Origin of the sequence: Planctellipticum variicoloris (assembly GCF_030622045.1) — a bacterium.
Taxonomy (GTDB): domain Bacteria; phylum Planctomycetota; class Planctomycetia; order Planctomycetales; family Planctomycetaceae; genus Planctellipticum; species Planctellipticum variicoloris.
In genome coordinates this window covers 230,686-288,356 of record NZ_CP130886.1, presented here as the reverse complement: position 1 = coordinate 288,356, position 57,671 = coordinate 230,686, and the positions used below count along the sequence as shown (strand labels likewise).

At 63.1% G+C, this 57,671-nt stretch carries 50 protein-coding genes and 1 pseudogene (2 of these 51 only partly in view); 18 read left to right on the top strand and 33 right to left on the bottom strand.

What is annotated here, in order from left to right; translation table 11 throughout:
* On the bottom strand, positions 1–1,336 hold the 5' portion of the coding sequence (locus SH412_RS01140) for a C1 family peptidase (protein ID WP_336521666.1). 878 nt of this gene lie to the left of the window's left edge; the window shows 1,336 of its 2,214 coding nt (coding positions 1–1,336); its start codon is at positions 1,334–1,336; the stop codon falls past the left edge of the window.
* A gap of 289 nt (positions 1,337–1,625) precedes the next feature.
* Here SH412_RS01140 and rsgA point away from each other — a divergent pair, with 289 nt between their 5' ends.
* Positions 1,626–2,675, top strand: a complete 1,050-nt coding sequence (gene rsgA / locus SH412_RS01135) for a ribosome small subunit-dependent GTPase A (protein ID WP_336521665.1) — start codon at positions 1,626–1,628, stop codon at positions 2,673–2,675.
* Positions 2,676–2,703: 28 nt separating this feature from the next.
* Here the strand turns inward: rsgA and SH412_RS01130 are convergent, their stop codons facing one another.
* Entirely contained in the window at positions 2,704–3,573 is an 870-nt protein-coding gene (locus SH412_RS01130) for a fumarylacetoacetate hydrolase family protein (protein WP_336521664.1), read from the bottom strand.
* A 291-nt stretch (positions 3,574–3,864) separates the two neighbouring features.
* On the opposite strand from SH412_RS01130, the gene SH412_RS01125 reads away from it, so the two are divergent.
* The 5 genes from SH412_RS01125 (at position 3,865) to SH412_RS01105 (ending at position 10,968) form a co-directional block, all read left to right on the top strand.
* Positions 3,865–4,398, top strand: coding sequence for a TadE/TadG family type IV pilus assembly protein (locus SH412_RS01125; RefSeq protein WP_336521663.1), 534 nt, complete (start codon positions 3,865–3,867; stop codon positions 4,396–4,398).
* A complete protein-coding gene (locus tag SH412_RS01120) occupies positions 4,391–4,909 on the top strand; it encodes a TadE/TadG family type IV pilus assembly protein (protein ID WP_336521662.1) in 519 nt (172 codons plus the stop codon). Before SH412_RS01125 ends, SH412_RS01120 begins: the two co-directional genes overlap by 8 nt.
* A gap of 114 nt (positions 4,910–5,023) precedes the next feature.
* Positions 5,024–6,913, top strand: coding sequence for a pilus assembly protein TadG-related protein (locus SH412_RS01115; protein ID WP_336521661.1), 1,890 nt, complete (start codon positions 5,024–5,026; stop codon positions 6,911–6,913).
* A gap of 164 nt (positions 6,914–7,077) precedes the next feature.
* Positions 7,078–8,370, top strand: coding sequence for a hypothetical protein (locus SH412_RS01110; RefSeq protein WP_336521660.1), 1,293 nt, complete (start codon positions 7,078–7,080; stop codon positions 8,368–8,370).
* A 72-nt stretch (positions 8,371–8,442) separates the two neighbouring features.
* Positions 8,443–10,968 (top strand): excinuclease ABC subunit UvrA, encoded by a 2,526-nt coding sequence (locus SH412_RS01105; protein ID WP_336521659.1) that lies wholly within the window; start codon positions 8,443–8,445, stop codon positions 10,966–10,968.
* Positions 10,969–11,032: 64 nt separating this feature from the next.
* Here the strand turns inward: SH412_RS01105 and SH412_RS01100 are convergent, their stop codons facing one another.
* The 3 genes from SH412_RS01100 to SH412_RS01090 all read right to left on the bottom strand — a co-directional run bounded on the left by SH412_RS01100 (position 11,033) and on the right by SH412_RS01090 (position 14,599).
* Complete coding sequence (locus SH412_RS01100; RefSeq protein ID WP_336521658.1) at positions 11,033–12,391, bottom strand: hypothetical protein; 1,359 nt, start codon at positions 12,389–12,391, stop codon at positions 11,033–11,035.
* A 52-nt stretch (positions 12,392–12,443) separates the two neighbouring features.
* A complete protein-coding gene (locus SH412_RS01095) occupies positions 12,444–13,223 on the bottom strand; it encodes a hypothetical protein (protein ID WP_336521657.1) in 780 nt (259 codons plus the stop codon).
* A 170-nt stretch (positions 13,224–13,393) separates the two neighbouring features.
* Complete coding sequence (locus SH412_RS01090; protein ID WP_336521656.1) at positions 13,394–14,599, bottom strand: hypothetical protein; 1,206 nt, start codon at positions 14,597–14,599, stop codon at positions 13,394–13,396.
* Between the two features lie 161 nt (positions 14,600–14,760).
* Here SH412_RS01090 and SH412_RS01085 point away from each other — a divergent pair, with 161 nt between their 5' ends.
* Positions 14,761–15,738, top strand: coding sequence for a hypothetical protein (locus SH412_RS01085; RefSeq protein WP_336521655.1), 978 nt, complete (start codon positions 14,761–14,763; stop codon positions 15,736–15,738).
* A gap of 10 nt (positions 15,739–15,748) precedes the next feature.
* Here the strand turns inward: SH412_RS01085 and SH412_RS01080 are convergent, their stop codons facing one another.
* The 3 genes from SH412_RS01080 to SH412_RS01070 form a co-directional block, all read right to left on the bottom strand.
* On the bottom strand, positions 15,749–16,471 hold the full coding sequence (locus tag SH412_RS01080; protein WP_336521654.1) for a hypothetical protein: 723 nt from the start codon (positions 16,469–16,471) through the stop codon (positions 15,749–15,751).
* A 102-nt stretch (positions 16,472–16,573) separates the two neighbouring features.
* Entirely contained in the window at positions 16,574–17,449 is an 876-nt protein-coding gene (locus tag SH412_RS01075; RefSeq protein ID WP_336521653.1) for a rhomboid family intramembrane serine protease, read from the bottom strand.
* A 38-nt stretch (positions 17,450–17,487) separates the two neighbouring features.
* Positions 17,488–18,477: a GTPase gene (locus SH412_RS01070; RefSeq protein ID WP_336521652.1), complete on the bottom strand. Its 990-nt coding sequence runs from the start codon at positions 18,475–18,477 to the stop codon at positions 17,488–17,490.
* Between the two features lie 273 nt (positions 18,478–18,750).
* On the opposite strand from SH412_RS01070, the gene SH412_RS01065 reads away from it, so the two are divergent.
* Together SH412_RS01065 and SH412_RS01060 are read left to right on the top strand one after the other, a co-directional pair.
* Positions 18,751–19,086 (top strand): HPr family phosphocarrier protein, encoded by a 336-nt coding sequence (locus tag SH412_RS01065; protein ID WP_336521651.1) that lies wholly within the window; start codon positions 18,751–18,753, stop codon positions 19,084–19,086.
* A gap of 487 nt (positions 19,087–19,573) precedes the next feature.
* Positions 19,574–21,340 carry an HAD family hydrolase gene (locus tag SH412_RS01060; protein WP_336521650.1) on the top strand — a complete coding sequence of 589 codons (1,767 nt, stop codon included), beginning with the start codon at positions 19,574–19,576 and terminating at the stop codon, positions 21,338–21,340.
* Between the two features lie 162 nt (positions 21,341–21,502).
* Here the strand turns inward: SH412_RS01060 and SH412_RS01055 are convergent, their stop codons facing one another.
* The 3 genes from SH412_RS01055 to SH412_RS01045 form a co-directional block, all read right to left on the bottom strand.
* Entirely contained in the window at positions 21,503–21,706 is a 204-nt protein-coding gene (locus SH412_RS01055) for a hypothetical protein (RefSeq protein ID WP_336521649.1), read from the bottom strand.
* Positions 21,707–21,869: 163 nt separating this feature from the next.
* Positions 21,870–22,358 (bottom strand): PRC-barrel domain-containing protein, encoded by a 489-nt coding sequence (locus SH412_RS01050; protein WP_336521648.1) that lies wholly within the window; start codon positions 22,356–22,358, stop codon positions 21,870–21,872.
* Positions 22,359–22,496: 138 nt separating this feature from the next.
* A complete protein-coding gene (locus SH412_RS01045; protein WP_336521647.1) occupies positions 22,497–22,970 on the bottom strand; it encodes a PA2169 family four-helix-bundle protein in 474 nt (157 codons plus the stop codon).
* 836 nt (positions 22,971–23,806) lie between these two features.
* Here SH412_RS01045 and SH412_RS01040 point away from each other — a divergent pair.
* The gene (locus tag SH412_RS01040) at positions 23,807–25,363 is read left to right on the top strand and encodes a sigma-54-dependent transcriptional regulator (protein WP_336521646.1); all 1,557 of its coding nucleotides are present in this window, start codon (positions 23,807–23,809) and stop codon (positions 25,361–25,363) included.
* Positions 25,364–25,389: 26 nt separating this feature from the next.
* On the opposite strand, the gene SH412_RS01035 is transcribed toward SH412_RS01040, so the two are convergent.
* From SH412_RS01035 to SH412_RS01010, 6 genes are all read right to left on the bottom strand, one after another.
* A complete protein-coding gene (locus SH412_RS01035) occupies positions 25,390–25,593 on the bottom strand; it encodes a hypothetical protein (protein WP_336521645.1) in 204 nt (67 codons plus the stop codon).
* A gap of 56 nt (positions 25,594–25,649) precedes the next feature.
* On the bottom strand, positions 25,650–26,168 hold the full coding sequence (locus tag SH412_RS01030) for a phage holin family protein (RefSeq protein ID WP_336521644.1): 519 nt from the start codon (positions 26,166–26,168) through the stop codon (positions 25,650–25,652).
* A 103-nt stretch (positions 26,169–26,271) separates the two neighbouring features.
* Complete coding sequence (locus tag SH412_RS01025; protein WP_336521643.1) at positions 26,272–26,703, bottom strand: hypothetical protein; 432 nt, start codon at positions 26,701–26,703, stop codon at positions 26,272–26,274.
* Between the two features lie 19 nt (positions 26,704–26,722).
* A complete protein-coding gene (locus SH412_RS01020) occupies positions 26,723–26,998 on the bottom strand; it encodes a hypothetical protein (protein ID WP_336521642.1) in 276 nt (91 codons plus the stop codon).
* 62 nt (positions 26,999–27,060) lie between these two features.
* Complete coding sequence (locus tag SH412_RS01015) at positions 27,061–27,486, bottom strand: CsbD family protein (protein WP_336521641.1); 426 nt, start codon at positions 27,484–27,486, stop codon at positions 27,061–27,063.
* A 755-nt stretch (positions 27,487–28,241) separates the two neighbouring features.
* Positions 28,242–28,808, bottom strand: coding sequence for a hypothetical protein (locus SH412_RS01010; protein ID WP_336521640.1), 567 nt, complete (start codon positions 28,806–28,808; stop codon positions 28,242–28,244).
* 32 nt (positions 28,809–28,840) lie between these two features.
* Here SH412_RS01010 and SH412_RS01005 point away from each other — a divergent pair, with 32 nt between their 5' ends.
* The 3 genes from SH412_RS01005 to SH412_RS00995 all read left to right on the top strand — a co-directional run bounded on the left by SH412_RS01005 (position 28,841) and on the right by SH412_RS00995 (position 33,537).
* A complete protein-coding gene (locus SH412_RS01005) occupies positions 28,841–29,341 on the top strand; it encodes a YciE/YciF ferroxidase family protein (protein ID WP_336521639.1) in 501 nt (166 codons plus the stop codon).
* Between the two features lie 260 nt (positions 29,342–29,601).
* Complete coding sequence (locus SH412_RS01000; protein WP_336521638.1) at positions 29,602–30,384, top strand: DUF4142 domain-containing protein; 783 nt, start codon at positions 29,602–29,604, stop codon at positions 30,382–30,384.
* Between the two features lie 912 nt (positions 30,385–31,296).
* A complete protein-coding gene (locus tag SH412_RS00995) occupies positions 31,297–33,537 on the top strand; it encodes a bifunctional SulP family inorganic anion transporter/carbonic anhydrase (RefSeq protein ID WP_336521637.1) in 2,241 nt (746 codons plus the stop codon).
* A gap of 241 nt (positions 33,538–33,778) precedes the next feature.
* Here SH412_RS00995 and SH412_RS00990 read toward each other — a convergent pair whose 3' ends face one another.
* Positions 33,779–34,480: a carbonic anhydrase gene (locus SH412_RS00990; protein ID WP_336521636.1), complete on the bottom strand. Its 702-nt coding sequence runs from the start codon at positions 34,478–34,480 to the stop codon at positions 33,779–33,781.
* Between the two features lie 203 nt (positions 34,481–34,683).
* Here SH412_RS00990 and SH412_RS00985 point away from each other — a divergent pair, with 203 nt between their 5' ends.
* Positions 34,684–35,022 carry a helix-turn-helix transcriptional regulator gene (locus SH412_RS00985; RefSeq protein WP_336521635.1) on the top strand — a complete coding sequence of 113 codons (339 nt, stop codon included), beginning with the start codon at positions 34,684–34,686 and terminating at the stop codon, positions 35,020–35,022.
* Between the two features lie 112 nt (positions 35,023–35,134).
* On the opposite strand, the gene SH412_RS00980 is transcribed toward SH412_RS00985, so the two are convergent.
* A complete protein-coding gene (locus SH412_RS00980) occupies positions 35,135–36,469 on the bottom strand; it encodes a Gfo/Idh/MocA family protein (RefSeq protein ID WP_336521634.1) in 1,335 nt (444 codons plus the stop codon).
* A 281-nt stretch (positions 36,470–36,750) separates the two neighbouring features.
* On the opposite strand from SH412_RS00980, the gene SH412_RS00975 reads away from it, so the two are divergent.
* Complete coding sequence (locus SH412_RS00975; RefSeq protein WP_336521633.1) at positions 36,751–40,407, top strand: [protein-PII] uridylyltransferase family protein; 3,657 nt, start codon at positions 36,751–36,753, stop codon at positions 40,405–40,407.
* A 28-nt stretch (positions 40,408–40,435) separates the two neighbouring features.
* Here the strand turns inward: SH412_RS00975 and SH412_RS00970 are convergent, their stop codons facing one another.
* The 11 genes and pseudogenes from SH412_RS00970 to SH412_RS00920 form a co-directional block, all read right to left on the bottom strand.
* Positions 40,436–40,867 (bottom strand): hypothetical protein, encoded by a 432-nt coding sequence (locus SH412_RS00970; protein WP_336521632.1) that lies wholly within the window; start codon positions 40,865–40,867, stop codon positions 40,436–40,438.
* 213 nt (positions 40,868–41,080) lie between these two features.
* The gene (gene cysC / locus SH412_RS00965; RefSeq protein WP_336521631.1) at positions 41,081–41,692 is read right to left on the bottom strand and encodes an adenylyl-sulfate kinase; all 612 of its coding nucleotides are present in this window, start codon (positions 41,690–41,692) and stop codon (positions 41,081–41,083) included.
* A 168-nt stretch (positions 41,693–41,860) separates the two neighbouring features.
* Entirely contained in the window at positions 41,861–42,757 is an 897-nt protein-coding gene (locus SH412_RS00960; protein WP_336521630.1) for a hypothetical protein, read from the bottom strand.
* Between the two features lie 53 nt (positions 42,758–42,810).
* Entirely contained in the window at positions 42,811–43,992 is a 1,182-nt protein-coding gene (locus SH412_RS00955) for a L,D-transpeptidase family protein (protein ID WP_336521629.1), read from the bottom strand.
* Positions 43,993–44,152: 160 nt separating this feature from the next.
* Complete coding sequence (gene mqnE / locus SH412_RS00950; RefSeq protein WP_336521628.1) at positions 44,153–45,286, bottom strand: aminofutalosine synthase MqnE; 1,134 nt, start codon at positions 45,284–45,286, stop codon at positions 44,153–44,155.
* 80 nt (positions 45,287–45,366) lie between these two features.
* Positions 45,367–45,681, bottom strand: a pseudogene (locus SH412_RS00945) (Uma2 family endonuclease); the annotation flags it as partial.
* A gap of 48 nt (positions 45,682–45,729) precedes the next feature.
* On the bottom strand, positions 45,730–45,951 hold the full coding sequence (locus tag SH412_RS00940; RefSeq protein WP_336521627.1) for a Uma2 family endonuclease: 222 nt from the start codon (positions 45,949–45,951) through the stop codon (positions 45,730–45,732).
* Between the two features lie 20 nt (positions 45,952–45,971).
* Positions 45,972–46,535 carry a Uma2 family endonuclease gene (locus tag SH412_RS00935; protein WP_336521626.1) on the bottom strand — a complete coding sequence of 188 codons (564 nt, stop codon included), beginning with the start codon at positions 46,533–46,535 and terminating at the stop codon, positions 45,972–45,974.
* A gap of 91 nt (positions 46,536–46,626) precedes the next feature.
* Positions 46,627–47,181 carry a Uma2 family endonuclease gene (locus tag SH412_RS00930; RefSeq protein ID WP_336521625.1) on the bottom strand — a complete coding sequence of 185 codons (555 nt, stop codon included), beginning with the start codon at positions 47,179–47,181 and terminating at the stop codon, positions 46,627–46,629.
* A 32-nt stretch (positions 47,182–47,213) separates the two neighbouring features.
* The gene (locus tag SH412_RS00925) at positions 47,214–48,092 is read right to left on the bottom strand and encodes a UbiA-like polyprenyltransferase (protein ID WP_336521624.1); all 879 of its coding nucleotides are present in this window, start codon (positions 48,090–48,092) and stop codon (positions 47,214–47,216) included.
* A gap of 112 nt (positions 48,093–48,204) precedes the next feature.
* A complete protein-coding gene (locus tag SH412_RS00920) occupies positions 48,205–50,337 on the bottom strand; it encodes a hypothetical protein (protein ID WP_336521623.1) in 2,133 nt (710 codons plus the stop codon).
* Between the two features lie 138 nt (positions 50,338–50,475).
* Between SH412_RS00920 and SH412_RS00915 the strand changes: the two genes are divergently transcribed.
* The gene (locus SH412_RS00915; RefSeq protein WP_336521622.1) at positions 50,476–51,345 is read left to right on the top strand and encodes a ThuA domain-containing protein; all 870 of its coding nucleotides are present in this window, start codon (positions 50,476–50,478) and stop codon (positions 51,343–51,345) included.
* Positions 51,346–51,451: 106 nt separating this feature from the next.
* Here SH412_RS00915 and SH412_RS00910 read toward each other — a convergent pair whose 3' ends face one another.
* Together SH412_RS00910 and SH412_RS00905 are read right to left on the bottom strand one after the other, a co-directional pair.
* Positions 51,452–52,552 carry a zinc-binding dehydrogenase gene (locus SH412_RS00910; RefSeq protein WP_336521621.1) on the bottom strand — a complete coding sequence of 367 codons (1,101 nt, stop codon included), beginning with the start codon at positions 52,550–52,552 and terminating at the stop codon, positions 51,452–51,454.
* Positions 52,553–52,570: 18 nt separating this feature from the next.
* A complete protein-coding gene (locus SH412_RS00905; protein WP_336521620.1) occupies positions 52,571–53,914 on the bottom strand; it encodes a DUF5690 family protein in 1,344 nt (447 codons plus the stop codon).
* 137 nt (positions 53,915–54,051) lie between these two features.
* Here SH412_RS00905 and SH412_RS00900 point away from each other — a divergent pair, with 137 nt between their 5' ends.
* Together SH412_RS00900 and phnX are read left to right on the top strand one after the other, a co-directional pair.
* The gene (locus SH412_RS00900) at positions 54,052–55,200 is read left to right on the top strand and encodes a TIGR03364 family FAD-dependent oxidoreductase (RefSeq protein ID WP_336521619.1); all 1,149 of its coding nucleotides are present in this window, start codon (positions 54,052–54,054) and stop codon (positions 55,198–55,200) included.
* Positions 55,201–55,242: 42 nt separating this feature from the next.
* A complete protein-coding gene (gene phnX, locus SH412_RS00895) occupies positions 55,243–56,049 on the top strand; it encodes a phosphonoacetaldehyde hydrolase (protein ID WP_336521618.1) in 807 nt (268 codons plus the stop codon).
* 36 nt (positions 56,050–56,085) lie between these two features.
* Here the strand turns inward: phnX and SH412_RS00890 are convergent, their stop codons facing one another.
* Positions 56,086–57,671: the 3' portion of a beta-galactosidase trimerization domain-containing protein gene (locus SH412_RS00890; RefSeq protein WP_336521617.1), read on the bottom strand. It continues 745 nt past the right edge of the window; only the last 1,586 of its 2,331 coding nucleotides appear in the window; the start codon falls outside the window, past its right edge — the gene reads right to left on this strand; it ends in the stop codon at positions 56,086–56,088.

Genomic DNA, 57,671 nt, shown 5'->3' with positions numbered 1-57,671 from the left:
AGAGCTGGCGGGCCAGGGGTTCCAGTCCGTCGTCGACACGGTCCAGCAGGAAATTCTTGGCCGCCGAGATGGCCCCGCCCGCCGTGCGCCGCTTGAACGCATCCGTGAGAACGTTGGTGATCGTCGTCCAATAATCCGTTTTCCAGGAGAACATCAGGGGGTAGATCTCGTGGTCGCGCAGGAACTGGCGGTAATCGGCGACCCGCTGCACTGCCGACGATTCCGGGGTCAGGCCGCCGTGGGTATAGAGCAGCAGTCGCGGTTTCTTCCAGGACTTCAGAACTTTGGGGATCTCCTGGTCGATCAGTTCCGCGACCTCCTCGCGACTGGTTCCGTAAGTCCCGCTCGTCCGGAACGATCCGTTATTCCCGACGCTGACAATGTGCGGTCGGACGATGTGGGAGATATTGCCGAGCGCGTTGCCTGCCGCATCCGAATTGGCCGCGGCAACGCCTGCCGTTTGCCGGAGCTGAACCGGCACTCCGAGGCGCGCCACCCAGGCGTCGGTTCCCGCAACGAGCCAGTCGTCGTAGGAAATCCGGGCAAACCCTCCATTTCCCCAGTCGACACCCCAGGAATTCTGCAGCCAGAACCCCCGGTCGTCGTACGCGACCAGGGCAAAGGCATGGCCGCCGATCCATTTGGGGTCTTCGTCGAACGGGATCGATCCCTCGGAGTCGATGGCGTCCCATCCCTGGTGGACGTTGGCGGTGACATACAGAACCCCGACTTCGGCAATCGCCGCGTGCATTGCGGTCAGATCGAGATGATTGACTCGCAGATAGGCCCCGAGCGGTCGCTCTGCCGCATTCCGGGCCCGGTCCGCGGTGAGAGGTTCGGACACGGCTCCGGCGCGGTACGGCCACAGCGGTTCCGCACAGACCCCATGCTTGTGCCACCCTTTAATGGCGCCTCGGGCACTGGAGCCGTCGTATTTCTCGCCCGGCCACTCGTCGTAACGCCGAGCCATTTCATAAAGCATCCGCGGGCTGACGCGGCGGCTGTCGGGGCGGACCTTGCGTTTCCGAAGCAGGTAGTGAACGACGGTGGCCAGCCCGAATCCGGTGCAGGCGCCCTCCTGGCCCTGATCCAGAATCGGCACTTTCAGCTTTTGATACGCCTTGAGCGAGACTTCCTGCGGAACTTCAATCAACGTCGGTTCGTAGAGCCGGTCGCGAAAATCGATCGGGTCGGGGCGAGCGTCAAAGCGTCTCCCGGTAATGCCGACGGATCCCGCTGCCGAACCCGCTTTGCGACGAGTCCCGGATGAGCGTTTGCCCGATACCGATTTCGCACGGAGGCGAACACTTTTCCCGGGTGAGTGCTTCTTGACCATGCAATGCCCCCTCCACGATATGTACTTCGTTCAGCGATTCGAGCTGAATGATATTTCTCGAACAGAGTACATGCAACCAGTTCCTTCCAGAGAACTGAAGAAGCCCCGGCCGGCCTTATTGCAGATTCCGGAAGTACGGCGCCCGGCCTCAACACGAAGCGCGAAATCTGGCACAATATCGAACGGTGTGATTTCATCCCCCGAGTACCGCACAGTGTCACGTCGTCCCAGCCGGAAGATTCGCGTTGATTTTCAGAAGAACCGCGGCCGGAGGGCGCGCGCCAACGACATGACGCGCGACGTTCAGGCCGAAGGGGTCGATCACGATCAGGGACTGCGCGACGAACGGATCTCGGGGAAAGGGGACCTGTCGCGCCGGCGGACGATTGTCGGGGCCGAAGTCTCGGGCGATCAAATCGTCCGGGCGGTCGACGAATCGCTGTGCCGGCCGGGACGGGTGGTCTCGGCGATCGGCGCCACGCAGTGCACGGTCAAGCTGGACGACGGCCGCGTGCTGTCCTGCACCATCCGTCGAGTCGTCCGGACGCTGACGCGGGACGCCCGCAACGCCGTCGTCACAGGCGACCGGGTTCTGGTGCAGACGGCGACCGATACGACCGGCGTGATTGAGCGGGTTGAGCCGCGGCAGGGGGTGCTGGCTCGCGGGCAGCAGTACCGCCAGCACATTCTGGTGGCGAACATTTCGCAGGTGGCGATCGTGGCCAGCGCCGACGATCCTCCGCTGAAACCGGCGTTGATCGACCGTTTCGTCGTGAGCGCCGGCAAAGGGGGCGTGCGCGCCGTGATCTGCATTAACAAGGCGGACCTGATCGAACCGGCGGATCTGCAGCCGATGATCGGGCTCTACTCCCGGCTCGGCTGTCCCGCGGTGCTGACGAGCGTGCAGTCGGGGCGCGGCATCGCGGCGCTGAAGCGATTGCTCGTGGGGCAGGAGACGGTATTTACCGGTCAGAGCGGCGTCGGGAAGTCTTCGCTGCTGAACGCGATTCAGCCGGATCTGGGGCTGCGGACGGGGGAGATCAGCGAGGTCACTCAAAAGGGACGGCATACCACGCGGTATGCCCGGCTGATTGAACTCGGCTGCGGCGGCTGGGTGGTGGATACGCCGGGCATCCGGCAACTGGAGATCTGGGACGTGCACCCGGCCGAGGTGGAGGGGTACTTCCGCGAGTTTCACCCGTTCGTGCCGTACTGTCGGTTTCCGAGCTGCATGCACCTGTATGAAGAGGGGTGCGCCGTCAAGCGGGCGGTCAAGGACGACCTGATCTCCATGACCCGCTACGAGAGCTACGTCCGGATCGTGACAGCGGATACGTGATCCCGTCATGTCGGCGCGCAGCCCATTCCTACGCCCGGGTCTTGATGATCGGATTGGTGAGCGTGCCGATGCCGCTGATCTCGATGGAGACCGAATCTCCGTCTTCCAGCGTGAAGTCGTCCGGCGGCACGACGCCGGTGCCGGTCAGCAGAAACGCGCCCGTGGCCAGTTCGTTTTCCCGTCCGAGCCAGGCGATGAGTTCGTCGAATTGCCGCTTCATCTGATCGACGTCGGTCGCGCCGGTGAAGGCGACTGCTCCGCTGCGATGAATTGTCAGCGTGATCTTCGTGGCGGCGCGCGGGAGCGATCCGTCAGGCAGCAGAACGCAGGGGCCAAGGCCGCAGCACTGGTTGTAGACTTTGGCCTGCGGCAGGTAGAGGGGGTTTTCGCCTTCAATGTCGCGGGCGGACATGTCGTTGCCGACGGTGAAGCCGACGAGCTGCAATTGCGGATTGATGACCAGTGCCAGTTCGGGTTCGGGGACCGACCAGCGGCTGTCGGAGCGGACTCGCAACGGCTGGCCGGGACCGGCGACGCGATTCGGCGTCGCTTTGAAGAAAATCTCCGGGCGGGGAGCGGTGTAGACCTTGTCGTAGTGCGAGGCGGCCGACTCCGACTCCTGCATCCGGGCGACCTGGCTCCGCTTATAGGTGACGCCCGCGGCCCAGACTTCCTGGTGGTCGATCGGGGCCAGGAGGCTGACTGCCGCGGAGTCGACCGATTGTGAGGTCCGGTCGGCCAGGCGCAAGGCGAGACCCTGCGGATCAGCGGCGTGGAGGATGTCGGCAAGAGTCTGGCAGCGGTCGTCGGGGATGAATTCGATCAGGCGCACCCCGGAGTCTTCCAGGATTCCCACGCGGATCGAACCATCGGCGAGTCGGACTTTGGCGAGGAGCATCTGAGATTTCCCGTTCCGGTGATCGTTCGACGGCATCATACCGGAGAGGCGCGCCGAGCCCAAACCAGCGCCACCGGTTGGCAAGGGAACCGCCGGCGCATTCGGAATTTTCGAACTCATCGTATTCGACGACCCAAATTGGGCGTCGATCTCCGGAATTGCGATGCCGTTCGACCGGCAAGGTTCTCACAATGCGAACGGAATCTGGGAAGAAGAACGGAAATTGCAGAAATTCTCTGATGCTGCGGAAATTCTATCGCCGGCTTCCGAAATCGTGACCTAGGGTTCGAAATGAGTTGGTCTGAAAACACGAACCTGCGGGCCGGTCGGGAGCGATTGGTGGGAAACATGTTGCCGCAACGAGCGATTCGTCGACGGCCGTCGCGGGGCGGGGCGCTGACCGTGGAGACGGCGCTGGTGCTGCCCGTTCTGGGAATCCTTCTCGCGGGACTGATGGAATTTGGACACTACTTCATGGTGTCGACCACGCTCAGTGCGGCCGCCCGCGAGGGGGTGCAAATCGGCTGCTACGAAGACGTCACCTCGGCCCAGGTGGCCGCCAAAATCAACCAGGTTGTCGCCGCGGCGCTGAGCGTCAGCAACGCGACCGTCTCCGTTCGGGACGGGAGCGTCTTTGACACCGCAAACGTCGATCCGTCCACGCTCAATTTCGATACGCTGCCCCTCAAAGAAGTCTCGACCTGCAAGCGGGGCGACTGTTTTATCGCGCAGGTCTCGGTCCCCTACGACAGCGTGGCACTGTTGCCGCCATTCTGGTTGAAGAATAAGACCGTCATTGGAAGGGCGGTGATGCGTCATGAATAGTTTGCGATACTCGCCCGGGACGGCACGAAAACGTGAACTGCGGAAGTCCGGCGTACTACGCCGCGGGGCGGCCGCCGTCGAACTGGCGGTCATTTCTCCGCTCTTTGTCCTGCTGGTGCTCGGGGCCGTTCAGAGCGGCATCAACCTCGACATGCAGATCAAACTGCAGGAGGCCGTCCGTCAGGCGGGCCGCCTGGCTTCGATGGACTACAGCAAACGCGTTCAACCCAATCAAACCGGCAATCAGAAGGTCATTCAGGACATCAAGAACGTGCTGACTGCGGAGGGGCTCCCCGGCAACGAAGCGACCGTCACGATCACCTATGCCGAGGGGGCGAACGCCGGGACGACGTTCAACCTGTCTTCGACGGCCAATGATCTGCAGTACTTCAGAATCAACGTCGAGATTCCCTACTCCAAGCTGAACTCGACAGGGTTGCTGCCGAACACTTTCGAGAAGCTTTCCGCGTCGATCGTCTATCGGAAAGACAAGATCATTTCCATCGACTGAGCGATGGCTCCGCGACTGGCGCACGGCGCCGGTCGGCGTCCGGCAATTCATTGCAACTCAACCCGCGGGACGGGCCGACCCGCCGACAATCGTCCTGAGACAGGAACGTCTACAATGCATCGTTCGTCTGCACCGGTCCGCAAAGTCAACTCGCCCCCTCAGCCCAAACGGCGCGGGGTGTCGATGGTCGTCGGAATGTTCACGCTCACCGCCTGCATGGCGGGGGTGGCGTTCTCGGTCGACCTGGGAATGGTTTCGCTGGTGCGAACTCGAATGCAGGGGGCGACCGACGCCGCGGCGCTGGCCGCGGCGATGGAAATCACCCACGCCATTCAGACGTCCGGACCGGATGTCGTCAACGTTTTCGACTATGCGCTGCAGCAGGCTCGAAGCACCGGCGTCAGCGTGGCCCAGGCCAACGGCGTGTACGTGAATCCCGACGTGGACGTCGTCTTCGGTCGACGGTCGAAGAACGACGTCACCGACCAGTGGGAAATAGACTGGAACGTCGCTCCGTCGAAGACGAACGCCGTCAAGATCATCGCCCGCCGCGACAATCCGAACCTCGCGGAACCCGACGGCAAAGTGCCGGCCCTGTTCTCGGCGGTGATGGGCAACAAGGGTTCCATCGTGCGGGCCGAATCGATCGCTTACATCGAGCCCCGCGACATGGTCGTCGTGCACGACTTTTCGCGGTCGATGAACTTCGACAGTTACTTCTCCGACGAAGTGTCGTCGCCGCTGTCGAAGGAACAGATCGAAAGCAACCTCCTGACCGTGTACAACGACCTGCAGCCTCTCGATCTCGGTTCGATGACGTTTGCTCCCAGGTACATCTCGTCGACCAAATCGAACAGCGGCGCCACAACGACAATCACGTTCAAGGGCAAGAGCGTCGCAGTTACGTCGAATACCGCCATTAAAAGCTACAAACTGTACTACACGAACAATACGACAAGTACGGGCTCCGTCAGCGGAGAGTCGACAACCAGCGCCACATGGAGCAACAGCAGCAAACGGATCAACCGCGTCGACGTGACCGTCCGCAAAGTCGGCAGTTCCTCGCAGAACTGGACCCTGAGCCATTACTACGACACGGCGACGATTTCCGCCGACCTGGGCCTTTCGTCAAAGCCGTATCCCTATGCTTCCGGAAGCTGGTCCGGGTATTACTCGTACGTCCAATCGAACGCGGGACTGACGTCTCCGGGGTACACGGACATGTACGGGGGGATGACCTGGCTCAGCTATCAGATGAAGAACTATCCGTCGTACTTCGAGACGAAAGACTTCTGGAAGACGCGGCACTATCCGTTCCACGCCATCAAGGAAGGCCACGTGCTGCTTTGCGACTTCCTGACGGATCTCAAATTCGACGATTACCTCGGCATGGTCAGTTACGATTCGAGTCATCGCATTGAAACCAAACTCAGCGACAGCAATCCCGACATGCCATTAGTAGACATTTCCACAACGCCGCTGACGAACGATTACGGTTCGGTCAAGCAGTTGATGCAGTACAAGCAGGCGGCCCACTACAGCGACTCGACAAACATGAGCGGCGGCATGCTGGAAGCCATTTCGCTGCTCGACAATCATAAGCGGGACGGATCGAGGCCCGCCATTCTGCTGATGACCGACGGAAACGCCAACGTTTACGACAACGGCCTGTCGACCAGCCTGCCCTACGGGTGGGACTGGAATCAGATGACGGACTACGACGGCGACGGCAACGCGAACTACACCACGAGCACGGCGTCGAAGACCGTTGTCCTGCGGCAGGTGAAGTTCGCCGTCGACAAGGGCTACACGATTCACACCATCTGCGTCGGCAACGACGCAGACACGGACCTGCTGAAAGCGATTGCGTTCATCGGCGGCGGGCAATTCATCCATGTGCCGGGCGGTCAGAGCGTGGCCGACATGGAAGCTCAGGTCGAGGCCGCATTCACGAAAATCGCTGCGGCAGTCCCGCCCGCCCGACTGGTCGGTTCTCCGAACTGACCGAATGACCATCGACTCGACAACGCGGGGCTTCCGCCGGACGGCTTGACGTCCGGCGAAAGCCCTGGTTCGTTTCCGGATCACTCCCTTCGATTGCGTCCCCGCAACCGGCGCGTTACAGCGTTCGGATGTTTCGTAACGGCTTCCCATCCGCGGGCGAACGCATGAGTGTGTCTGCAACTGTGCCGCATGCCGTCGACCGCATCGGCCTGGCGACAGTGCTGCTGGTGGCGCTGGGGCTGCGAACGGCCCTCGGCATTCTGCAGCCGACGGAGCTGACGCACGACCGGGACGCCTATCTGGGAATCGCACGCCAGATCGCCGGCGGGCAGGGCTACAGTTCCCCCGCCTCGACGACGCCGACCGCGTTCCGGCCGCCGCTGTATCCATTGCTGCTGGCTGCCGCAGGCTCAGTCTTCCCCTGGCCGGCGGCCGTGTTTCTGGTCAATTCGATCGGCTCCACACTGCTCATCGTTGGCGTCTGGCTGCTGGCCGACAGCCTCGGCCTGAGGTGCTGGCAACGCATCGCCGGACTTCTGGCGGCCGTTGATCCGTTGCTGGTGCAGTACGCCGGCCAACCGATGACGGAGTCGCTCTTCGCGGGGTTGGTGGCGATGTGGCTGGCCAGCGCAATTCGACCTTCCACCGGCTGGCGCGGCGACTCGCTGACCGGGGTGCTGTTCGGTCTGGCAGTGCTGTGCCGGCCGACCTTGTGGCCGCTGGCCGGCCTCTATGCGCTGATCTGGATCTGGCGACTGGCCGGCGGGATTCGCGCAGGCGCCCTCCGCGCCGCGTGCCTGCGATTGCCGTGGGCCGGCGTCGTGGCCGCGGCTGTCGTCGTGGCGCCGTGGGCGCTGCGAAATCAAATGGTGTTCGGCATCCCCCTGCTGACGACGACACATGGCGGATACACACTGCTGCTGGCGAACAACCCGGTCTTCTACCGAGATGTTGTCTCGCAGTCGGCGGACATTGCGTGGCCGGGCGAAAGTCTTCAGTCCTGGCAGACCGATCTGGCGGCTGCCATCCACACCGAACTCGGTCCGTCTGCCGGCGAGGTGGCCGAAGACCGGCTCCAGTCCCGCTGGGCCTGGAACTATATCCGCGAGCACCCGCGAGCGTTCCGGGACTCGATGGGATACCGGATTCGCAGCCTCTGGCGCCTGGCCCCGCAGGGACAGGCCACAGGTTCGCGTGTCTGGTTGTCGCGCGCAGCGGCGGGATTCTATCTGATCTTGTTCCTCCTCGCGGGGGCGGGCTTGATGCGGGTCTTCCTGACCGGGAACGTTCAACGATGGCTCCCGCTGCTGCTAGTGCTGGTCACCATCCAGTCGGTCCACCTCTTCTACTGGACCGACGCCCGGATGCGCGCTCCGCTCGTCCCCGTGCTCGTTCTGCTCGCCGTGCTGGGTCTGGAAGGGCTTACGTCGCGACGCCGTGCAGCAGCCGGCGACTGATTGCGGACTTCAGGCGACTTCGAACTGCCGTGCGGAGTTGTCCAACTTTGTCGGACCGACGATGATCTCGGCATGGAAGCCTCCTTGGAATCGCCGCCGCCACGCTCCGAATCAACGCGGCATATCGCCCTGCGCGGCGTGCGCGTTCACAATCTGCGGCAGATCGACCTCGATCTGCCGCTCGGGCAATTCGTCGCAATCACGGGCGTCAGCGGTTCCGGGAAGAGCAGCCTGGTGCGGGATACCCTGCTGGCCGAAGGTCGTCGCCGCTTCCTGGAAACGCTGTCTCCGTCACTACGACAGCAGTTGGAGCGCATCGAACGGCCTGAAGCCGACCGCCTGGCGGGGATTCCCCCCACGCTGTTCATCGCGTCGGACGACATCCCTCCGCGACAATGGCTGCGCGGCACCGTCGCCAGCGTGACCGAGATTCACGAGTTGTTGGGAGTCTGGTTTTCCCGCCTGGGTCAGGTCTATTGCCCGACCTGCGGCCACCCGGTTCGCCCAGGCACGCCGGCCGTCGTTCTGGATCTCGTTTGCCAATTGCCCGACGGGCTCAGACTGCAAGTTGCGTTCGACTGGGTCGCCGATCCCGCGGCGGAATGGCTGGGATCAGTCGACGATCTGGTGCGGATGGGTTACCGGCGGATCATTGCCGACAGCGTAACCCGCCCACTTTCAGTCGGAACTGAGTCGCTGCCGGACGCCGGGATTGTGGTGCTCGATCGCCTGACGGTCGGGGCTTCCCCGGAATCACGGCTGCTGGAAAGCAGCGAGGCGGCCTTCCACGCATCGTCGCGCGGCTGCCGACTGCTGGTTGCCGGCGAACCGTCGGTCGAGGCGTTGTTACCGGGCGCGCAGTCCATCGACATCGACGGCCAGCCGTGGTGGAGCCTTCGAATCCCCCCCGGTTGGACGTGCGGCTCGTGCAATCGGTCGCTCCCGGCGCTGGAGCCACGACTGTTTCGCTTCTGGCAGACCGCCGGCGCGTGCCCCCGTTGTGGAGGTGCGGGCGTGGTCGCCGAAAGCGACACGCTGCCTTGCACGGCCTGCTCTGGAAGCGGACTGCGTGACGAAGCACTTGCAGTTCGGTGGGGAAGCGTCTCCCTTGCGGACTGGCTGGCGCTTTCGACCGCGGATCTGCTGACTGCCGTTGAGGATGCCCGGCCATCGCTCGGCGACTCGCAACTCACGCTCGTCCGGCCGACCCTCGACGAGCTGACTCATCGCCTGAGAATGCTGGAGCTGCTGGGACTCTCCTCGCTGCCGCTCGATCGCCGAATCGGGAGTCTGGCAGAAGGAGAACGGCAGCGATTGCGCTGGATGTCGCTGCTGGGGCCAAAGCTCACGGGGACGCTCGTTCTGCTCGACGAACCGACCGCGACGTGCCAGCCGGCGGACCTGAAGTACCTGCTGGCCGGGGTGCGAGAACTGCTGACCCGGCGGAACAGCGTCATCGCCGTCGACCACGTTCTCGAATTCGTCTCCGCCGCCGACCATGCCGTGGAACTGGGACCTGGCCCCGGCGCTGCGGGAGGTCGCCTGGTCTTTCAGGGGACGCCGGCGGCCTTGTTCGCGACGCCCTCCACGGCCCTGGCCCGGGCGCTGGAGGAACGGACCCGAATTGTGTCGGAGCCCGCCTCTCGACGCCGCCGGCCGACTGGCTGGCTGACCGCGCCCCACCTGACGATCCACGGCGTGCCACAACCGGGACTGCGAGTTCCACTGGGAGTCCTGGCCGTGGTGACCGGGGCTTGCGGCAGCGGGAAAACCGAGTGGCTGATCCGGCAACTCCCCGGTTACGGGTCCGCGGATCTGTGTGAAATCTCCGGCGATGGCGAAGCGCCGGAGCGGCTTTCCCTGGCAGCGCTGGAAGTCGTCGATCAAACGCCCCTCAGTCGCTCGCCGCGGGCCACGCCTGTCACCTGGCTGGGGGCCTTCGACGAGATCCGCGACGTCTTCGCCGAAACCGCCGAAGCAAAGCAGCGCGGCTGGACCGCGCGGTATTTCAGTTGGCAGACGGCCGACGGCGGTCGTTGCCGCCAGTGCCGGGGGACCGGCGTCCTGAAACTCGATCTGGAGTTCCTGGCCGAAGTGACCTCCGTCTGCCCGGAATGCCAGGGACGTCGCTTTCGACGGGAGGCAATTGAGGTCAAATACCGCGGCCGATCGATCGCGGATGTCCTGGAGATGACCGTCGAGGAGGCCGCGACGTTCTTCCGGAGCCAGTCGCGGCTGCAGCAGAAATTCCAGTGGCTCAAAACGGCCGGGCTGGGCTATCTGGTGCTGGGACAGCCTGCGGCGACGTTGTCCGGCGGCGAGGCACAGCGACTCAAACTGGCGTCGCGGTTAGCCAGCGGCACCCAGGGGCGCAGTTTATTTCTCTGCGATCAGCCTGCGCGCGGGCTGCACCCGCTCGATGTGCCGGCGCTGGTCCGCTGCCTGCAGGATCTGGTGGCGATCGGCCACTCGGTGGTCCTCATCGACCACACTCCGGAGCTGCTCTTCGCCGCCGATCTGGTACTCGAACTAACCGGGGACGCGAAGGCCGGCAAGCTTCAAACAACGGCCCTTTCCCCGGAGAAACTCGAGTTCTGATTGAGCCAGAGGGCTACGTCAGCCGTCTCAACTCTCAACTCTCAACTCTCAACTCTCAACTCTACTACCGCACCCGGCATTGGAACGTCACGACGCCACCCTTTTTCGCGGGGAGCGTTTCATCCAGTTCCCAGACCAGGACCACGCTTCCCTCGCCGTTGTCTTCGGTCAGCAATTCGCCGGGGTGGTCGGAAGTTGCGCTGTCGGGGATGAATTCCAGCCGGGGAGTCAGGTTGTCGACGATCCGGACGTGATGCACTTCCCGCGGCCCCTCGTTGTCGTAGCGGATTGTGAAGGTGATCACATCACCCGGTTCCGCTGCCTTCTTGTCGGCCAGCTTCACCACCCGCAGCTTACCCGGCTGATGGGAAGGGAGGTCGTCGATGACGGTCAGACAGGAGGAAGTGACCGTCTGCAGCCCTTCGGTCGGCACGTCGATCTTGGCGACGATGATCGGATTCTGTTCCCGGCTCCAGACGAGCGCGGAGTTCAGGCCGAGCTGCAGTCGAGCGGCGTCGGTCTGCTCGAACGTCCCCGATCGCACGAAGGCCAGGTCCTGGAACGTGTTGAGCAGTTTGTCGTGAATCGCGGGAGCGGCGAGCGTTTCGACGGCGTCGGGAACCATCTCGCTCTCCAGCCCGCCCGCTCGCGATCGGACGCGAACATTGCCGACGCTGTCGCGTTTCGTCTTCTCCGTGATGCCCAGCTTCGAGTGCAATCCGGATCCGCCCGTCGCATTCCGCAGTCCCGCGACGTCGGTAATCATCTGCTCTTCGTGAGGAAGGCTGATCGTACGGACGGCGGCAAACCGCGGGGCGTAGATGCAGGCTCGAGTCGCTGCTTTGACGCGATTCTTGCCGGTATGCTCGACGTATTCCGCGACTGTGTCTTCGGTGTCCAGACCCAGCCGCGAGGTCGAATCGTAGTGCACGGGATAGTCGCGGTCGCCGCCGTCGCACAGATATTCGTCGGGAAAATGCTTCGGCATTTCGCGAATGGCGACATCCATCGCCGTGAATCCGGGCGCCCGCGGAAAGCAGTCTGGGCATTCCGGACCGGGTTCGGGACAATCGGCCGACGGCCAGCGGGGATCGGGCCCCGAAACGGACTCCAGACCCGCTGCGCGGGCTTCGGTTTCGTAGCCGACTCGCTCGATTCCAGACGCCGGCCTGGCGGCGGGCTTGTGCAGTCGAATGATACCTTCCGGTTCTGCCGCAACCTGAGCTGGTTGCTCGGCATCCAGGACAGATTGCAGGGCGCGGTCATCCGCGGCCTCCCGCTTCGTCATGCCGGGGAGCGAGACGCACGACGCGCACGTGGTCAGAACCAGCGTTGCACAACAGGCGCTTCCCAGGCCGCGGCGAATCGCCGCGAGGGGAACTGCTGACAACCACGTTTCGACCAGGTTTCGTTGCCGCGTCATAACCGCTCTCACAAATTGAGGGCGAAGCACATATTGCCCCGTCTCAGGAAATTCACTCGACTGCCAACCCGCTGACGGCGATGTTCGGAGGGAGCGGTCGCCGGGGTGTCATGACGGTCTCGCCGGCAGCCGGAGAATCCACACGCAGGCGGACCGGATTGCCGGCCCCGAAGAACTGCGGGTCCGGTGCACGTCGATCGGGCGTCCGACCGCCGAGCCTGACAATCGCAACCGGCCGGCCGAGCAGATCCGCTTCGGCCAGCACGTTCCGGGAGGGCTCGACGTCGGTAATCCGCGGGCCGTTACCGAGATTCGCCAGCGGCACGCGGTCCGGCTGTTCGAGGTAGATCACTTTGGTGACCAGCCGCCCCGCCGCCGCCATCTCCAGTTCTTCTTCAGTGAACTCGAAGGCGACCGGGAAGCGATCCACCTGGCCTGCGGGGGGATGCAGTCGGTCGATCAGTTCGATCGACGGCCAGAAGTCGGCGCCGGGAAACTCGGGCAGGTCGGAAAGACAGAAACGATACATCCGCCCGACGAGCAGCGCAGCCTGGGCCGGCGCTTCGATCGTGACGGGCCGATCCGGCGAGAGATCGAAGTATGTCACGCGCCCGGTCGTGGGCAGCGTGACGCGGACCGGCTGGAACCAGCCGGGAGTGGCGTGCCCCGCGCCAACCGCCCACTCGGCGGCGACGCCGGGGGGGGTGTACTGATTGAGCGGGAAGTGCCGTCCCTCGGCAGGGCGGGTCTGCTGGGCGAGGGCGACGGCCGGGCCGCAGGCCGCCCCCAGCAGCATCACAAGGCCGGACAGTGAAATGACGCGCCAGGCCACGGCGGAAGTCCTTTGAGAGGGGTCAGTGGTCCGTTGTCCGTAGTCAGTGGCAGGAGAGGATTCTTTCCGGCTCTCGGCTCTGGACTCTCGTCTCACCAGATACGTTGCTGGGGGCGGACGATGATCGCCCGACCCCCAGCAGTTCGCATTATTCACCGACTTGCGTCACCTTAACGCGGCCCCTGATTGGCCGGGTAGGAGAGTTCGCCGGGCGAGTAAACCGGGTGTTTCTCCGTGTACTCGATGTAGTTGACGGCTGGCGGCAGGCTCAGGCCCGGTTCGTGCCGGACGTCAATCAGCATGTCACGAGTCGGCTTGGGCAGGTCCTGCCGAGTCCGATTGCGGACGGTGTGGGTCTGCAATCCGGCCGGTCCGCCATAGGGGAGGTGCGTCGGGCCGGGCAGGCCGATCGGGGTGCCGGTGATCGGCTGGCCCCACATCGGCATGTTCATTCCGGCGACCGGCTGACCGGGCATTCCGCTGCCGGCGACCATCATGGCTCCCGGCACGTTATTCGGTCCGCCCGCCGGGCCGATCGGCAGTGGCGGCGCATGTTCGCCCGCTTCGCCGTCGAGGACGTTGTAGGAGACCTGACGCATTCCGCCCGGACCGTAAGCGGCCTGCGGGTTGCCGTCGGCGCCCGGCATTTCGAGGTCCATGTTGCCCATGCGGAGGACCGCCATGATCGTGCCGCGTTTGTCGGCTTCCTGGACCGGGTCGACGCCCGGGTCAAGGCGGGTCGACACCAGCGTCTCGACGTTGGCGATCGCCAGTTCCTGGAACTTGGCGTCCGGCAGGTAGATCACCTTGGTGACGAAGTTGTTGCTCTCGACCTGGTCAAGGTCTTCCACCGTCAACTGCAGCGGCACGCTGTTGTGCGACAGGTAGGCGTCGGTGTTCGGATGAGCCGGGTAGATCATCAGGGTCGGGTAAAGGACCAGACCTTCACGCCCCGGCACGTTTGTCAGCTTCAGGCGGTAAGTCGCCCCCTGCATGAAGTTGTAGCGGGCCGGCGAAACGAGCTGATTCTCGGCATAGCCGTCCGGAATCTGCCAGCCGACGTGCATGCCGTCGGGGCCGACAAACCGCACTTGCGTGCTGCTGGAGGCAAACTGCCGCATGGGAGGCGGCGCCAGCATTGGCATGACGCCAGGACCGGGACCATCGACCATCGGACCGGGACGCTGCATCATGGCGGCCGGAGGCGCATGATACTCGCCCTTGTTGGTCAATTGGTTGCCGTCCATGGCGCAGCCGACGCACACGACGACGGCGGTGCCCAACGCCAGGAAGTAGTACTTCATCGCGACCCCTCTCGGAAACAGATGCGTTTCCCGGTCCATCCCTGGAAACTGGTGGTCTATGGTCCTGCTCACTCCGAGTTCCGCACTCGAAATCCTGTCGACCTGTGCGCCCGTTTCCAGCTACAATGCCGGGATCGGAGACACCTCTGTGTGCCGGGGTTTCCGACACACCGGGCGTACGCCCGATGCCGACTGTGGCACTTTGGTCCTTTCTCTTTTCGGAAGGTTGGGCCTTGCACCTTTGGAAAATCCGTCATTTTCCGTCAATTTGGCAAAGTCGGCGCATCCCGCACAACCGGCTGATCATCGGACTGCTGGCTTTGGGAAGCCTGGCGGCTCTGGGAGGCGGAACCGTCCCTTTCCTGACCGCCGCGCAGACTCCGCCGGAATCGAATCCCGCCGAAGGAAAAATTGCTCCGCCAGATCCGGCGGCCGCCGCGGCCGGTCTGGACTACCTTCGGAAGGCGCACGAAGCGCTCGTTCAACATACGTCGATCCAGGCCAATCTGGTCGAGCAAGTCGCGATTGGCGACCGCCGCTTCCAGATTGAAGGGAATTACGTCGGAGCCGGGCTGAAGCTGCGGCTGGAGTTCAAAGTACAGATTGCGGGGGGCGCCTCCGGGGGGCTCCTGGAAGTCTGCGACGGCGACGTGCTCTGGAGTCGCCTGGACTTGCCGGATTCCCGCCGCGTGACCCGTCGGGATGTCCGGCAAATCCTGAAGGCCGTGACAACGTCAAAATCCGTTCCGGACAGCGTGCTCCTGGCCGAACTCGGGCTCGGCGGACTGCCGGCGCTCCTGTCATCCCTGGAACGAACGATGACCTTCACACAGCTTCGCGAGGAAACGGTCAATGATCGGCCGCTCGTCGTCCTGCGCGGAGTCTGGAGGCCGGAGTTCTCGGCTCGCTGGCCCCGGGATGGCAAGGGCCAGTTACCGACGTATGCTCCCGACGAAGTCCGCGTGTATTTCGATCGTGAAACGCAGTTTCCCGCACGGCTGCTGTATCTGAAACAGGCAGCGGACGGCAAAGGACTCGGTCCGCTGGTGAGCCTGGAGTTCCGCGATGTGGTCCTGGGCGGTCCCGTCAAAGAGCAGCAATTCCTGTTCGTACCGCCGGACGACGTGGCGCCGCAAGACATCACCCGGCAGTATCTCGATCAGATCCAGCAGGCCAACACACCGGCGGCGGCCAAACCGCCGGGGAAATAGGCCCGCGAAATCAATGGGAGAACAGCCAGGCGGCGGAACTGGACGGTCTCGGCTCCGGTCGGGGAACGAGCTTCGGCGCGGCCGACTGATAGACCGAAGTGACGATCTCCGGAGAATTCCGTTGCGCCGTCGGACCGAGGTCGCCGCCGTCGTCTTCGGGATCTTCGTACGGAATCTTACCCGGCCGATTCGGGAGCACCTCCGCTCCGCGCGGGGCTTTTGATGCTGGCAGCCGCGGCGGCCGGGCCAGGTCGAGCGAATCCTGCCCGGCGCTCCCGACGGGCGGCGGGGGATTCGGCGTCGGGGGGGACGGAGTGGGCCGCTCCTGCGGAATCCCCATTCCGGTCGGATCCTCCATCGGAGGCACGGGCGGCGGAGGCGGCAGGGCATCGGCCGGTACGATCGTCGTCGCAGGGGATCCGGACCGGGGAGGGACCGGCGTCCCGGCCGCGCCCGGGTTATAGGCCCACTTGGCCAATCGGACCCGAACGGGCTTCAGGGGGAGATGATTGAAGTTCTCGACCTGGAAGTTGAGCTGCCGCTCGGTGTTCCAGTCGCCCCAGACTCGCACGACTTCGTAGGGACGATAAAAGGCACAGCCGGATAGCGGTCCGCAGATCCCGACGACCAATACTGCCGCTCGCCGCCAACTCATCATGACATCGCCCCCGGATGCCTGCATCGTCGTGGCGCAGACCCCCTGATGCAGATTTCCGCTGAGTTCCGCAGACACCCCCCGTTTTGCCAAAACCCACTGACCCGAAAGATCGAGGATCCGGGAGGCCGTGAAATGGCCCGCGGTCACGTTTCCCGCAGTTTACGGAAATCTGGCAGACTATCCGCGAGCGCCGCCCCGGATGAGATAGCCGGCGAATGCCAGGCTGCAACCGGCCGCCAGCCCCACGGCATGGGCCGTGTTGGCCACGCCACCGACCGCGCCCGTCAAACAGATGAGGAACCACACGCCGAGCATCACGACGGCGTTGGGCGAAATGTAAAACCCTGATTCCGGTTCGAACCGGCTGCGGAGCCACAGGTAGCCGAACAGCCCGTAGTTCACGCCCGACATCCCGCCGAAGAATGGTCCGGACGTCCAGAACTGGGCGGCATTGGAAGTGACCGCAATCGCCAGAACCAGGCCCAGGAAACGCAACGTTCCCAGTCGCGACTCCAACTGCAGGCCGAAATCTTTCAGCCAGAGCAGATTGAAGAGGATGTGCATCCAGCCGAAATGGATCACGATCGGCGTCACCAGCCGCCAGACTTCGCCGTGCAGAATCAGGTTCCACGAACCGTCCGGCGAAATCAGCAACCTCTTCAGGATCTCCTGATCTTTGCTCAGATACGTGAAGGCAAACGCCAGCACGCTGGCGGCGATCAGGCCGAATGTCAGCGGGCAGCGGTCGGCGGAGGGTTGCGACCACGTTTCCCGCACCTGAATTACACGTCGCCGTGCGGACTTCTGCTCCTGGTATTTCTGACGGAGAACCTCCCGCCCTTTGCGAGCGCCCGCCGTGAATCGCTCGTCGTCCGGGGACGCCTGGAAGTCCTTCAGCGATTGGCGTGCGACGTCGAGACGATCTTCGTCCTGAATCCAGACGGCCCAGCCAGAATCAGTCTGGTCGAGCGAGCAGACGATACCGTCGCCGCGCAGGAAGTCTGCAAAGCGTTCCGCGGCAGCGCCGTCTACGATCTCGCCAATCTTGCGCATGCTGCGGAGTCCCGCCTGCACCATCCGGGATGCAGGTTTTAAGAGTGCAATTCCACCAGGTCTTTGTCCGCGAGCACGTAGTCGCGTCCCACACTCTGCCCATCTCCGGCGCCGGCTCGCCAGACCTTGGCAAACTTCAGCTTCTCAGCGAGGTCGCGATGGACCTTTGCCGCCAGGTCTTCGACGGTCCCACCGACCGGCAGCGTAAATGGCGAGGAATAGTCCGCCGGCTTGCCGGGCGCTTTGGTATAGAGCCGAATCAGGTCCAGCGCTGCAAAGAGACGATTGCGAAGTGTTTCGCGCTGGCCGGGATCGTCCAGGTCCGTGGCGAAGACCGGCAATGTCGAGCCGGTCATCTCGCGAAAGAATTCCAGCCGGTCCTGCAACCCGGCATCCGCACCGCGAGTGGCGACCATGAGCGTCCGCACCTGCAGAATCGAGAAGTCGTCTTCATCGAACGCCGTCAAAGCCGCCAGGCGCGTCTTGCGCTGCTGAAGTTGTTCCAGGACTGCGGACGTCTGCTCCGGAGCATCATCCGAACTGCCGTCGAAAGCCAGCACGACCAGATCGGCGGTCCGAACGAAGTTCAACAGGTAGGGTTCGCATTGGCTGTCGGTCATCGGCGGCGTGTCAACGAGTTGGACCGCGACATCTTCCCAGGTCATCATACCGGGGAGCGGTTCCCGGGTCGTGAACGGATAGGGGGCGACTTCGGGCTCCGCCTTGGTCAGCTCTTTAAGAATCCGGCTCTTGCCCGCATTGGGGCCGCCGATGATCACGATCTGCGCCGCTCCCTGCCGCGGAAACTTGTAGACCTTCCCCCCCTTCGGGGCGGACTTTTCAGTCTGCAGCTCCTCGCGGGTTTCCTTGAGCTTCGACTTGAGATCGGCCTGCAGCTTCTCCGTTCCCTTATGCTTGGGAATGAGCTGCAGCATCCGTTCGAGGATTTCGAGCCGCTCCGGAGCAGTCTGGGCCTTGCGATATTCTTCTTCGGCTCTCTGGTACTGCGGCGTCAGATTGGCGGGCATCGGGCAAATTCTATGATACGCGGAGAGGATCGACTCGGAAGCATCATAGCGATTCGTACCCACGAGGTCAGGGGCGGGGCGATTCCTGGGCGAACGCCAGTCAGCCGCCTTGCGCCGCAAACCGCGCCCGCGCCTGAATGAGCCGGCCTGCGCACGCGTCGCACTGCCTCGGCAGGCATGCCATTTGCGTTAGGACGCTGTGTGGGCAGAGTTCGCAGCGCTCGCTGCAAGAACTGGCTGCCCGGCAAACCATCTCCGCCGAGGATCTGCGCCATGAATGCCTGTTTCCGTCGAGAACACGCGATCGTTCGACATTCTGAAGGCCTGAGACTGCTGCCGCTGATCAGCGTCTGGACCGCAGCCTGCACGTACCAGGCTGACCTGAAAGTTCTGTATGAAGATCGTCGCGCGAACGCCAAGCTGCTGCTCGACTTGGTGCTCCTCGCCGCTCCGCAGGAATCCTTGCTCACGATCGAAGGGACCGGCCCCGACGCGGTCGCTGCGGTCAACCACATCCGACGCCTGATCGAGGTGGAAGAGATCGACGTAGCGATGAGTTCTTATCTGTTCGACCCCGAGCGACACCCCGTTCCACAATCTGCGGACTGAGCCCTGCGGTCCGCACTGGAGCGTCGCAATGCGGGTGGCATGTTGCGGAACGCGGCAATGATCACGCGAGCCGTTGCAAGCTGCTCCAAGTGGTTCTTTGGCGGCACTGCAAATCATCGCATTCACTGGCCGCGATTGCGAGGCGAGCCGCCTGTCCCCTCTCTCTACGACTTCGTTGTGATGGGGTGAGGGGGGCCTAAGAATTTCTCCCGCCAGGAATTACGCCTTCACACTGGCTCTCTCCCGGAGCAGATTGCTGGAAAAGAGACGAGCCAACGACTCACTGCTCCACAACCGATGCCGGTGATCCCGTGCGGCAGCCCCCGATCCGAAAGTCGCCTAGCAGTATCCAGCAGCGGATTCTAATGGTATTTTCCTGGAACGTTGTAACCTGCCGCCGGTCCCGTGCACCGGTCGGTCGGCGGCGAGCGCGAGCAACTGAAACTGGACAGGCCGGACCGTTCAGTCGCGTTCAAGGAACCGCAGCATGCGTTTCTTCGTGCTTGCCTGCGACTACGACGGCACAATCGCCCATCACGGCGTCGTCTCGCCGGAAATGATCGCGGCACTCCGCCGCTTCGTCGACACGGGACGGCGGCTGGTCCTCGTGACAGGCCGCGAACTCGACGAATTGCTGGAGATCTTCCCGGAGATCGATCTGTTTGAATGGGTCGTCGCCGAGAATGGCGCCGTCCTGTACCGCGGATCGGATCGCGAGGAGAAGCTGCTCGCCGAACCGCCTCCGGAGAGCTTCGTAAGGACGCTGCGGCAGCGCGGCGTCGCCCCGTTCTCGGTGGGGCGAGTTATCGTCGCGACGTGGGAGCCGAACCAGACGGTGGTCCTCGACGCCATCCGGGACCACGGACTGGATCTGCAGGTGATCTTCAATAAGGGAGCCGTCATGGTGCTTCCCGCCGGAGTCAACAAGGCCAGCGGCTTCCTGGCGGCATTGCGGCAGATGGGTCTCTCCCAGCACGAAGCAGTCGGCGTGGGCGACGCGGAAAACGATCATGCCTTTCTCAGTCTTTGCGAGTGTTCCGTCGCTGTCGCCAACGCACTGCCGGCCGTCAAAGCCCGCGCGCATTTCGTCACGAAGGGAGATCATGGCGAGGGTGTCGCCGAGTTGATTGATCAGATCGTCAATGATGACCTGGCCGCGATTTCAGCCCGGATGCTGGCCCGCGAGCTGATCATCGGCCTGGACGCGCAAGGTCGAGAAGCGACACTGCCGGCCTTTGGTCCAGGCGTCCTGATCGCTGGTCCATCGGGTAGCGGGAAGTCAACGACCACGACCAGCCTGCTGGAGCGGCTCGTCGAACAGCACTACCAATTCTGCGTCATTGACCCGGAAGGCGACTACGATTCCCTTTCGTTCGCCATCACGGTCGGCACGGCGGACAACGGCCCGAGCGTCAGGGAGGTGCTGCAAGTCCTCGCTCAACCCGATCAGAACGTGGTCGTGAACCTGATCGGCCTGCGGCTCTCCGATCGCCCTGCGTTCTTTTCGAAGTTGATGCCGCAGCTTCTGGAGCTGCGGGAACAATCCGGGCGACCCCACTGGCTGATCGTGGATGAAGCCCACCACTTGCTTCCACCCGCCTGGGATCTGGCAACTGCGTTTGCGAAGGATTTGGGGCGGGCGGTGTTCATCACCGTCAACCCGGACCAGGTCAACTCCCAGGTCCTGTCTTCCGTCGGAACGGTCATCGCAGTCGGCGCATCTCCCGACAAGACCCTGCGCACCTATTGCCGGACCCAAAAGATCCAACCTCCAACATTGCCCGGCGGGAAGCAGGAATCAGGGCAGGTCGTCGTCTGGTCCCGTTCGGCCGGATCGGACCCGCTCTACGTCCGCGTCGCACCGAATGCCGTAGAACGAAAGCGGCATATCCGAAAATATGCCGAAGGGGAGCTGCCGCCGGACCGCAGCTTCTACTTCAAGGGCCCCGCCGGCAAACTCAATCTGCGCGCCCAGAATCTCATGCTGTTCCTGCAGTTGTCGGACGGCGTCGATGATGACACCTGGCTTCACCACCTGCGGTCGGGCGACTACTCGGAATGGTTTCGGCGCTGCATCAAGGACGACGTGCTCGCCGGCGAGGCGCGGGCGATTGAATCGCTCGCCGAGGCGTCGGCGGAAACGACTCGAAGCCTGATGCGAAAGTCCGTCGAGCACTACTACACACTGCCGATCGACAGGTCGCGGCTGTCTGAAGACAAGGACCTGACGGCAAATGCCGAGGCGGAGGAATAGCGCAGACTCTCGCCAATCCTGACTCTTCGAGTTGTGAACCGCAGAGCAGCCGAAGGCAATCTCGACCGGCTCGGACTCAACGGCACATCGGCGGCGCCATCCACGAGAGCTTTCCAGCGTCTCCTGACGGCGTCGCCGATGGAGTTTTTTACCGCGCCTGTTTCAGCGACGGTCCGCTTCAGGCGCCGAGATTATGACGCTGAGCTGCAGGCTGTCCGTGCCGCTCGCCACGGCCAGCGGGACGGCCGCAACTTCAACCGGCAACGCGGTCGCCGGCGCCGGAGGCCTCCGCGTCTCGCACTGAATTCCGCCGGCCAGCAACGAAGCAACATGACCAATCACCAGCCAGAAGTCTCGCTCGAACATGTTCGCAGCCTTTCCGTTCGATACTCAAAGAAATCAGAAACGAAGTGCGTCCTGGCCGCCGGCCCCAATTCGCAGACACGGCTCCGGTCCGTTCTCCCGCATATCGATGCGGGGGAACGGACGGGCCGAAAGCTGATACAGTTTCAACATCGATGCCGGTGAATCAGTTCGTCGCAGGCTGGCGTCGTCCGGTCACTTTCTCGACGCGATAGTACGTATCGACCTTCTGCCGCCATTGCGCGTCGGTGGCGAAGTTCGGCCAGTGATTCTTGTCGAACCCGGGAGCATCCTTGAGCATCTGCTCGGAAAGATTCAGGACGAGGTAGTTGGTTCGATCGTCATTCTGCTTCCACTCGAACGACTTCATCGGGATGGCGAACAGTTTGTCGCCGAAGCCCAGTACACCGCCGTATGACACGGCAAAATACAACGCGTCGCCCTGGCGGACGTCGAGCACGATGTCGTCGACAGTCCCGAGATCCTTGCCGGCGTCGTTCTTGACTTTCATGCCGATGATCTCACTCGCCCGCTGGCTCACTTTCACTTCAGGCGCCACTGTTGCGGCCGGCGATTTCGTCTCGTTCTGAGCAACGGCATGCCATCCGGAAATCAGGCAAAGCGCCGCAACGGTCAGAAGTGCTGTGCGAAACATTCGAGTTCTCCAGGCAGTTCGGGAAGTTGTCCGGTTCCGGCTTGCTGCATCAGCGGGAACCGGCTCAGGTTCGGCGCGCGGGACCGGGCGACAACTTGTCGGCCGAGTTTTTCGCGGGCCGCCAGGCGCGAGACGATCTCAGCCGCATGACTGGCATGCGTCGCGCAAGTCGCGGATGCGATCGTGCGTATTGCAGACCGCGGCATAGTGCCGGACCAGAATCTCATTGGCGGCACTGCCGACGGAGCGATTCAGCGCGTCTTCATACGCGTTTCGGATCGCGTCTTCACCGCGCTCCGCTTCGCAGAGCATGGCATAGCGGTCGTCCGTCGAGAGCAACTCGCGGATGCTCGACCAGGCTCTGTAGACGATCGCGGCAACCGACCCCGATCGCCGAGGCGTTTCGCCCGACCACGAGACGAACCGCGCCAGATCGTCTGCCTGACGATCGCGATCTTCCGCGATCTGCTCGAACGCGCTCTGCAATGTCAGATCTTCGAGCCCCTGGGCCGCCTGCCGATATCCGTCGCGGCTGTCGATGTTCGCCTGAATGAGATCCTGCAGCGCACTGACCAGCTCTGTCGAAAGCGACTGCTGTGTTTCCAGCGTCATCGAACTGTCCTCCACTTGTACAACGGGATTCGCTCTCGTCGACGACGACTGATCGTCGACGAACTCATCCCTCACCGACGCAAGATCGGTGCCGCCGCTCCTGGAATCTTGCTCAAGTCATCCTCGGAAATCGAAGACTTCACGCTCGTTCGTCAAGAATGCTCGTGGATCTTCCAGACTGGTTCGTGATCGAGCGCCCGAGTTCCTCTCCCTGCTCAATGCTCCGGCGTGCGCCTGCGTCCCGCGGCGCCAGCGTGAGATTGATGCCAGTGTCAATGCCTGAGGACCTGACTGCGATCACATTCGATTTGACGAATGATCGCGGCGAAACGCGGCGCTGCGAATCGAACTGCGACAGGCAGCACGAGTCCGCCAATTGCGTGGCACTCTCGATCAGGGCCGCCTCCGCTGGACATCATGTCGCGAGCTGTCATTGTCGCAATCCGGAGACGGCCTCCCGCAGAATTGCGCGGTGTTGCGATTCTGCGAATTCGCGGAGCCTTTGAGCAATTGTCCATGCCACGCCAACCCGTTGACGAATAGGATTGACCGACCGGAATCCCTGAGATTGAATGCACTTCGGCAGCTTCCGTCCGTTCGACCGTGTTCGAACTTGATTGGCCATCGGCGAGCGACGCACCTTCAACAGCCTCGTTGTCGATTCTTCCGGAATCCTGGCCTGACGTCGGGGCGGCAGGCGGCCTTTCCGGGAAAATCAGCGTGTTTCCAAGGATGCGGCGGCCAGAGCTTCTCGCAGCAAGACAACCGGTGCATCGAACCGTGGATTGCAGGTGTTCGAAATCCGGCGTCGACTGATCTCGAAAGGTGGATACCAATTGCGCTCAACCGTGCTGGTCATCGACGACGATCGCAGCAGTGTTTTGATCGTGAGCCGGTTGCTGGAGAAGCTGGGCATCTCGGTCGAGTCGGCCTCGACCGGGATTGAAGGGCTGCAACAATGTGAACTCTTGCGTCCCGATGTCGTACTGCTCGACATTCTGCTGCTGCAGGCATCGGGGCCAAAGGTCTTTCAACGAATTCGCGAGATCGATCGCCGACTCCCCGTCATCGTGATCACTGCAGACGCCGACGGCCAGTCGGTCATCGAAGCGATGCAACTCGGGGCCTCCGACTATCTCGTCAAACCCTTGAACGCCGAACGGCTGGTCGACGTGGTGACGAGAGCTCTCGACTCCCGGCGGCTGGGCGATGCTCCCACCGCCGTCGGAATTCACGACCTCCAGCAGCCCGGCGACACGAGCGAGCTGTTCGTCGGCCGCAGTCCGCAGATGCTGGAAGTCTTCAAGGAAATCGGCCGAGTCGCGAAGCAGTCAGTGACAGTCCTGATTCGCGGCGAAAGCGGCACCGGCAAGGAGCTTGTCGCCCGAGCATTGTGGCAGTTCAGCGACCGGTCAGAACGTCCGTTTGCAGCCGTCAATTGCGCGGCATTGCCCGACGCCCTGCTGGAGTCGGAGCTGTTCGGGCACGAACGGGGGGCGTTTACGAGCGCCAACCGTCGCCGGGCGGGCCGATTCGAACAGTGCGACGGCGGGACGCTGCTGCTCGATGAAGTCGGAGACATGTCTCCGCTGGTCCAGGGCAAGATCCTGCGGCTGCTGCAGGAGCAGCGATTCGAGCGCGTCGGCGGGAACGAAACGATCAGCACCGACGTCCGGATCATCGCGGCGACGAATCGTCCGTTGGAAGAGATGGTTGCCGATGAGCGGTTCCGCAGCGATCTGTTCTATCGCCTGAACGTCGTCACGATCCATTTGCCGCCGCTGCGCGAGCGCGCCAGCGATATCCCGATCCTGCTGGAGTACTTCCTGGCGCGATTTCGAAACGAGCTGGACAAAGCAGACATCGAAGGCATCTCCCCGGAGGCCCTCGAACTGCTGCAGAACTACAGTTGGCCGGGAAATATTCGCGAGCTTCAGAGCGTTCTGCAGCAGGCCGTGCTCAAAGCCTCCAGCCCGGTGATCGTGCCCGAGTTCTTGCCTGCCCCAATCCGCGGCGAACTGCCGGAACACCCCATCGCCAGCAACCCGGCCGAGCCGGCGTGTCAGCCGCCCAACGGACCGACGATCACCGCGGCTCACTCGAACTTCAAGACTCCGGAACTGGCGGAATGCGATGTCGGTCGTTTTATCGAGGAACGGTTGGCGAGCGGGACCGACGACCTGTATGCGGAAGTGCTGGAGTTCGTCGAACGGAAGCTCTTTACATGCGTTCTCAAAGCCGCCAACGGCAATCAGTCGAAGGCGGCCGCGATCCTGGGCATCACGCGCGGCAAAGTCCGCGACCGGATCCTTTCCTTCAAGATCACTCTGGGAACAAACGTCACGATCAAACCCGAGCCCGAAAACGCCGAATCGGCATCCCAGGCGGGCTGACAGACCGATTGTCGATCAACCGCGGTTTACCAGGGCTTCAGTTTCCAGCCGAGTACAAACCCGATTCCCAGGCACCACAGCGCCGCCATCTCAGGCTGCTCCCGCGCATATTCTCTGGCATAGTTGACCAGATCCTCGAACGGTCGACGGTCGCCCGACGTGTCCAGAGAATTGCGACGGCCTTGCTCGCGTGCAGGACTTCGATTCGCTTCTGCTGTGTGGGTCGCCATGATCTGACTCCTGACAGGAATTCATGATCGGCCTGACGCGCCGCGCCATGCGCCGACTAACGTGTTCGCAATCTCCACTCCTCCTGGTCTTCTTCCAGGACGGAGCGCATCCAGCTCAGATTTTCTCGCAATTCATCGGCGGAACGCTTCAGCGGCGCTGCCGCGGCGGCCAGTCGACGGGCGCTCCACAGGATGAGCACTCCCGAGGCGACGAGCGCAACACTCGAAACCGCCAGCAGCGAAAACTCGATAGAGAATGACCAACTGGAGCGCAAAGTCTCCGCGACTCCGAATAGTGCGACTGGCAAGGCGGCGATCAGCGCCGTGGAACCCGCGACCAGCAGTAACACTGCTCGCCACGCAGGTTGCCAGAACTCTCGAACGTCGAGCGACAGGAGCTGTATCTGAAGATCGACAAGTCTGAGTCCGTCGACGAGCAGAGCGACGAACGGCGGCCGCCCCGCAGTCTGCGAACGATGAGTCCCGTTCAGACCCGGCGTTTGATCATCCAGGCGAGTACGGCCCCCGCGGTCGCTGCCAGTCCCAGCGCGATTCCCGGTCGAGTTCGGACCCATTGCTCCAGCTCCTGTTCACATCGAGTCCAGAGATCGCGATGCGAAGCCGATCCGCCGCGCGGCTCTGATGCCTGATTCTTCGATGGGTGCTCCCGAAGTTGAATCATCGCACGGACTCCTCCTGCGGCGCAACGACCGGATGATGCTGGCGGCTCAGCACGCGTTCCACGTGAGCCAGCGCCGCCCGGGTCAGAATAGTGCCGACGATCGACCTGAGCGGCCCCCACCACGCGGCCCCCGACCCCGCCGGACTCGGCTCCATACGAAATGCCCCCCGATCAATCAGATTGTCGATCGTCCCGTCATCGAGTTTGACGGTCCGTGCGACGAGCCGACCCGGAGTCAGCCAGAACCCCACGACCGCTGCCGACAGCAGGCTGCTGAGCGGAAATCGACAGACGTAATATCGCCAGTCGAACAGGCTTTCGGCATCAAGCCGCAATCCGTCGACTCTGGCGTGCATCCGATTCCGGATTCGCTGCATTCGCAATTGCAGTCGTTCGCCGTCGGCCGGAGCAGTCGTGGGGTTCGGCATGTTTTCCACTCAATTCCGTTCAGGAGCGGAAGACGCTCATCGGTTGCGGCAGCGAATTGCGCAATGTGTCGGTCACTCGCTGCACCAGAGATTCATAGGTCTCGGGTTGTCGCTGGGTTTGACAATACAACGCGACGATTCCGACGCCGGCGATCAATCCGACCCCGAACGCGGCGAGCACCGACGTCGTGGGGTGCTCCTCAACGCACTCGGTCATCTGGCGCGGAATTTCAGCCGCACGATGTCGCAAAGTCTCGACGCCTTCGCCGATGCGACCGTTCAACGACCTGCTCATTTGCCGTACAGGATTCATCGTTTCATTCCTGTTTGTTGGTGCGAACCGTATCGCAACGCTTATCAGGCGCGAGACGAGCGGAACATCAGGCTGACAATCACACCTGCCACCAGGCCGGCCCCGAACGCCGCAGCGATCGATTCCACGGGCCGGGCGCGAACGACCTGCCTGGCTTCGCCATACCCTTCTTCCACGCTCTGTTCGAGAGATTCGTAGCCCTCCCGGACGGACCGAGCGGCGCCGCGGGCATATTCACGGGCAGTCTCAGCCGCCTGTTGAACGTAGTGGCTCCCCTGATCGAGCGAGTCGCGAACAAACGACTCCAGCGCCTGGCGCGACTCGCCAGTCTTCTTCTGCAGGAATCCCAGCAGTTCCTCGGCGTTTCCGTGGACCTGCTGAAGTTCGTCGTCGGTGATCTCTCCCCACCGCTCCCGGATCTGTCCCTTGAGCTGGGTCCAGCTCCCCTGCAATTCGTCGCGAGTAATCATCTGTTTCTCCTTGACATGGCGGCCTCGTATTTTCTGCGGGCCGCAGCAGTTTTCTCCAGGAGGTCGGAGTTGCACACACTGTGCCAACACGGCGGCAGCATTCATTACTCTGGCAGCGAAGCGCTGTTAACGAACATTGTGCGCGATGACCGCGCGAACCGCCCCCGCACCGATTGGCAATATCGTGACAACATATGCACCATCGCCCACAGGAGTGCGTTCTTCCTTCGCCGCCCGTTCGCAAAAGAAGCTGCAGCGAGCACTCGCGCCCATCAGTGTTACTCATTGGGAAAGCCACCGGCGGGCGTCGCGAATTGCGACTCAACGCCGGTAAACACATCAGGCCCTTGACATTTCAACCGGGGATATGTGCTGTTTCTCATCGCGGCCAGATCATTTTGCCCGAACGCTGCGGTGAAATGAAACATGTCTCGGCCCAGCGGCCGAGACCACACACAATCAACCGGCTTCCCGGCGAATGTTGCACGATCCGCGATTCCGAGAACCGTCACTCGCCAATCTCGCGAGTCACTCCTCTGGACTCGAACCTCGCCCGAGAAAGTCGCGACTGTTCCGGCACGCGACTTGCGTTGAGCCGAGTCCGTTGAAATCGTCTCCAGGTCGTCTCGCCCTCTTCGAGCAATGCTGAGCAGACAGCGGAACAACGGGAGTCAGACAGCAATGTCTGTCCCAACACAAGTGAGTTCCTCGGTATTGGCGGCTCGGACATTCCGATCCGGGCATTCCGTGGGAATTCACCTCCGCGCTGTCAGCGATTCTCTTCGGATGATGAGTCGACCAAACAGGCGGAACCCGATTCCAGTTCGGGAGAACTCCACCGCTCGCGAGACCCCGCAGGCGCAGATCGCTTTCGATCGCCTGGGCTCCGTTGCACCGAACGGCGAGCTCATCAGTCGCCGGGGTCTCGCGAACGGATGGCAGAAATCCGCATTCACGCAGTCCGAATGGAAACTCCCAGGGAGTCCGACATCATGCCGCGCGGCGACAAGTCGAAATACACCGACAAGCAGAAGCGGACGGCCAAGCATATTGAAGAGAGCGACAAGGAACGCGGCGTCGGCGACGAAGTCGCCGACGCCGCGCGCCTGGGCCACCGTGAACGCCACCGATGGCGGCGGCAAGCTTCCCGGTGGCAGCGGACGCGGAAAGTCGCGCAAGAAGAAACGGACCAACGCCAAACGCCGTTCCGGCGACTCTGCGCCGCGTGCCCGGAAATCTGAAAAGACCTGAGAATGATCGAGCGGCAGGATGCCGGCAATCTGCGTCACCTGGCCTCCGCCGTCATGGCGGAAATGTTTCACGATTTCTTTCTCTTGCCTGTCGGAGCCGCATTGTGAGAAAACTCCGCACCCTCCAGGATCTGCTTGTCGAGGAACTCAAAGACCTGCATAGCGCCGAATCGCAATTGATTCGCGCCTTGCCAAAGATGGCCTTAGCCGCCTCGTCGCCGGAGTTGCGAGCGGCCTTCGAACGCCACCTTGATGAGACGAAACAGCATCTCCAGAGGATCGACCAGATCTTCGAACGGTTCGAGAGCAAACCGGGCCGGAAGAGATGCAAGGCGATGGAAGGACTGCTGGCGGAAGGCAAAGACGCGATTGCTGAGAACGCCGAACCGGCGGTCCATGATGCGGCGCTGATCGCGGCCGCTCAACGCGTCGAGCACTACGAGATTGCCGGATACGGCTGCGCCAAAGCGTTCGCGCTGCTGCTGGAAGATGAGGAAACCGCATCCCTCCTCGACGACACGCTGCAGGAGGAATCCGCGACCGACCGATTGCTGACCGAGATCGCCATGAGCGGAATCAACCAGACCGCAGCGGTCGGCGGCTGATCCCATTGCGAGTTCATCCCGGCACGATCGCGATTTGAGCGAGGCGGGGCCCCCGTCCGGTCCGCACAGCGCGATTGTCGACGCGAGGGCTCTGCCCATGAAACGCCGGGCGACGCGCGTCGGGTCGTTGCGATCGAGACACGGGGAGACGGCCTCGAAAGGCAATGCTCTATTCGCATGAGAATTTGATTGCTGGTGCAGGTGCAAGGTCGACGATCGTGCGTACCAGCAATATGCCGGGCCAGACAGGAGTATGTGTCATGCCACTTTGCAAGAGTCTGTCCGTTGTCGCATTTGCAGCATCAATCTGCTGCGCTCAGTATCTCGCCGCACAGAATCCGCAGCCCATTCGACCGCAGGACCAGGTACAGGCTCAACTCGGTCAGCCCCAGCAGGCCGCGCGGCAAGCCGGTTCGCAAGTCAATGACCAATCGATTGCAACCTGCACCGCCATTGGCAATCACGAAGAAATTGCGCTCGCCAAGTTCGCGCAGTCGCGGACTAAGAACGAAGACGTCCAGAGCTTCGCAAAGGAGGTCATCGAGGGTCATCAGGAATTCCTGAAGAAGCTCGAACGCTTCGCCCCGAACGAAGTCCGCGAAAATTCGCTGGCCGCCAACGAACAACCGTCGTCGAACGCCTCAGGCGTACGACCAGCCGGCGGCGCCGTTTCTCCGGCCCGTCCAGGCCAGCCCATCCAGCAGACGGCCGGCATTCAGCCGCGCGGAGCACAACAAGGCGCTGCAATCGACTTCGTGCAGTTGCATCGCGAACTCGCCGCCCAGTGCTTGTCGGATTCGAAGAAGATGTTCGGCGAGAAGGAAGGCGCTGAATTCGACGCCTGTTTCGTAGGACAGCAGATCGCCGCTCACGCGGCCATGCAGAGCAAGCTGACCGTCCTGCAACGTCATGCGACGAGCGAGCTGGCGAAGATCCTCGGCGAAGGTATTGAAGTCGCGCAGAGTCATCGAGAGCACGCCGAAAAACTCATGAAACAGCTTCCGGATCCTGATTCCGAGGAACGACAGGCGAAGAACGATTAATGGAATAGTGCTACATCACTATTCTGTGCAATCGGCCGCGTACGAACTGACCACGTACGCGGCCGATTTCATGGAATGTGAGGCATTGAACGAAAAACGCTGCAATTCCCCGTCGAACGGCGCCAGCCAGAAGTGGCCCTTATTTCATACTCGTTAACGCCTTCGTGAACCGTCCCAATGCCATCCCATGCCGCGGAACTCCAATCAAGCCGGTAGCTCCGGCGACTACGAATTTTCATTCGCACAGACCCGCCAAGGCTTGTCTGCCAAGTGCATTCGACTATACTCCCATCAGAAAACTGTCGGATTCGTAATCTTTCTGCGGGTCGATTCGTGGCAGCCCAAGCCTCTGACCGCTCGATCAGTTCTCAGGCCCGCCCTGCGCGGCCTGTGATTGATCGCGCGAGCGAAAGGCGAATCCGGATTACCTGGGCTCGGCTGCTCGGCTGGCTGTTCCTGCCCCTCGTTCTGTGCGGCGGACTGGCGATGCCCGTCGAAATCCTGGAAGCCGGATCGTCCCAGCCGTCCGAAGAGAAAGACCAGTCGCTCCGAGAATCCGAACCAGTTGTGGCCGGGCGAGGATCTGGCTGTCGATTTCAGCGGTTGGCCGCAATCACGGCGGCGCGGCGTTCACCGGCGTCTCTCCTTGGGCCGGCAAGTCGTAACCGACGCAGACTGGCGGGCGTATCGCTCCGCCGCAGCGTGCGAACTCGGTTGCTCTGTTGAGCCAGATTGCGTGCTGAGCACCTTCGCGGACGGCTTGTCTCGCGAGTCGACCGCTCCGCGATCCATTCCGCTCCCCGGGAAATTCCCCCGACGGACTTCCCGGGCGCAGCAGCTTTCCATAGCAACTGCAAATTGCAGCAACCGGGCGCTCAATGCTCCCGGTTCCAACGACTTCAGGAGATCCCGATGATCCCGGCCCAGTCCGTTTATCGAGGAACCTTTCTCAGCGATGCCGTCGCGGGGCTGGTGGTGTTTCTCGTCGCACTGCCGCTGTGCCTGGGGGTCGCCCTGGCATCCAATGCTCCGCTGTTCTCGGGGATCCTCGCCGGAATCGTCGGCGGAATCGTGGTCGGCCTCCTCAGCGGCTCGCACACCAGCGTCAGCGGCCCGGCGGCGGGCCTGACAGCGATTGTCGCCGCACAGATCGCCCTGCTCGGTTCCTTTGACACTTTTCTCCTGGCAGTGGTCATCGCCGGCGTCATTCAGATCGGGATGGGGATCGCACGGGCCGGCATTCTGTCGGCATTCTTTCCAACCAGCGTCATCAAGGGGCTGCTGGCCGCGATCGGAGCCATCTTGATCCTGAAACAGATTCCCCACCTGCTCGGTCGCGATACCGATCCCGAAGGTGAAATGTCCTTCGTCCAGCCCGACCACGAGAACACATTCTCCGAGTTCGGCGAGCTGCTCGGCGGCATTCACCCCGGCGCGGCAGCCATCGGCCTAGCGTCGTTCGCTCTGCTGATGTTCTGGGATCGCTGCAGGCCGCTGAAGAAATCCGTCGTCCCTTCGGCGCTCGTGGTCGTTCTCCTGGGCGTCGGCCTCAGCCAGCTCTTCCACCTGATCGGCGGCGCTCTGCTGATCGAGGGCAATCACCTGGTGCAGGTCCCTGTCTCCGAGAACCTGGCCGGATTCTTCGGCTTCCTGCGGTTGCCCGACTTTTCGCAGTGGTCGAATCCCGCCGTCTACACGGCGGGATTGACGATTGCAATCGTCGCCACGCTCGAAACGCTCCTCAACCTGGAAGCGGTGGATAAACTCGATCCCCAGCAGCGCGAGTCCCCGGCCAGCCGCGAACTCGTGGCCCAGGGGATCGGCAACCTCATCGTCGGACTGATCGGCGGCATCCCGGTAACCTCGGTGATCGTCCGCAGCTCTGTCAACATCAACGCCGGCGGGAAGACCCGGCTGGCGGCTGTCATTCACGGCATGCTGCTGGTGGTCTGCGTGATGTTCCTGCCGACCGTCCTGAACCTGATTCCGCTGTCCTGCCTGGCCGCAATTCTGCTCGCTACGGGTATCAAGCTGATCAGCCCGCAACTGATCCGCGAGATGTGGCGCGAAGGACGCTATCAGTTCGTCCCCTTCATCGTGACGCTGGTATCGATCGTCCTGACCGATCTGGTGATCGGCGTGACCATCGGACTCGCGGTGAGCATCGCATTCATCCTGAACAGCAACCTCCGCCGGCCCCTTCGACGAATCGTCGAGAAACACCTCGGCGACGAAGTCCTGAGAATCGAACTCGCCAGCCAGGTCAGTTTTCTCAACCGTGCCGCGCTCGAACGCGCACTGCGCAGCGCCCCGCGCGGTACGCACATTCTGCTCGACGCCCACAACACCGATTACATCGACCCGGACATTCTCAGTCTGATTCGCGAGTTCAAAGAGCAGACCGCGCCCGTCCTCGGGGTCCAGGTCAGTCTCCGCGGATTTCGCGACCGTTACCACCTGCACGATGAGATCCAGTTCGTCGACTATTCGACTCGCGATCTGCAGGACAAGCTGTCGTCGACTCAGGTGCTCCAGATCCTGCGCGAGGGAAACGAACGATTCAGGACCGGCCGGCAATTGACGCGGGACCTGAGTCGGCAGGTGCTGGTCACGGCCCCGGGACAACATCCGCTGGCGGTCGTACTGAGCTGCATCGACTCGCGAACTCCCGCAGAACTTCTGTTCGATCTGGGGCTGGGCGACATCTTCAGCATTCGGATGGCGGGAAACGTCACCAGCTCAAAGGTTCTCGGCAGCATGGAATACGGCTGTGCCGTCGCCGGGGCCAAGCTGATCCTCGTCATGGGCCACACGCGCTGCGGCGCTGTGACAGCCGCCGTCGAGCTGGCCTGCACTCACAATAACGCCGAGCTGGCCACCGGCTGCCAGCACCTGCAGCCGATTGTCGAGGATATTCAACAGTCGATCGAAGCGGCGACTTGCGATCGAGTCAGATCAGCCAATCCCACGGAAAAAAACGCAGTGGTCGATCAGGTCGCCAGACGGAATGTCGAACGGGAGATGGCTCGGATCGTCGAGGAAAGTGACACGATTCGATGGCTCGTCGAGGCAAACCGCGTCGCAGTCGTCGGCGCCATGTACGACGTCGCCACTGGCGAAATCGAGTTCTTCGAGGGGCCGCATCGGAATTGATCCGCCGCCGCAAATTTCCGCGGTGGCTCGAACGAAGCGGAAAGCGCCGTTCGGAGCCTCCGCGGGATGATCGGCGGCTGATTCGATTCGCGCAAGAATCGCCGGAAACCCGTCACTCCGGCGTTCCGCACGAACGCCGTCTCCAGCCAGATCAGTGAGACCTGCGACTCGCAAAGAACTCCGCTCGTTCTTGCGACGGGAATTCAGCGCTGACGGGTCGGTCAGGCGCTTCGCGACTCTCTCAGGCCAATCCAAGATCGACAGGCGTGACAACTCCCGTCTGAAGATCATAAACCCCGCCCGCCACCAGCACTTCCTTTCGCCGGACCATCTTCGAGATCACGGGAGAAGCCTCTGCCAGGAGCAGAGCCTGATTGCGAACATTGTCTCGCACGGCCTTGTCCAAATCGCCCTCTGCGGATTTCACCGCAGGTCGAATGTACTGAAACAGTCCGCTGATCTGACCCGGCACCTCATGCCCGTGCATTGCGGCCGTCACCGCACCGCAGCAGGAATGCCCGAGCACGTAGACGACCTTCGCCCCGAGGATCTCCACCCCGAACTCGAGGCTGCCGATGTTCTCGCTCGAAGCGATATTTCCAGCGATCCGAGTCACAAAAAGATCGCCGAACCCCTGATCGAACACGATCTCAATCGGAACTCGAGAATCGGCGCAACCGAGAAAGGCCGCGAACGGCGTCTGCCGCGCCGCAATGGCCTTCACGTGATTCAGATCTCGACGAACCGCCAACGGATTCCCGGACGCGAACCGGCGATTTCCCGCATAGAGCCGTTCGAGCGCTGTTTCCGGAGTTTCGGGGAAATTCTCCTCAAGGACGTTTCCGGTCCCGGAGACTTGAGTGACCAGCCGTTCCACGCCCGGAAGAGTGTGGCGACTGCGCGACAGGGAAGGCGAGTCGTGCAGAGTGCTGGTTTCTAACATGCGTTTCTCCTTGGATAACGGATGACACTTTTATCACCCACGAAACTGGAACAACGTCCGCGCTGACGGTCACGCGCACGACGGCCTGCAAACAGATCGTGGAAGTCGCTCGCGAATTGCACTACAATAACACGCACCACATTACACGAATTATGTTTCGTGTATTTTTAGGCGCCGATCGAGAAAATGGCAAGGCCGGGCTCATGAAAAAACTGAAAACAAGATTGGCCGCCAAAGTGAATGAGCCGGTCGCCGTCGCGAAAACTGCCGAAAGCTGGACCTTTCTGTCCAATCACGCTCACGTTCTGCTGTGCCTGTACCGGCAACCCGATCGCCGATTGCGCGACGTGGCTGCAGCGGTCGGCATTACGGAGCGGATGGTGCAACGGATCATCGCGGAACTCGCCAACGCCGGTTATCTGCAGATCACCAAGGAAGGCCGATGCAATCACTACGTCGTCAACCTGGAGCTCCGTCTGCGGCATCCGCTCGAAATGCGACATTCGATCGGCGAACTTCTGACGGCCCTCAGCGCCGACTGACTCGGATCGTGCAAGGACGCAAAAACCGCCTCCGACGGAACTGCGCATAAAAACAGCCCGCGGAACTTGTTTCCGCGGGCTGTTGCGAACTCAGACAAAACACCGGTCCAGCTTACAGCTCGAAACCCTTCCGATACTCGCGGGACACGTATTGCTGCGCTTCCGGCAGGTTCTTGATCTTCAGATTGACGGCGTCCCACTCGACCTTCTTGCCGGCCCGCAGGGCGACGTTCCCCAGCAGAACGGTCTCGGTCAGCCGGCCCGCATAGTCGAAGTTGGACTTCGCCAGCTCGGGCTTGTTCTCCTTGATCGCATTCGCGAACTCGGTGAAGTGACCGGGAGACGTAACGATCTCCGGCTTCGAAAGATCCTTGAAGCTCGCCGCCGGGTAAACCCCGTACTCGTTGTGGTAGTCGCTCGACGAGTGAATCATTCCCTTCTCGCCGATCACGAGCGAACCGCTCGCCTTGAACTCGGCTTCAGGACAGATTGCGTTGTCCGGACGCTTGCCGCCGTCGTACCAGAACAGCTTGCACGGCGCGAAGTCGCCGCGCGGGCCGAACTCGTAGACGATCGTCGAGAACTTGGGATAAGTCTCCTTGCGCGCTTCTCCGGTCCACTCGGGGTCAGGCATCGCCTCAACCGTCAGCGGATTGAACAGGTCGAGCGCCATGGCCGACATGTTGAGCGTGTGGCAGGCCATATCGCCCAGCGCCCCCGTGCCGAAATCGATCCAGCCGCGCCACTTGAAGGGATGATACGCCGAGCTGTAGGGCCGTTCCGGCGCAGGGCCGAGGAAGAGATCCCAGTGGACGTTCGGCGGGCAGGCTTCCACTTCCGTCGGACGTCCGCCCCCCTGCGGCCAGATCGGACGGTTGGTCCAGATGTGGACCTCCTTGACCTGGCCGATGTCCCCGCGACGGATCTGAGCGGCGGCCTCGCGGAGGCCGCTCGCGGCCGTCCCCTGGTTGCCCATCTGAGTGCAGAGCTTCTTCTCGGCGGCCAGCTCGCGCATCATCCGGGCTTCGGTGACCGTGTACGTCAGCGGCTTCTGACAGAAACAGTGCTTGCCTTCCTTCATGCCGCGGATGGCCGCCGGGGCATGCGAATGATCGGGAGTGCTGACGGTAATGGCATCGATCTGACCGGCCATCTCGTCATACATCTTGCGGTAGTCGTTGTACTTCTTCGCATTCGGATAGCGCGCAGCCGCCTTCTCCAGACGCTCGTCGTCAATATCGCAGAGAGCGACGATTTCGCCATGCCGGCCGGCGTCGTCGCGGTCGCTCGATCCCTTGCCTTCGACACCGATGCAGGCGAAGCGAATCGCCGCATTGGCCGACCGTTCCTGCGTCCATCCGGTGCTGGTCGAGGAGCCGACCCACATCGCAGCGCCGAGCGCGGTCGATTGTTTCAGAAAATCACGTCGTGTTGCATTGCGACTCATGAGCTATGCCCTCGAACCGTTGAGAAAACTGAACCCGTGCGCGCGGCGAAACCGGCGGAACATCAATCCTGCATCATATCAATTGACTTTGTCACGTACAGCGTACGGAACGGCCTCTCGTCCCGCTTTTCCCGCCCCCGGAAACACCAGAACACCATGCAATCCACCCGCGAGGCTCATCGGCATCGCGGATTGCGGGCGTTCGGGCAATAATCCCGAGCATCGCGGCCGGGCAGGACAGTCCCGACTGTCGGACGGCAGTTCCTCTGAAGCGGTGCGGAATGGCGGAACCCTGGCAACTGGAACCGGCGACAGACAACCCGTCCGCAGCGCTCCGCGACTGGTGGCTCGCCCGCGGATTTCAGGATCCTGCCGCCGCCCAGAAGCGCGCCTGCAATCTGTTGAAACGCGACCCCCGAGCTGCCGCCTGTCTGCAGCGGTTTCTACAGGCCCTCGCGGAGACGCCCCATCCGGACGGTTCGCTGCTCAACTTCGAACGGCTGCTCGATAGCTCAACCTCCGCGCTGCAGACATTCGACCTGTTGACCGAACACCCCCGGTCGCTCGACATTCTCGTCAAGCTCTTCGTCAGCAGTCAGTACCTGACGGAGATCCTGCTTCAGCAACCCGAGACTCTGGCCCAGCTTGTCCAGCATCGCCAGCTCGCCGACTTCAAAAGTCGCGAGGATTTCACCGCAGAGGCTCTGGCGTCGGCCCGAGCCGAGTCGACTCCCGACCGGCAGCGAAATGCCTTAAGACGCTACCAGCGCTGGGAAATCCTGCGGATCGGCGCCTGCGACACCTTCGGCCTGCTCGACCTGAAGGCGACCACCAATCAGCTCTCGCTCCTCGGCGACGGACTCATTCGAAGCTGCCTCATTCTGAACGCCGGGCTGGAAGGAATGTCACCCGACGACCTGACCGTGCTCGCGCTCGGCAAGCTCGGCGGCGAAGAGCTCAACTACAGCTCCGATATCGATCTCGTCTTCATATCAGAACGCCCCCAGAATGAAGTCCTGCCGCTCGCGCAGAAGCTCGTCCGCTGGCTGCAGGACAGCACCGCGGAAGGATTCCTGTATCGCGTCGACATGCGGCTCCGTCCCTGGGGTCGCGCCGGCCAGCTCGTCACGATTCCGACCGCCTACTTCGACTATCTGCGTCAGCATGCGGAACCCTGGGAGCGGCAGGCCCTGCTCAAGGCACGAGCCGTGGCCGGCGACGAACGGCTCGGCCGCCGGTTCCTCAAGCAGCTTCCGGACTACATCTTCTGCGGCGGGGAAGCCGCCGTCCGGACCAGCGTTCGCGAGGCGAAGGAACGGATCGAAGCCCAGCTCAAGAAAAAGGGGAAGGACTGGGGCGAAGTCAAATCGGGAGCCGGATCCATTCGCGATGTGGAGTTCGTGACGCAATTTCTGCAGCTCGCGCACGGAGGTCGAATCTCCGGAGTCCGCTCTTCCAACACGCTCGACGCCCTCATTCGCCTGGCCGATCTCGATCTCCTCCAGGCGGATGAGTACCGCTACCTCACCAGCGGGTACGTCTTCCTCAGAACCGTCGAGCACGCCCTGCAGCTCATGCATAACACACAGGAACACTCTCTCCCGCGCGACCGCCGCGAATTGGAGTTTCTAGCCCGGCGTCTCGACTTCGGCGATGCCGACAGTTTCGTCATGCACTATGAACGACATGTCGAGGCCATCCGACGGATTTACGAGAAGTACCTCGCAGAGTCGCCTCCCGTTCCGGACGCGACGTCGCCGACCTCGCCGCGGCAGTCGCTGATTGTCACCAATTACCAGGAGGTTTTTACCGAGGCCGAACGTCGCGAACACCGGCGCACGCTGGAAGCCGTCTCCGCCGACCACCCTGTCCGTGTTCTGGCCCGTCCCATCGACGACGAACTCTGGCGGGTAACCGTCCTCGGACTCGACGAACCGGGCGACCTGTCCATGATCTGCGGGCTGCTGTTCGTCTACGGCTGTGACATTCTCGAAGGGTGCGTCTCGACCGGAAATCACCCGGAAGTCTGGCAGCATCTTTCCAGGATCCAGAAGCAGATCACGGCGACCGCAGGACAGCGAGCCGACGTCGCGGCCGAGACCGCGCGGGACTTTGTGAATCTCTTCACGGTTCGACCGCCGGCCGGTCAGGTCTTGAAGGAAGCCTGGCTCAGCTACGAAGCCGACCTCCTCGAACTGATGCTCCACGCCCGCCGGATATCAACCGGCGCCGCCCAGGGCCGCCTCGCCCGACGCGTCGCCGCAGCGCTGCAGGACTCGCCGGGGCGATTCAACCGTCCTGCGCCGGTCGACGTGACGTTTGACAACACCATTGCCGAAGACGCCACCGTCATCGATATCCGCGCGGACGACACCATCGGGTTCCTTTACGAGCTCTCGAATTCACTGGCCATGAGCGGCGTCAATATCTCCCAGGTGGCCATCCGCTCCGACGGAAACGTGGTCCACGACTCGCTCGCAGTCACCGACGCGCGAACCGGCGGCAAAATCGTCGACCCCGGACGACTTCAGGAATTGCGGGCGGCGGTCGTCCTGATCAAGCAATTCACCCACGTGCTGCCCCGCTCCCCGAACCCCGAGGCGGCGCTTCTGCACTTTCGCAGTTTCCTCCGTGATCTTTTTGAACGCCCCGACTGGACCGACGAACTCTCGTCGCTCGAACGCCCCGACGTCCTCGACGCCCTGGCCCAGCTCATGGGAGTCAGCGACTTTCTCTGGGATGAGTTTCTCAGGGTCCAGTATTCCAACCTCTTCCCGGTCCTCCGGGACTTGCCATCGCTCCAGAAGGGAACGTCCCGCGCCGAACTCGACGCCAAGCTCAAAGAGTCGCTGGGAGCCGCGACGACCGCGGATGACCGCCGCGATGCCCTCAACGTCTTCAAAGATCGCGAGATGTTTCGAGTCGACATGCGACACATCCTGGGCCACATTCCCGACTTCACCCAGTTCTCCGCGGAACTCAGCGACGTCGCCGAAGTTGTCGTCAGCGCCGCGTACGATCTCGTTGAAGCCGACCTGCGCCGTCGGTATGGAATCCCGCAGCTTGGACCGCGTCGCCCGTGCCGCGGTGCGGTTCTCGCTCTCGGAAAATGCGGCGGCAGAGAACTGGGATTCGCCTCCGACATCGAACTGCTGTTCGTCTATGAGAACGAAGGGCATACCGCAGGCCCCGAGGTGATCTCATGCTCCAGCTACTTTCAGCGGCTGGTCGAGTCGTTCAATCAGACGATCCGCGCCCGCCATGAGGGAATTTTCCGCATCGACCTGCGATTGCGACCCTACGGACGAGCAGGCAGCCTGGCGGTCTCGATGGAGGCCTTCCGGCAATACTTCGCAGAGGACGGACCCGCCTGGCCCTACGAACGGCAGGCGCTCGTCAAGCTGCGACCGCTCGCCGGTGATGAGTCGCTCGCCCGGGAACTGAGCCTTCTGCGCGATCGGCTCCTCTACACCGGCAAAGCCTTTGATCCCGCTCCCATGCGGGCAATGCGCGAGCGCCAGATTCGTCAACTCGTCCAGGGAGGAACCTTCAACGCAAAGCTCAGCGCAGGAGGACTGGTGGATGTCGAGTACCTTGTCCAGGCGCTGCAGATTTCGGGCGGCCATCGACTGCCCGCCCTCCGCACCACCAGCACCCGCGAGGCCCTGGACGCCCTGCGCCAGGCGGGGAGCCTCCGTCCGACCGAACACGAACAACTTGTCGCCGCCTACCGCTTCCTGCGCAGGCTGATCGACTCGCTCCGCATGGTCCGGGGTGACGCCCGCGACCTCACCGTGCCGCCCGTCGCCAGCGAAGATTTCGAATTCCTGTCGCGACGCCTGGGCTACGGCGGCCGCCCCGACGCCCTCGAAGCGGACCTGGAGCTCCATTCGCAACGGGTCCAGGAGCTCTCCCGCCGGCTGCTGGCCGCTCCGTAACTCCCCATCCTCGACGCCACGACCCAGCCTACTGGGACGCCTGACCATCAACGGGCTTTTCCGGGGATTTGTCCGGAACCGACTTCTTGGCCTCCGCCTTCTTGCGGGCTTCTTCGATCAGCGACTTCAGTTTCTTGCGTTGATCGCTCGTCAGAACGCCTTCAATTTCCGCGTCCCGCTGGCCTTTCTGCATCTCCAGTTGCGACTCCAGATCCTCGATCGGCGCTTTGAACTTCGCTTGAACTGCGTAAATCTGTTCACGCTGCTTGTCGCTCAAATCGAGCCGCGCATAGTGATTCGGCAGCCTCCCGGCCGCCATTTTCTTGGCCTTGGCCGCAGCCGCTCCCGCCGAATTGGCGGCATCCTGCGCCAGCAGACCGCCGACGATCATCGAACAGAGAACAACCCCCGTTCCCAGAGAACGCAAGACTGGCGAGGACAGACATTGTGAACGGAACATCGGCATGGCCCCCCTTCAATTCTGCTAACCTGCGCGAGCACGCAGGGCACGGATTGATGGGCAACAGACGATCAACATGGGATAGCAAAACAATAGCGTACGGCCAGACTGTACGCCAGTATTTTTTTCTCGCCTCCGAAAAAAAAGACCGTCGGACAGACACCAGGTCTGCCCAACGGAAAATCGCAATTCAGATCAAGCACTTCAGCGACTTCAGGCCGCAAAGTAGCCCTTCTGTTCGAGGTACGCGATCACCTCCTTCGCAAGCTCCTCGATCCCCTTATTGTTCGAGTCCAGCACGAGCTCCGGCTTCTCCGGCGCTTCGTACGGATCGCTGATCCCGGTGAAATTCTTGATCTCGCCGGCCCGCGCCTTCTTGTAAAGACCCTTCGGATCCCGCTGCTCGCAGGTCTCCACGGAGGCGTCGACCAGGATTTCGACAAACTCGCCCGGCTGGAGAATCTCCCGCACCTTATCCCGGTCCGCCTTGTACGGCGAGATAAACGCCGTCAGCGTAATCGTGCCGCCATGAGCGAACAGCTTGGCCACTTCGCCAATCCGCCGAATGTTCTCGGCCCGATCCTCGGCAGAGAAGCCCAGGTTCTTATTCAGTCCCATCCGGATATTGTCGCCGTCGAGGATGTAGCTGTGCTTGCCCATCTCGAACAACATGGCGTCAACCGCGTTCGCGATCGTGCTCTTCCCGCAGGCGCTCAGGCCGGTAAACCAGAGCACGGCCCCTTTGTGTCCATTCAGCTTCGCCCGCTCGGCTGTGGTGACCTTGTGCTCGTGCCACGTCACGTTGGTGGCCTTCTGTTCGGCCATAAGAACGCCGCTCCTTTCCAGAGTGTCTCAAAACTCGTGCTACACCGGGAATCCCGGAAAGCTCAGAGTGTAGGACATCCGGCCCCGGAGAGAAAGCGGACCCGACAATCCGGACTTTCCGAAAAATGCAGCTATCCTGCATCCCGGATCGGTTCGTGCAGTCCCGTTTCAAAAGTGCAGCGAGAGACCTCCCAGGACTCCGTGCGAATCGAAGTCTCCAATGCTCAAATAGTCATAGCCGGTGAAGATCTCCCACTGGCGGACCATCACCCCGACGGTCCCGCGGCCGTGGAAGAGCGTCGCGTCCCCCAGCGTTCCAATGTCAAACAGGGCCGAAGCCGTCCAGGGTTCTCGCGGAAACACATCGACCTGATAGGTGAAATTGAATCCGGCGTCGCCGCGAACGCTGTCGGCCAGCCAGTTGGCGCCGATCCCCGCCCGAAACTGCACGTGCTCACTCTGTGCAAATCGGTAGGTCAAATTAAAGTCGCCCAGCCAGAGCTCGTCGTGACCGTCCGGCACAGTCTGACGAAGCAGCCCGGTCTCCGTATCGACGCCGAATCGATTCGTCTGCTCGGCCAGGAGGCGAACCTGGTATCGCTGCAGGTCATCGAAGTCAGTCGCGCCGAAGATCTGCAGCCGACCTCCAAACGTCCGGTGACTGTTCAGATCGGGATTCTCCACGATCAGACTCCCCTCGGTCGCATCATATGGCCAGGTCGGAAAGTAGGCGGAGCCGTAGAGATCTCCCCCTTCCAGCCAGTGATTGGGAACCGTGAACGGCGCCCCGGCCAGATGAATGGCCCCGATCGCTCCCGCGCGAAGCAGCGGACCGAACAGAACCGCTGTCAGCGAATTCTCGTCCTCGAGATCGTCGCGACAGTGTCGGTCGCAATCGGATGGCGGCGGAGTCTGCGTCCTCGTCGGGCCTGGAGCTCCGTCTCGAACTGACTTCCGCAGATCACCCAGACTGTCGCTCGAACCGCGGATGACCGGTGCGCCGACACAACCAGCCGCAAGCAGCAGCAGGCCGACAATTCCAGTCCGGTAGTCGCCGAGCAGCATTGCAAACAGCCCCGACGGTCCGACGAACGAGCCAGGGAAACGCTCGCTCAGGATCAGTTTCTCAATGTCACCTCGGAGCCAACCGTCAGGAAGTTGTAGACTTCTATGATGTCCGGATCGCGCATCCGGATGCAGCCGCGCGAAGCCGCTTTGCCGATGCTTTCAGGCTCGATGGTGCCGTGAATGCCGTAGCTGTTTCCGAGATCGATCCAGCGTTCTCCCAGAGGATTCCTGGGATCGTCTCCCTCAATCACCCGGCCGTCGGGATCGGTGTATTGCGGGTTCGCAATCTTGGTCAAGACTGGAAACTGACCCAGCGGCGACGAACCGTCCTTGCCAATCCCGATCTCATAGCGCTTCACATAGTAGCCCTGCAGGTGCACCGTCAATGCAAAATCCTGCAGATCGACCGCGGCGCTGAACGGGCCTTTCAGCACCTTCAGACGTTTGCCCGCCTGAATGCGCGTCGGCGACGTTCGATTGAGCGCCGAAAGATACTCCCAGGACAGCTTGTACTTTTTCGCGATCGACTCCAGACGGTCGCCCGGCTGGATCACGTACGGCTCAGTGAAGTGAGGTTGCGGCTGAAAGAAGATCGTGTTGGCATTGGATTCCAGACGGGACTGAATCGCCGCTCGATCTGCCGGCCGTTCCCAGTAAATCCGCGACAGTTCCTTGTGCGCGGGCAGAAACTCGCCGGCCTGAATCTGCTGATCGATCTGCTGCAGTTCGTCGGCGAGGGCCGGGCTCGCAGCGATTTCTGAACGGTTTTCCTTATCCTTCGACGCGTCATCCCCCGATGTCTGCACTGACCGAGGCGCGGAGTCTTCAGCTTCCTCGGCGAAAGTCGCCGACTGGACTCGCCCCTTCAAAGCCTCTTCCGGCTTGCTGAGCCGCATCGGCGTCCGCTTCTCGATCGATCGGGCATCGGCCAGCGGGCGGGCTCCTTCGATCGCAGCCGGGCCGAGAATTCCGGGAGAAGTCTCTGCGACATTGCTCCCTTCCAGAGGCTCGGGCTCGCTCTGCTCCGGCACTGCCAACACGGCATCAACGGCGGGCGCGGCAGCGGCGATCTGGGCCGCTTCGGGACCACTCGACCAATCCGAATTGAGGCTGCCCGTCTCGGCGGGGCGGAACTCCATAGGAACCCAGCCCGCGCGCCAGGCAAAACCTCCGCCGGCGCCGATTCCGAAAACAACCAGAACTCCGACCAGACTGCTCCATCCGCGAGCCATCGGCTTCCATCCCTGTATCCGCGGCGAATCCGTTCCCGCCCCGTCGATCTGCACTGCACGCGCGACGAGGTCCACGTGCGGTTGGTTCTAGCAGATTCCCCCGGACGGGTCGATGGGAAGCGAAAACTGCCGGATACGGTTCGCGGCGACCGGGTCCGACTCAGCTCGCCAGCCCCGCAGAAACCGGCTCGCCGACCTGCCAGCCTGCGCCCTCCCGGATCACTCGTCGGTACAACGTGTCCCGCTCGACAGGCGTCCGACCGGCTTCGCGAATCAGTCGATGGATCTGTTCGACCGTCAACCCTTCGGGAGTTTTTGCCCCTGCGTCATGATAGATCAATTCATGGACGACAGTGCCATCCAGGTCGTCGGCGCCGAATGAGAGCGCCACCTGAGCGATCTTCTCGCCGAGCATGATCCAGTACGCTTTGATGTGGTCGAAGTTGTCGAGCATGATCCGCGAGACCGCCAGCGTCCGCAGATCCATGTTCCCCGTCGGCTTGGGAATGTTGTCGAGCTTGGTGTTCTCAGGGTGGAAGGCCAGCGGAATGAACGTCTGAAAGCCGCCCGTCTCGTCCTGCAGTTCGCGCAGCTTGCAAAGGTGATCCATCCGGTGCCGGGCATTCTCGATGTGCCCGTAGAGCATCGTTGCGTTGGACCGGACGCCCTGCAGGTGTGCGGCCCGGTGGATCTTGATCCAGTTGTCCGCATCCGCCTTATGCTCGCAGAGCTCGGCCCGCACGACGGGATCGAAGATTTCCGCGCCCCCTCCGGGCATGCTCCCCAGACCCGCATCGATCAACTGCTGGATGACCCATTCCACTGGCTGCTTCGTAATGAAACAGAACCAGTTGATCTCGACCGCAGTCCAGGCCTTGATGTGAATCTCCGGGCACGTCTCGTGCAGCACTCGAACGACGTTCACGTACCAGTCGAACGGCTTCTGGTGGTGCAATCCGCCGACGACGTGGATCTCAGTGGCCCCCTGCGACCGGGCCTCCAGAATCCGCTCGCGGAGCATCTCGTCGGAAAAAACGTACGCCTTCTCGGCCCGCAAATCCGCCCGGAACGCGCAGAACCGGCAGCGGTAGACGCAGACGTTCGTCGGGTTCAGGTGGATGTTGGTGTTGTAGTAGGCGTAGTTGCCGTTCTTCCGCTCGCGGACGACGTTCGCCAGCCGCCCCAGCGTGAACAGGTCGGCCTGCTCGTCTAGAAACACCCCCTCGTCGAACGAAATGCGTTCGCCGGCAAGGACTTTGTTTTCGATACGCTGCAGCAGTGCGGAATCGGTCATGGGGCTGAATCGGGCTTCAGTGGTCAGAAATTCGGGACACCCGCGGGCGGAATCGGACCGCCTGCGTCAATCCCCGGATTTTAGACGTGGAGGAAGAAATCCACCACTCGGCAGGAAAAGCCGGGAAGGACTTCCGGGCTGCTCAGCTCCTCGGCAGCCTCCAACCGCCGGTGCGGCTGGTCGGGCCGATAGCTCCAGACGCACCGCTCGTCGACCGACACGACCCAGATTTCCATCACGCCCGCCGCCAGGTAGTCATCCAGCTTTGTCTCGAATTTCGACCATTCGTCGGAACGAGAGAGAACTTCCACAACCAGGTCGGACGCCGTCCGGAACGCCACGACCGGCAGCGCGCTTTCGGGCAGCGACTCCCAGCGTACGAAGGCTGCGTCACTGCCGCGAACCGTTCCCGGTTCCTCGCCGTCGACGACCGCGGAGTCGTTTCAGGTGACCGCCCCGGCGTCTGACTGCCGCGCCCAGCCTTCCAGAAAGAAGAAGATATTGCCACAGACTCGACCATGAGCGGCGCCGGGAGGAGGCATCTCTTCGATCCTGCCTTTGACCAGGTCGACGGGAAACTCGAAACTCATCTGCTCGAACTGCTCGATCGTGATGAGATCGGTCTGCCTGGCCGACTGCAGGTCTGCGGCGGCGGGAGGAGTCATCGCTGCATTCCCATTGATTGTCAGGAGTCGGCGAAGAACTCGGAAACCGGGCAGGAGAATCCGGGGAGCAATTCCGGACTGGTCAGCACCTGATCGCCTCCAAACCGGGCCGGCAGTCGCCGGGACGGATTGTGCACGTCGACCAGCCGATCTTCCGGATCGACGACCCAGACTTCCGCGACCCCCGCCTGCAGGTATTCCGTCACCTTGACCATTACGGCCGGCAACCGGTCTGAGGGAGACAGTACTTCGACCACCAGATCCGGCGGAATCTCCAGACTGCGCTCGGCATCTTGTTCGGAGCCGAGTCGGCGCTGTCGAATCGCAACGACATCGCCGCCGCGAACGGTGTCGGGCTTGCGCGTCGTCAGGATCGCGGCATCGTTCGTGGCCACGCGCAACCCGGCATTCGTGCCCCGGCTCCATCGCCGCAGCGCATCGCTGATGTTGCTGCAGATCTCGCCGTGGCGGAAACTCGCAGGGGGCATTTCAACAATCTCCCCACGATCGAGTTCGACCGGGCGCTCGAAAGACATCCGCAGGAACTCGTCGGCTGTGATGAGCTGAATCGGGGCGATGGCCATGTCGGAATCTCCTCCCGGCCAATTCTCCCCTCTCGCCGAGCCGGCGTCTACCGCACTCCGGAATCCGGGGATCGGCCGGAACACACAGCATTCACAGATCCGCGAACAGCTCTGCAACCGGGCACGAGAATCCCGGCAGCAGCTCCGGTCGGTTCAGTGTCTCGGACTCTGCGAAGTGCATCGGCGACTGTTCGGGTTGATGCACGGCGACCGACCGCCGCTGCGGGTCGATGACCCACACCTCACGGACTCCGCTGCGAAGATACTCCAGCACTTTGTCCAGCACGTCGGTCCAGCGATCCGTCGGCGACAGGACTTCGACGGCCAGATCGACAGGGATCTCCAGAACGCCGGCAGGCAACTTGCCTTCGGGCAGCCGCTCGCGGCGAATGAAGGCACAGTCGGGCCCACGAACCGTGTCGGGATCTCGCTCAGTCAGGACGTGCGAGTCGTTGGAGAAGACTGCTCCTTGGCGTCCCGTGCGCGCCCAGAACACAAGGAACGCAGCGACCATCGCGCAGACCGAACCGTGCTGGCTGGTTGGCATTTCCTGCTCCGAGATCTCTCCCCGCACCAGCTCGGTCGGATGCTCGAACTCCATCCGCTCAAATTGTCGCCAGGTCACGGGTTGATGTGCGATCGACATGGCCTCACCTCCAGACGGAAATTATCTCCTCCTCAACGGGCGCGTGTCCACCACAGATCGGCGAGCGTCACCACCAGCAACCCTAGGCTGATTACCGCGTTGACGTGAAAAAACGCCAGGTTCACCCGTGTCAGATCCTCAGGCCGGACCAGCGAGTGCTCATAAAACAGCAGCACCGCGACGACAATCACGCCGGCCAGGAACACTGGTCCGAGACCGGCGACCGACCACAATCCGAGCAGTCCCGCGACAGTGAGGGCGTGACTGACCGCCGCCAGACGAAGCGCCCGCGGAACGCCCCACCGCGACGGAATGCTGAAGAGGCGGCGTTCCCTGTCGAACTCGGCATCCTGGCACGAGTACAGAATGTCAAAGCCGCCGACCCAGAAGAACACGACCGCCGCGATCAGCACGGGGGGCCATTCGATGGTCCCGCGGATCGCAATCCAGGCGGCCAGCGGCGACAGCATCAGCGCTGCCGACAGCCAGTAATGGCACCAGGCCGTGAACCGTTTCGCATACGAATACCCCAGCAGCACCAGCAACACTGGAACGCTCAAGATCACGGGCAGCGTGTTCGGCAGAAAAATGAGCGTCGAGGCGACGAAGGCCAGGCTGGTCGCCACCGTGAATGCAGTCACCGCCCAGACCGACAGCAGCCCTGCCGGGATGTGGCGGCGAGCGGTCCGCGGATTGTCCGCATCGATCCCTCGATCGACGAGGCGGTTGAACGCCATCGCCGCAGACCTGGCGAAGACCATGCAGAGCAGGATTCCCACCAGGTCGCGCCACTCGAACGGACTGTCCGGCCGGCGCCAGGCCAGCACCGCCGACAACATCGCAAACGGCAGAGCGAAGATCGTATGGCTGAAACGGATCAGCTCGAGCAGATGACGGAAACGAGTCCACATGGCGGGGCCGGTCACAAAACAGGGTTGCGGAACGACCGGGAAGGATAGCCCCAACGAGACCCGCCGACCATTCAGCAAGGGGTTCCTCCGCCGATCGGAATCGCCCGATCCGTCATGACTGCGCCTCTGGTTTGACGAGCGCCCCCTCTCGCTCGACGTGGTCAAACCAGCGGCGGACGCCCGGTTCCCGGCGGACTCCCCCATCCAGCGGACGATAGTCGTGCCGCTGCCCGGTCAGGCGGACGATGTGAAAAAACGCCAGCTCCCGGAACTCGGTGCGAGGACTTCGCAGAAGTTCCACCAGCTCCAGCGATGTCGCCCGATTGCGCGCATCGGCGTCCGAGTATCCCCACAACAGTCGCAGCATCGTCGCGGCCTCGGCCGGAGGATACCTCAGTTCGAGCTCCTTAGAGAGCGTCGCACCGGCTCCGGGCGTCGACGCCAGCCAGCGCCTGAGACCGTCGCGGGCGGCAAATCGGCTTTCCTCGTGAGACGACTGCGCCAGCGCCGTCACCAGTTGCGGGTAGTTTTCCATCGTTGCCAGGCCGCGCGTCGCAAGCTCGGAAATCTTGGGCCGCGAATCCCCCGCCAGCGTTCCCAGCGTCTGCTCGACCGAATCGGCCGGAGCGAGTTCCTTCTCAAACAGGTCGGCATAGCGACGCAATGCGGACGACAGCTTGCGACGTTGCGGATCCAGCCAGTCGGGCGACTCCACCAGGGGAATCGGCTCCGAAACCGACCGTTCCGCCATCGGGCCCATGCCCGGCGAAATCCGGAACCAGTGGCCGCCATCCACCTGCTGGGATTGACCATTGATTCCCGCCCAGCGCACCGCTCCCGTCAGTACAAAACACTCCGCCAGGTAGCCATTGGCGCCAAAATCCTGGTCCGGACCGGTCGTCTCACGGACCTCGACTTCAATGCCAATCACGGTGTCCGGTGCGAGCAATTCCACCTTCCACAAATCCTGCCCGACGGCAATCGCGATCTCCGCTGGCAACCGATCCTCCTTGCGACCGCTCTGCAGCACAATCCGTCCATGATGAATCCCGAAGCCCACTCGCGCAGCGCGCGTCGGCCCCATCAACTGCGTCAACGTGTCTCCCAGCAACGTCACCCGAGCGGTATCGCTGTCGATGCTCAACAGCGCCTCGAACGGCTCCAGGGCCGCGAGCTGATCCCCCGGCTCCAGACTGGCCTGGCGGGGAACCAGCGACCAATGGTCGTCCGCCGCCTTTTCCTTGAGCAGAATCCCCTCCGACGACACATAGCTGACCGGCAGCGGAGGCGACGCGGACGGAGGCGCGACCGCGGGAGCGGCAGGTTCCTCAGCGGCGGGTCGCGCGGCCGCAGGCGGCATTGGCTTCGGTTCCACCACCGCCGGAACTGCTGTCTCGGGCAGAACCGGAGCGAGTTTTGTCGCGCCCACTTCGGTCGGCTCCGATTGCCGCGGCGGAACTGCCGGCGCCGGCGTCTCCGGTGTTCCTGTCATCGCCGGTTTGCCAGACGCGTCTTCGGCGGGCGCAACCCGGTTGCCAGGCGGCTGGCCTTCCGGAGACGCCGCATCGCGGGCCGCGACTGGATCACCGCTGACCGGCGCCTCCAGTCCGTGAACGGCCGGCTGAAACAATCCGCGCATCGTCTGCTGGTCGGAAACCACCATCCCAATCCAGACGACGATCAGCAGGGCCGCAGCAGCAATCGGAATCACACGCGACGGCCAGGGCGAAGGCTTCAGGAACTCGGGCAATCGGTCTTCAAATCCTTCTCCGTTCGAGGTGGAGAAGGCGACGGGCGCTTCTGCAGGTCTCAAACTCCGAGTCGGCGGGGCCAGCGTCATATCGAGCTGGCTGGCCGGTTGGCCGGGACAGAGAGCCAACAGACGGTCTCGCTGCAGCGAAGACACGTCCATCGGTTCGCCGAGCACCAGCGTCAGGATCTGATGGCAGGCCGCCACTTCGGCAAGCTGGACGTCAGACTCCAGACAGACCCGTTCCATATCTGCAACCAGGTCGTCGGTCAGAGAGTTGTCGAGATACTGCGCCACGATGTTCGGGTTCACGCCCTGCTCCGGGCCGTCGATGTCCGGCGCGGTTAATCGCCGCCGCCGCATCACTTCCCGGATCCGACTGACCAGCGCCGCCGCCACCGGGCTGTCCTGAATCTTCTGTCCGATTTCGCGGGCCTCACCGGGCTCCAGCACGTCGTCCAGATACGCCAGCAGAGTTCGCAGAGTCAATCTCATCGGAAGTCCTCCCGTTTTCCGGCAGCCGTCTCCAAGGCGACTTTCCGCCCCAGACACGGCAGCCCCAGCCGAACGTATTCGACCTCGCCCTTTCCCTTATCAGTGGCGACCCGACCGCCCGTTCGTACAGAATTCCGGATGACCGGTCCCGGTTTCCCGGGAAATCCCCCCGCCGAGGTTCACCCCATGATTCGGATCTGCCTGCTCCTCCTGGCAATTGCGACCGCTGGACCGGCCATCGCCGATACTCCGCCTCTCCGACCCCAGCGGGTTCTGCTCTGCAGCCAGCGGCCGGACGGTCACCCGACAGCGACACACGAATACGTCGCCGGATTGACCATCCTGAAGCAGCTCCTGGAGCGACACGACGGGCTTGAAGTCCGGACCGTCCAGGCGGATTCTCCCTGGACCGATGGCCCGCAACTCCTCGAGTCCGCGGACGTGGCGGTCCTCTTTCTGGCCGAGGGCGCCCGCTGGGTCGGCGACGACCCGGATCGCCTGCGAGCCTTTCAGGCACTGGCGCGCCGGGGAGGCGGACTGGTCTGCCTGCACTGGGCGATGGGGAGCCGGACCGCAGATCCGGTTCCCGAGTTCGTCGCCCTCTTCGGAGGCTGCCACGGCGGACCGAACCGCAAGTACAAGTTTCTGGAGACGGACCTGAGACCCGCCGTCCCTCCCCACCCTGTGTCGCGCGGCGTCCCGTCGACCCGCATCGACGACGAGTTCTATTACCGTCTAAAATTCCCCGCGGATCGGGCCGGCTGGTCCTCGGTCCTGGAGGCCGAAATCGACGGCGCATGGGAGACCGTCGGCTGGGCGTGGGAACGGCCTGACGGCGGGCGGTCGTTCGGCTTCAGCGGGCTGCACCGACATGCCAACTGGGAGGACCTCGCCTGTCGACGATCCATCGTCCAGGGCGTACTCTGGACGTTGAAGCGGGAGATCCCCCCGGACGGAGTCGCCGTCCCGCTCGATCCCGCTGCGCTGAAACTTCCCGAGAGTCCGTAACCCGGAGACTTTCGCGTTCCACGTGGAACACGCCGCTTTCGCAGACCCCCAGGTCGCCGACAGTTCGCGCCATCATCCGCAGCCTGCCGCACCTGCCAGCAGGATTTCAACCGGCGCGCACCGGGCGCAGCCCCATCCGGAGAATGTCGGGAGAGCGGGCCGCCTCGAAGGCCGCGTCAACCTCGTCCAGACGAACCCAAGCCGAGACGACATGCCGGAAGGGATGATCGGCATGCCGGGCTTCGAGAAACCGGAGGGCCTCCCCAAGGTCAGCCGGAATATAATTGTGGACCCCGAGCACGCTCAGGTTCCGACGCACAATGTCGTCCATCGACAGCGAGACCGGGCGACTCGGAAAGACGGCGCCGACCAGCACCACAACGCCCCCCAGTCTGGCCAGAGGCCAGGCGGACTCGAAGGCGGCGGGAGCGCCCGTCAGTTCCAGGATCACATCCACGCCATGCCCGTCCGTCAGCGTTCCGACCAGTGACGCCAGTTCGTCCGGTCCGACAACGTGAGTCGCCCCGAACGCCAGCGCCCGTTCGCGCCTCTCAGGGGAGAGCTCGCAACAGACGACCGTCTCCGCGTCGAGCCAGCGGCTCATCGCGCAGGCGGTCAGGCCCAGCAGCCCGGCCCCGAGAACCAGCACCCGCCGGCCACGGACATCTCCTGCCGTCCGGAGCGTCGCGGCGATGGTGGCCGTCGCACAATTCGCCGGGCAGGCCACTTCGTCGGGCAGCACATCCGGCACGCGAAAGATCGCGGTCCCCTCGGCGAGGTGGCAGACCTCGGCCAGTCCCCCGGTCAGTTCTCCGCCGGACCGCAACGCCTCGTGACCGTACTTGACCCGCCGCTCGCACTTCTGCGGCAGACCCCGCAGACAATAGAAGCACCCGCCGCAACTGGCCACGATCGACCAGGTCACCCGATCGCCGATCGCCAGCGGCCGGCCGGCGGCATCCCGAGGAATCGCGGTCGGACCGAATTCTCGGATCCGCCCCAGAATCTCATGTCCCAGCACGGTGGGGCATGGCGTCGTCCGCCGCCCTTCCCACGAGTGGAGATCGCTGCCGCAGAGGGTGCATCCCACGACGTCGACCGCAACTTCGGAACCCTTCAAGTGCGGGAGGGGAAACTCGCAGGCCGCGAACGGCTCCCCGGGTCGGTGGAAGACCATTGCATGCACGGAGCTTGTCATCGCCGACATTTTTTTCGTCCAGCAGGCTTACTCGACCGCGGGAATGACCTCGACGGCTGCCGCCGCGCGGCCGGTTTCCCGCCGGACAAAATACCCCCAGACGGTCAGCAGTCCCAGCAACCCGAACCCGGAAATCACCCAGGCGGCGGTTGTGAAAAATTCGAGGAACCCGCCACGCTCAAAGACCCCCTGTGCGTGGAGCACCTCTTTGGTCAGCATCACGACCACGACGCCGACATATCCGAAGGCGTCGGCAAATGTCAGCAGAAAGCCGACGGTGCTCCGGTCGCGAGTCATGGCAATCAGCCGCTCGAAGACTGTCGTGTGGACGGCGACGTAAGGCAGGTAGAGACCCAGCCCCATCAGCACCATGAATTGGAACCCGCCCAGCCACCCCTGGCGGAGTCCAACCAGCGCCACTGGCAGCAGGGCGATGCCGCCGATGGCAATCCCCAGCGAGGCGAAGAACGCCCGGCGGTTGTCGTGGATCAGGACCGTCAGGCCATTGGCGATGATCACCCCGAGTGCGACCCAGAGCTCCGACCGGGTGAAGACCCCCGGGCTCTTGTCGAACCCCAGCCCCTGCCAGATCTCCGGCGAAAAGTCCGCCCGGATGCTCCGCAGGACGGTGATCAGAATGTATGCCCCGGTCAACGCCGCCAGACCGGGCGCATAACGACCCAGGAACTGCTGGCGGTCCGAGCGGCTGAGCGTTGTCCGCGCCGTTCGATGGTCGACGTCGGCGGCGGTCGGCGGAGGCGTCCGCGACAGCAGCCAGACGCTGAAGACCAGCACCGGTGCAAAGGCCAGCCCCGCGGTAAACGGCATCCAGGTTTCTGAAACCCCCGCCTGCAGGAGCGAACTTCCCACGGTCTTGGTGAACCCGTCCGCCACAATGAAACTGGTGCAGAGTCCGGCCGCAAGCGCCTCGGTCGCCCGCCGCCCTTCGAGGAAGCTGAGGACCAGCCCGAAGACCATTCCGAGCGGCAGCCCGTTGAGGAACAGACAGAGACAGTTCCAGGGAGCGGGGAGGAACGCGAACAGCAGCAGCGCCGCCTCGGCCATCCCGATCAGCCCCAGGATCGCCATGGCTCGCTGTCGCGGGGGCAGCTCGGCCACCACCCGGATCCCAATGAATTTGGACAGCAGATAGCCCAGCGTCTGCGAAATGACCAGCAGCGTTTTGAGGCTCAACCCGGCCCAGACAACGACGTCGGCATAGGTCGCCGCGGTGTAGGGCTTTCGAAATCCGTACATGCAGAAGTACGTCCCGAACGCCGCGGCCGTCACCCAGAAATTCAGGAACCAGGCCCCGCCCGGCTGGCGGTCCGGGCGGGCCTCGTTCATAGTTTCTGCATGATCGTCAGTCATGCTGACGGATCTCCGGGATGGGGATGGGCGACCGGGAGCCGGTCGCGGAAACAGTCTACGGCAAGAACAGCAGAAACGCTCATCCGACGCGGGGGGCACCCCCCGGAGTCACCATAGCCTGAACTGGAGAAGAATTCGTGAACGACGGGACGGCGGTGGTGATCGGGGCCGGCATCGTGGGGCTGGCCAATGCCTGGGCCGCCGCCCGGCGAGGCTACGAGGTCACCGTCCTGGAACGGACCTCGCGCGCCGCCGGCGCCTCGGTCCGAAACTTCGGGATGGTCTGGCCCGTCGGCCAACCGCACGGCGACAGGCACGCCATCGCTCTCCGCAGTCTCGACCTCTGGCTGGAACTGGCCCGGGAGGCGGGCCTCTGGGTTCAGACGTGCGGCTCGATCCACCTGGCGCACCGCGAAGACGAATGGCAGGTCCTCCGCGAGTTCGCCGCGGCCGCCCCAGACCTGGGTTGTTTCGTCAGCCTGCTGGACCGTGACGAAGTCCTGCGAAGGACCCCCGCTGCCCAGCCGAAGGGACTGCTCGGCGGTCTCTTCAGCCCGACCGAAGCGGTCGTCAATCCCCGGACTGCCTCCGCCGCCATCGCCGCGTGGCTCGTCGAACGGCATGGCGTCCGGTTCGAGTTCGGCCTCACCGCGACCCGCATTGCAGACGGCGAAGTCCACACCTCAGACGGCCGGACCTGGCCCGGATGGCGAATCGTCGTCTGCGGCGGAGCCGACTTCGAGACTCTGTTTCCGGAAATCTTCGCCGCCTCGCCACTGGTTCGCTGCAAGCTGCAGATGCTCCGGACGGTCCGGCAGCCAGGAGACTGGCGGCTCGGTCCGCACCTCGCCAGCGGTCTGACACTCCGCCACTACCACAACTTCGAGATCTGCCCGACACTCCGCGAAGTCCGGGATCGCATCGCCTGCGAAACGCCGGAACTCGACCGGTATGGCATTCACGTCATGGCGTCCCAGAACGACGCCGGCGAAGTGATCCTGGGCGACTCCCACGAGTACGGCGACGAGATCGAGCCTTTCGACAAGGCGGTCATCGACGACCTGATGCTTCGCGAGCTGACGAAGGTCTTCCAGTTTCCGACCTGGGAGATCGCACAGCGCTGGCACGGGATCTATGCCAAGCACCCCCAGCTCCCCGCGTTCGAAGCCACCCCCCTGCCCTCCGTCCGCGTCCTGACCGGAACAGGCGGAGCCGGCATGACCATGTCGTTCGGCCTGGCCGACGAACTTTGGAACCGCTGGACCGACGACGAATCGCTCGACTGAGTACTGACTGGCCCCTCACTCCGAAACGACGGACTTTGCTCCATGCCCCAGCAATTGCAAGCGATCCTCTTCGACTGGGCCGGCACCACCGTGGACTACGGCAGCCGGGCCCCCGCCCAGGTCTTCCAGGAAATCTTCCGCCGGAGCGGCGTCGAAATCACTGTCGCCGAAGCCCGCGAGCCGATGGGCCGGGCCAAGCGCGATCACATCTCAACCGTCCTCGCCATGCCCCGCGTCGCCGCCACCTGGCAGGCCGCCCACGGGTCCCCCTCGACCGACGCCGACATCGACCGCATGTATCGGGAGTTTCTCCCCCTCCAGACGTCGGTCCTGGAGGCGGGTTCCGCGGTCATCCCCGGCGTCCCCGAAGTTGTCGACGAATGCCGCCGGCGCGGCCTCAAGATCGGCTCGTCGACCGGCTACACCCGCGAGCTGATGGACGTCGTCCGGCCGGTGGCAAAAGCCGGCGGATACGAGCCCGACGTGGTTCTCTGCGCCGACGACGTCTCGGCCGGCCGCCCTGCCCCGTGGCTGAACTTCCGGGCCTGCGAGCTGCTGGGAATCTATCCGCTCTCGAAGGTCGTCGTCGTCGACGATACCCCGATCGGGATCTCGGCCGGACTTAGCGCGGGCTGCTGGACCGTCGCCGTCGCCCGGACCGGCAACTCCCTGGGTCTGTCCGAGGAAGAGATCGCAGCGCTTCCGACGGACAACCTCCGCCAGCGCCTGCAGGCCATCGCCGACCAGTTCCGCCAGGCGGGAGCCCACTACGTCATTGATGGCGTCAGCGACCTGCTCCCGGTCCTCGACAAGATCGAGGACCGGCTGAACCGGGGCGAGAGGCCGTGATAGACGAGAGCGAGTCTCCGGATCGGGGCTGATCGCTCATCGCTGATCGCCAGAGTCAGTCGTCCTTGGTGCGGGTTGAAGTTCGCCAACGACAATCGCGTGAATATCGAGTCTGGGGACGGTGACCAGCGAACGGCCGTCGGCCGTTCGCTCGACAGGCAGGTCCAGGCCGCCCGGTTCAAGGTGGATCCGGCTGAAGCGATACTCCGATCCGAACGTCACCTCGATGTCATGGATCGGGACGGTCTCTTCCCGCAGCGGCACGTCATCGACGGGCAGCGCGTGCTGGCCGGTCGTGTTGAGATCGCTGAAGAGGTGCACCAGCAATCGCTCGGTCTCTCCCTTCCGCTGCCGCATGACCGACGTGTGGACGCACATCGGGGCCTCAATAGCCACCGGCTGCAGAACGGGCGCCGCCCACTGAATCGCGTGCTTCAGCGCCAGTCGCTGGTACGGATAGGCGTAGAGGTAGTACCCGGCATCGAGTCCCGCCGCGAAGTAGACAACCTTCCCCGCCCCATGCTGCCGGGCGATTACCGCCGGCTGACGCGGCGCTCCGGCGACTCCCTTCGCCTCGAAAGTCCCCCAGGTCTGCGCAGCCGGGTCGAGGAGCTCCACGCGGATCGCGGCGCCTTTGAACGTCACCGGCTCGTCGTTGACGTAGGTTTTCATCCGTCCCTGGTTGAGGGGCGAGGCGACGTTCTGACGGAAGTCGAATACGCTCTTGCGCTTCTCCCAGTAGTCGGGACCGATCGCCAGCTTGAAATTCTCATCCAGTTCGGCGGGCGTCGCCGTCAGGTCCGGAGCCCCCTGGTAGTCGACGCCGAACACCTCCGCCAGCGCAAAATTCTGCCGCGGGTCGCCGAACTCGTCGAAACGCGAGGTATCCAGACTTGCCACCAGCCCGCCCCCCTGCCGCACGAAGCCCTCGACCGCCGCGACCTGGCGCTCGTCGAGGCACGCGGCATTGGGGAGAATCAGCACCTTGTACTTCGCCAGATCCGCGGGGGTCAGGTTCCAGTCATTGATCAGCACGACCTGCAGATGCTCCTCGACGGCCGTTCGGAACGTCCCGAACACATTCGCGAGGTACCGTTCTTCCGCCTGGCCCGATGTCCGGCTGTAGAAGTTCCGGCTGTTGTCGCTGAGCAGCATCGCCCCCCAGGGCTCAGGCGACTTCTGCGTCAGCCACTCCTTCCGCCGCTGCACCTCGTCCATGCAGTCGTAGAGCGCCTGTTGCAGGTGAGGCGGCTGAGCCACCGCGATACTCGGCTGTGCGCCGTAGGTGACGGCGAGCAGCATCCGCCGCTGGATCTCAGCGGGTGGAAAACTGTCCTTCCCGTACGGGTTGCCGTGGCTGAGGATGTACGGTTCGCTGAAGCCGACCCGGTGGTTGGTCACCGCCCACATGTAAGCGTTGGCGATCGCCGGGACGATCGTTGTTCCGCGGTTAGTCTCGTCGAGCCAGAGCTCCTGGTCCGGGGCGTCGAGGAGCAGGTTCATCCGCGCGGGCATGTTCCGCGGGATACTTAAGAAGTGTCCGAACCTCCCGGCGTTGGTCGTCCAGGTGACGAGAGCCACCTCCGGTTTGATCCCCTTCAGCCGCGTCTGCATCCGCCGGA

Coding starts and splice junctions, on each gene's coding strand:
- rsgA (WP_336521665.1), top strand. CDS start 1,626: ATGACGCGCGACGTTCAGGCCGAAGGGGTCGATCACGATCAGGGACTG.
- SH412_RS01130 (WP_336521664.1), bottom strand. CDS start 3,573: ATGCTCCTCGCCAAAGTCCGACTCGCCGATGGTTCGATCCGCGTGGGA.
- SH412_RS01125 (WP_336521663.1), top strand. CDS start 3,865: ATGAGTTGGTCTGAAAACACGAACCTGCGGGCCGGTCGGGAGCGATTG.
- SH412_RS01120 (WP_336521662.1), top strand. CDS start 4,391: ATGAATAGTTTGCGATACTCGCCCGGGACGGCACGAAAACGTGAACTG.
- SH412_RS01115 (WP_336521661.1), top strand. CDS start 5,024: ATGCATCGTTCGTCTGCACCGGTCCGCAAAGTCAACTCGCCCCCTCAG.
- SH412_RS01110 (WP_336521660.1), top strand. CDS start 7,078: ATGAGTGTGTCTGCAACTGTGCCGCATGCCGTCGACCGCATCGGCCTG.
- SH412_RS01105 (WP_336521659.1), top strand. CDS start 8,443: ATGGAAGCCTCCTTGGAATCGCCGCCGCCACGCTCCGAATCAACGCGG.
- SH412_RS01100 (WP_336521658.1), bottom strand. CDS start 12,391: ATGACGCGGCAACGAAACCTGGTCGAAACGTGGTTGTCAGCAGTTCCC.
- SH412_RS01075 (WP_336521653.1), bottom strand. CDS start 17,449: ATGCGCAAGATTGGCGAGATCGTAGACGGCGCTGCCGCGGAACGCTTT.
- SH412_RS01070 (WP_336521652.1), bottom strand. CDS start 18,477: ATGCCCGCCAATCTGACGCCGCAGTACCAGAGAGCCGAAGAAGAATAT.
- SH412_RS01065 (WP_336521651.1), top strand. CDS start 18,751: ATGAATGCCTGTTTCCGTCGAGAACACGCGATCGTTCGACATTCTGAA.
- SH412_RS01060 (WP_336521650.1), top strand. CDS start 19,574: ATGCGTTTCTTCGTGCTTGCCTGCGACTACGACGGCACAATCGCCCAT.
- SH412_RS01055 (WP_336521649.1), bottom strand. CDS start 21,706: ATGTTCGAGCGAGACTTCTGGCTGGTGATTGGTCATGTTGCTTCGTTG.
- SH412_RS01050 (WP_336521648.1), bottom strand. CDS start 22,358: ATGTTTCGCACAGCACTTCTGACCGTTGCGGCGCTTTGCCTGATTTCC.
- SH412_RS01045 (WP_336521647.1), bottom strand. CDS start 22,970: ATGACGCTGGAAACACAGCAGTCGCTTTCGACAGAGCTGGTCAGTGCG.
- SH412_RS01035 (WP_336521645.1), bottom strand. CDS start 25,593: ATGGCGACCCACACAGCAGAAGCGAATCGAAGTCCTGCACGCGAGCAA.
- SH412_RS01030 (WP_336521644.1), bottom strand. CDS start 26,168: ATGGGTCCGAACTCGACCGGGAATCGCGCTGGGACTGGCAGCGACCGC.
- SH412_RS01025 (WP_336521643.1), bottom strand. CDS start 26,703: ATGCCGAACCCCACGACTGCTCCGGCCGACGGCGAACGACTGCAATTG.
- SH412_RS01020 (WP_336521642.1), bottom strand. CDS start 26,998: ATGAGCAGGTCGTTGAACGGTCGCATCGGCGAAGGCGTCGAGACTTTG.
- SH412_RS01015 (WP_336521641.1), bottom strand. CDS start 27,486: ATGATTACTCGCGACGAATTGCAGGGGAGCTGGACCCAGCTCAAGGGA.
- SH412_RS01000 (WP_336521638.1), top strand. CDS start 29,602: ATGCCACTTTGCAAGAGTCTGTCCGTTGTCGCATTTGCAGCATCAATC.
- SH412_RS00995 (WP_336521637.1), top strand. CDS start 31,297: ATGATCCCGGCCCAGTCCGTTTATCGAGGAACCTTTCTCAGCGATGCC.
- SH412_RS00990 (WP_336521636.1), bottom strand. CDS start 34,480: ATGTTAGAAACCAGCACTCTGCACGACTCGCCTTCCCTGTCGCGCAGT.
- SH412_RS00985 (WP_336521635.1), top strand. CDS start 34,684: ATGAAAAAACTGAAAACAAGATTGGCCGCCAAAGTGAATGAGCCGGTC.
- SH412_RS00980 (WP_336521634.1), bottom strand. CDS start 36,469: ATGAGTCGCAATGCAACACGACGTGATTTTCTGAAACAATCGACCGCG.
- SH412_RS00975 (WP_336521633.1), top strand. CDS start 36,751: ATGGCGGAACCCTGGCAACTGGAACCGGCGACAGACAACCCGTCCGCA.
- SH412_RS00970 (WP_336521632.1), bottom strand. CDS start 40,867: ATGTTCCGTTCACAATGTCTGTCCTCGCCAGTCTTGCGTTCTCTGGGA.
- cysC (WP_336521631.1), bottom strand. CDS start 41,692: ATGGCCGAACAGAAGGCCACCAACGTGACGTGGCACGAGCACAAGGTC.
- SH412_RS00960 (WP_336521630.1), bottom strand. CDS start 42,757: ATGCTGCTCGGCGACTACCGGACTGGAATTGTCGGCCTGCTGCTGCTT.
- SH412_RS00955 (WP_336521629.1), bottom strand. CDS start 43,992: ATGGCTCGCGGATGGAGCAGTCTGGTCGGAGTTCTGGTTGTTTTCGGA.
- mqnE (WP_336521628.1), bottom strand. CDS start 45,286: ATGACCGATTCCGCACTGCTGCAGCGTATCGAAAACAAAGTCCTTGCC.
- SH412_RS00940 (WP_336521627.1), bottom strand. CDS start 45,951: ATGACTCCTCCCGCCGCCGCAGACCTGCAGTCGGCCAGGCAGACCGAT.
- SH412_RS00935 (WP_336521626.1), bottom strand. CDS start 46,535: ATGGCCATCGCCCCGATTCAGCTCATCACAGCCGACGAGTTCCTGCGG.
- SH412_RS00930 (WP_336521625.1), bottom strand. CDS start 47,181: ATGTCGATCGCACATCAACCCGTGACCTGGCGACAATTTGAGCGGATG.
- SH412_RS00925 (WP_336521624.1), bottom strand. CDS start 48,092: ATGTGGACTCGTTTCCGTCATCTGCTCGAGCTGATCCGTTTCAGCCAT.
- SH412_RS00920 (WP_336521623.1), bottom strand. CDS start 50,337: ATGAGATTGACTCTGCGAACTCTGCTGGCGTATCTGGACGACGTGCTG.
- SH412_RS00915 (WP_336521622.1), top strand. CDS start 50,476: ATGACCGGTCCCGGTTTCCCGGGAAATCCCCCCGCCGAGGTTCACCCC.
- SH412_RS00910 (WP_336521621.1), bottom strand. CDS start 52,552: ATGTCGGCGATGACAAGCTCCGTGCATGCAATGGTCTTCCACCGACCC.
- SH412_RS00905 (WP_336521620.1), bottom strand. CDS start 53,914: ATGACTGACGATCATGCAGAAACTATGAACGAGGCCCGCCCGGACCGC.
- phnX (WP_336521618.1), top strand. CDS start 55,243: ATGCCCCAGCAATTGCAAGCGATCCTCTTCGACTGGGCCGGCACCACC.